The organism is Dyadobacter beijingensis DSM 21582 (assembly GCF_000382205.1).
GTDB classification, from domain to species: Bacteria; Bacteroidota; Bacteroidia; order Cytophagales; family Spirosomataceae; genus Dyadobacter; species Dyadobacter beijingensis.
The window spans coordinates 230687-287075 of sequence record NZ_KB907787.1 but is presented as its reverse complement, the minus strand read 5'-3'; the positions used below and the strand labels follow the sequence as shown (position 1 = coordinate 287075).

General features: G+C 51.8%; 40 protein-coding genes and 2 tRNA genes (1 of these 42 only partly in view). 27 read left to right on the top strand and 15 right to left on the bottom strand.

What is annotated here, in order from left to right; genetic code table 11:
* Positions 1-36 precede the first annotated feature (36 nt).
* The 3 genes from H144_RS0108410 to H144_RS0108400 form a co-directional block, all read right to left on the bottom strand.
* Positions 37-110 (bottom strand) — tRNA-Arg (locus tag H144_RS0108410).
* Positions 111-198: 88 nt separating this feature from the next.
* Positions 199-978 carry an enoyl-CoA hydratase/isomerase family protein gene (locus H144_RS0108405; RefSeq protein ID WP_019941615.1) on the bottom strand — a complete coding sequence of 260 codons (780 nt, stop codon included), beginning with the start codon at positions 976-978 and terminating at the stop codon, positions 199-201.
* Between the two features lie 18 nt (positions 979-996).
* On the bottom strand, positions 997-1635 hold the full coding sequence (locus H144_RS0108400; RefSeq protein WP_019941614.1) for a hypothetical protein: 639 nt from the start codon (positions 1633-1635) through the stop codon (positions 997-999).
* Between the two features lie 191 nt (positions 1636-1826).
* Here H144_RS0108400 and asnS point away from each other — a divergent pair, with 191 nt between their 5' ends.
* The 5 genes from asnS (at position 1827) to H144_RS0108375 (ending at position 9509) form a co-directional block, all read left to right on the top strand.
* The gene (gene asnS, locus H144_RS0108395; protein ID WP_019941613.1) at positions 1827-3266 is read left to right on the top strand and encodes an asparagine--tRNA ligase; all 1440 of its coding nucleotides are present in this window, start codon (positions 1827-1829) and stop codon (positions 3264-3266) included.
* A gap of 80 nt (positions 3267-3346) precedes the next feature.
* The gene (locus H144_RS0108390; protein WP_019941612.1) at positions 3347-4483 is read left to right on the top strand and encodes a hypothetical protein; all 1137 of its coding nucleotides are present in this window, start codon (positions 3347-3349) and stop codon (positions 4481-4483) included.
* A 98-nt stretch (positions 4484-4581) separates the two neighbouring features.
* Positions 4582-5793: a serine hydrolase domain-containing protein gene (locus tag H144_RS0108385; RefSeq protein WP_019941611.1), complete on the top strand. Its 1212-nt coding sequence runs from the start codon at positions 4582-4584 to the stop codon at positions 5791-5793.
* A 65-nt stretch (positions 5794-5858) separates the two neighbouring features.
* Positions 5859-7811, top strand: coding sequence for an NADH-quinone oxidoreductase subunit L (gene nuoL / locus H144_RS0108380; protein WP_026350513.1), 1953 nt, complete (start codon positions 5859-5861; stop codon positions 7809-7811).
* 30 nt (positions 7812-7841) lie between these two features.
* Positions 7842-9509 (top strand): complex I subunit 4 family protein, encoded by a 1668-nt coding sequence (locus H144_RS0108375; RefSeq protein ID WP_019941609.1) that lies wholly within the window; start codon positions 7842-7844, stop codon positions 9507-9509.
* A gap of 96 nt (positions 9510-9605) precedes the next feature.
* Here the strand turns inward: H144_RS0108375 and H144_RS0108370 are convergent, their stop codons facing one another.
* Together H144_RS0108370 and H144_RS0108365 are read right to left on the bottom strand one after the other, a co-directional pair.
* Positions 9606-10733, bottom strand: coding sequence for an ATP-binding protein (locus H144_RS0108370; protein WP_026350512.1), 1128 nt, complete (start codon positions 10731-10733; stop codon positions 9606-9608).
* Positions 10734-10846: 113 nt separating this feature from the next.
* Positions 10847-11326 carry a hypothetical protein gene (locus tag H144_RS0108365; RefSeq protein WP_019941607.1) on the bottom strand — a complete coding sequence of 160 codons (480 nt, stop codon included), beginning with the start codon at positions 11324-11326 and terminating at the stop codon, positions 10847-10849.
* A gap of 232 nt (positions 11327-11558) precedes the next feature.
* Between H144_RS0108365 and H144_RS0108360 the strand changes: the two genes are divergently transcribed.
* The 17 genes from H144_RS0108360 to H144_RS0108275 all read left to right on the top strand — a co-directional run bounded on the left by H144_RS0108360 (position 11559) and on the right by H144_RS0108275 (position 31284).
* Entirely contained in the window at positions 11559-12674 is a 1116-nt protein-coding gene (locus H144_RS0108360; RefSeq protein WP_026350511.1) for an acyltransferase family protein, read from the top strand.
* Between the two features lie 2 nt (positions 12675-12676).
* Positions 12677-13390, top strand: coding sequence for an ATP-binding cassette domain-containing protein (locus tag H144_RS0108355; RefSeq protein ID WP_019941605.1), 714 nt, complete (start codon positions 12677-12679; stop codon positions 13388-13390).
* Between the two features lie 183 nt (positions 13391-13573).
* Entirely contained in the window at positions 13574-16633 is a 3060-nt protein-coding gene (locus H144_RS0108350) for a serine hydrolase domain-containing protein (RefSeq protein WP_019941604.1), read from the top strand.
* 77 nt (positions 16634-16710) lie between these two features.
* Entirely contained in the window at positions 16711-21105 is a 4395-nt protein-coding gene (locus H144_RS33830) for an Ig-like domain-containing protein (RefSeq protein ID WP_084599934.1), read from the top strand.
* A 47-nt stretch (positions 21106-21152) separates the two neighbouring features.
* A complete protein-coding gene (locus H144_RS0108340; RefSeq protein WP_019941601.1) occupies positions 21153-21629 on the top strand; it encodes a nucleoside deaminase in 477 nt (158 codons plus the stop codon).
* A 64-nt stretch (positions 21630-21693) separates the two neighbouring features.
* Complete coding sequence (locus tag H144_RS0108335) at positions 21694-22302, top strand: superoxide dismutase (RefSeq protein WP_019941600.1); 609 nt, start codon at positions 21694-21696, stop codon at positions 22300-22302.
* A gap of 125 nt (positions 22303-22427) precedes the next feature.
* A tRNA-His gene (locus H144_RS0108330) sits at positions 22428-22503 on the top strand.
* A 251-nt stretch (positions 22504-22754) separates the two neighbouring features.
* On the top strand, positions 22755-23882 hold the full coding sequence (locus H144_RS0108325; protein WP_019941599.1) for a site-specific integrase: 1128 nt from the start codon (positions 22755-22757) through the stop codon (positions 23880-23882).
* Positions 23883-23982: 100 nt separating this feature from the next.
* Entirely contained in the window at positions 23983-24372 is a 390-nt protein-coding gene (locus tag H144_RS0108320) for a plasmid mobilization protein (RefSeq protein WP_019941598.1), read from the top strand.
* Positions 24360-25631, top strand: coding sequence for a relaxase/mobilization nuclease domain-containing protein (locus H144_RS0108315; RefSeq protein ID WP_019941597.1), 1272 nt, complete (start codon positions 24360-24362; stop codon positions 25629-25631). The genes H144_RS0108320 and H144_RS0108315 overlap by 13 nt, the downstream gene beginning before the upstream one ends.
* 85 nt (positions 25632-25716) lie before the next feature.
* Positions 25717-26253, top strand: coding sequence for a putative antibiotic biosynthesis monooxygenase (locus H144_RS0108310; protein WP_019941596.1), 537 nt, complete (start codon positions 25717-25719; stop codon positions 26251-26253).
* Positions 26254-26731: 478 nt separating this feature from the next.
* Positions 26732-27376 carry an SLATT domain-containing protein gene (locus tag H144_RS0108300; protein ID WP_019941594.1) on the top strand — a complete coding sequence of 215 codons (645 nt, stop codon included), beginning with the start codon at positions 26732-26734 and terminating at the stop codon, positions 27374-27376.
* 87 nt (positions 27377-27463) lie between these two features.
* Complete coding sequence (locus H144_RS0108295) at positions 27464-28102, top strand: type IV toxin-antitoxin system AbiEi family antitoxin domain-containing protein (protein WP_019941593.1); 639 nt, start codon at positions 27464-27466, stop codon at positions 28100-28102.
* Positions 28099-28953 (top strand): nucleotidyl transferase AbiEii/AbiGii toxin family protein, encoded by an 855-nt coding sequence (locus H144_RS0108290; RefSeq protein WP_019941592.1) that lies wholly within the window; start codon positions 28099-28101, stop codon positions 28951-28953. Before H144_RS0108295 ends, H144_RS0108290 begins: the two co-directional genes overlap by 4 nt.
* A gap of 67 nt (positions 28954-29020) precedes the next feature.
* Positions 29021-29863, top strand: coding sequence for a toxin-antitoxin system YwqK family antitoxin (locus tag H144_RS0108285; protein ID WP_019941591.1), 843 nt, complete (start codon positions 29021-29023; stop codon positions 29861-29863).
* A 133-nt stretch (positions 29864-29996) separates the two neighbouring features.
* On the top strand, positions 29997-30683 hold the full coding sequence (locus H144_RS0108280; RefSeq protein ID WP_019941590.1) for a porin family protein: 687 nt from the start codon (positions 29997-29999) through the stop codon (positions 30681-30683).
* Between the two features lie 19 nt (positions 30684-30702).
* Positions 30703-31284 carry a class I SAM-dependent methyltransferase gene (locus H144_RS0108275; RefSeq protein WP_019941589.1) on the top strand — a complete coding sequence of 194 codons (582 nt, stop codon included), beginning with the start codon at positions 30703-30705 and terminating at the stop codon, positions 31282-31284.
* A gap of 17 nt (positions 31285-31301) precedes the next feature.
* On the opposite strand, the gene H144_RS0108270 is transcribed toward H144_RS0108275, so the two are convergent.
* Entirely contained in the window at positions 31302-32942 is a 1641-nt protein-coding gene (locus tag H144_RS0108270; protein ID WP_019941588.1) for a hypothetical protein, read from the bottom strand.
* Positions 32943-33154: 212 nt separating this feature from the next.
* Here H144_RS0108270 and H144_RS0108260 point away from each other — a divergent pair, with 212 nt between their 5' ends.
* Together H144_RS0108260 and H144_RS0108255 are read left to right on the top strand one after the other, a co-directional pair.
* Positions 33155-33493: a PadR family transcriptional regulator gene (locus H144_RS0108260; RefSeq protein ID WP_019941586.1), complete on the top strand. Its 339-nt coding sequence runs from the start codon at positions 33155-33157 to the stop codon at positions 33491-33493.
* Positions 33490-36138, top strand: coding sequence for an ABC transporter permease (locus H144_RS0108255; RefSeq protein ID WP_019941585.1), 2649 nt, complete (start codon positions 33490-33492; stop codon positions 36136-36138). The genes H144_RS0108260 and H144_RS0108255 overlap by 4 nt, the downstream gene beginning before the upstream one ends.
* A gap of 12 nt (positions 36139-36150) precedes the next feature.
* On the opposite strand, the gene H144_RS0108250 is transcribed toward H144_RS0108255, so the two are convergent.
* From H144_RS0108250 to H144_RS0108230, 5 genes are all read right to left on the bottom strand, one after another.
* A complete protein-coding gene (locus H144_RS0108250) occupies positions 36151-37293 on the bottom strand; it encodes a glycosyltransferase family 4 protein (RefSeq protein ID WP_019941584.1) in 1143 nt (380 codons plus the stop codon).
* Positions 37294-37530: 237 nt separating this feature from the next.
* Positions 37531-38562: an SGNH/GDSL hydrolase family protein gene (locus tag H144_RS0108245; RefSeq protein ID WP_229207866.1), complete on the bottom strand. Its 1032-nt coding sequence runs from the start codon at positions 38560-38562 to the stop codon at positions 37531-37533.
* Between the two features lie 390 nt (positions 38563-38952).
* Positions 38953-41289 carry an ABC transporter permease gene (locus tag H144_RS0108240; RefSeq protein ID WP_229207865.1) on the bottom strand — a complete coding sequence of 779 codons (2337 nt, stop codon included), beginning with the start codon at positions 41287-41289 and terminating at the stop codon, positions 38953-38955.
* Between the two features lie 217 nt (positions 41290-41506).
* Entirely contained in the window at positions 41507-43222 is a 1716-nt protein-coding gene (locus H144_RS0108235) for a PQQ-dependent sugar dehydrogenase (protein ID WP_019941581.1), read from the bottom strand.
* Positions 43223-43382: 160 nt separating this feature from the next.
* Entirely contained in the window at positions 43383-44549 is a 1167-nt protein-coding gene (locus tag H144_RS0108230; RefSeq protein ID WP_019941580.1) for an AIR synthase-related protein, read from the bottom strand.
* 257 nt (positions 44550-44806) lie between these two features.
* On the opposite strand from H144_RS0108230, the gene H144_RS0108225 reads away from it, so the two are divergent.
* From H144_RS0108225 to H144_RS33230, 3 genes are all read left to right on the top strand, one after another.
* A complete protein-coding gene (locus H144_RS0108225; RefSeq protein ID WP_019941579.1) occupies positions 44807-45310 on the top strand; it encodes a C40 family peptidase in 504 nt (167 codons plus the stop codon).
* A gap of 220 nt (positions 45311-45530) precedes the next feature.
* On the top strand, positions 45531-46865 hold the full coding sequence (gene argH, locus H144_RS0108215; RefSeq protein ID WP_019941577.1) for an argininosuccinate lyase: 1335 nt from the start codon (positions 45531-45533) through the stop codon (positions 46863-46865).
* Between the two features lie 4 nt (positions 46866-46869).
* On the top strand, positions 46870-47403 hold the full coding sequence (locus H144_RS33230) for a thioredoxin domain-containing protein (protein WP_019941576.1): 534 nt from the start codon (positions 46870-46872) through the stop codon (positions 47401-47403).
* A gap of 90 nt (positions 47404-47493) precedes the next feature.
* Here the strand turns inward: H144_RS33230 and H144_RS0108205 are convergent, their stop codons facing one another.
* From H144_RS0108205 to H144_RS0108190, 4 genes are all read right to left on the bottom strand, one after another.
* On the bottom strand, positions 47494-49173 hold the full coding sequence (locus H144_RS0108205; RefSeq protein ID WP_019941575.1) for a SusD/RagB family nutrient-binding outer membrane lipoprotein: 1680 nt from the start codon (positions 49171-49173) through the stop codon (positions 47494-47496).
* Between the two features lie 28 nt (positions 49174-49201).
* Positions 49202-52534 carry a SusC/RagA family TonB-linked outer membrane protein gene (locus tag H144_RS0108200; RefSeq protein ID WP_063826385.1) on the bottom strand — a complete coding sequence of 1111 codons (3333 nt, stop codon included), beginning with the start codon at positions 52532-52534 and terminating at the stop codon, positions 49202-49204.
* A 198-nt stretch (positions 52535-52732) separates the two neighbouring features.
* On the bottom strand, positions 52733-54061 hold the full coding sequence (locus H144_RS0108195) for a vanadium-dependent haloperoxidase (RefSeq protein WP_019941573.1): 1329 nt from the start codon (positions 54059-54061) through the stop codon (positions 52733-52735).
* Positions 54049-56389: the 3' portion of a VCBS repeat-containing protein gene (locus tag H144_RS0108190; RefSeq protein WP_019941572.1), read on the bottom strand. Its footprint extends 992 nt past the window's final position; the window shows 2341 of its 3333 coding nt (coding positions 993-3333); its start codon lies beyond the right edge, outside the window — the gene reads right to left on this strand; the stop codon is at positions 54049-54051. The genes H144_RS0108195 and H144_RS0108190 overlap by 13 nt, the downstream gene beginning before the upstream one ends.

The following is a 56389-nucleotide window of genomic DNA, read 5'->3' as shown; positions in this document are numbered from 1 at the left end:
AAAAAAGCGCCAATCTTGCGAAAGGCGCCTTAGTAGTGGTCACGTAGGGATTCGAACCCCAAACCTCCTGATCCGTAGTCAGGTGCTCTATCCAATTGAGCTACGCAACCATTTCCGAATTGGACTGCAAAGATAGGAAGGGATTTTCCAATACCAAATTCCGCGAATGAAAAATCTTCAAAAAATTTGCCTGAATCGCTAATTACCCTGAAAATCAGGCTTCCTTTTTTCTAAAAATGCTGCGATCCCTTCGCGCACATCCTGTGTGCCAAACAGCATTCCCTGACTCTCCCGCTCCGTTTCAAGCATTTGCGGCAGGTTCGAATGCATTGATTGGTTGAATGCATGCTTCATCGCGCCGATCGCCTGCGTCGGGGCGTGGCGGTAGTGGGCGAGCTGTTTTTCAACCAGCGCGTCGAGACCTTCACGCTCGACGACGCGGGTGATCAGCCCGATGTCGTGTGCGTGGCTGGCGTAAATGCGCTGGGCGTTGGTGGCTAGATCGAAGCTGCGGGCCAGGCCGATCAGTCTTGGCAAAAAGAACGTCGCGCCGGCATCGGGCATCAGGCCGATCTGGATAAATGCAAGGCTTAGATATGTGTCTTCGGCGGCGATCACCATGTCACAGGCCAACGCCAATGAGCATCCGGCACCCACCGCCAGGCCATTCATGCGACAGATCACCGGTTTGGGAATGTCGCGAATGGCGTTGATCATCGGCTCGTAGTAGTCGCGCAGGATTTCACCGGCACTTTTGCCGGAGGCAGAGGCTTCTTTCAGGTCGGCGCCGGAGCAGAAGGCTTTTTCACCTGTGGCAGTCAGAAGGACAACGCGCACGGAATCGTCGTCGGCCGCGGTTTGGACCGCCCTGGTGATTTCGGCGATGAGCGCCGGACTTAATGCGTGGAATACGTCCGGCCGGTTGAGCGTGATGCGGACAATGCCGTCGGTGTTGTCGAAAATGAGGTTTTGATACATGCCGTGAAGTGGTTTGTATCAAAAGAAGAAATAAACCGTGCCGCTACTGACCAGCAGGCCACAAAAAATGCCGGCGAGGATTTGTGCGGGCGTGTGGGCGTTCAGTTGCAGCCGCGCACTCATGAGCCAGCCGCCGATCAGGATGGTCAGCAGCAGCGGCGTCAGCAATGCGAGCTCGTCGAAGCGGACCATGAGTCCCGACAGCAGGCCGATGGCCCCGCCGATGCCGGTGGCGTGGGCGCTGATCTTCCAGAAATTGCTGATCATCGCCACTACTATCAGCGAGAGCGTTACATTGGCCAGGATCACGGAGATTTGCGGGGCGAGCTCGCTGATCGGCTGCAATTTCCAGCCAAACACGTACGTAGCCACCGCGTAGATCACAATGCAGGAAAAGTACGGCAGACGTCGCTCTGCGGCATCTTCTACATAAAACGATGAAATCACGCCCGTTTTTTTGAAATAAAACATCATAATCGCCGGCGCGATAAACGTATTCAGCCAAAGCAGCAGCAGCAGGCTTCCCAGCGCGGGCAATTCCAGTGCGCTGACGCCCACAATGTCGGGCGCGAGCAAAAAGAGCAATGCAAACAGGTATGTCGTGAGTATCAGCGGGTGAAAAACCACCGATAAAATGATAGCAAGTCGGTTATTCAAAACAACAGGTCTTTAATCAGGATGATGAAAGCAAAATTAAACTGAAAACCAGACTGTACAATCATCGCGCCGCACAGAAAAGTAAGTTGCCCGCCTACAATAGGTTTTCGTGCCCGAATTTGTAATTTTGCGCCTCATTCGTAAAAAAACCGGGCTTTAACCGGCTGACATTTAAAGTTTGAATTGAAAAAATGGGACCGTTGCAAATCAAAGACATTTTACAGACTGCGCCTGAAAACCAATCGGTTGTCGTAAAGGGCTGGGTAAGAACAAAAAGAGAAAGCAAAAACGCGATCTTCATCGCGTTGAATGACGGGTCGACCATACATAATATCCAGGCAGTGGCTGAACCCGGTCAGTTTTCTGCCGAGCTGCTGTTGACAGTAACCACCGGGTCGTGTTTGAAAGTAACCGGCCAGCTGGTCGAGTCGCAGGGCTCGGGGCAGACGGTGGAGGTGAAAATTACCGATATCGAGGTGTATGGCACCGCCGATCCCGAGCAGTATCCGTTGCAGCCTAAGAAGCATTCACTGGAATTCCTGCGCGAGATCGCCCACCTGCGCCCACGCACGAATACATTCAGCGCGATCCTGCGCATCCGCCACGCATTGGCGTTTGCGGTGCACCAGTATTTCAATGAAAAAGGCTTTTTCTACCTGCATACGCCGGTGATTACGGCTTCCGATGCGGAAGGTGCTGGCGAAATGTTCCGTGTGACGACGCTCGATTTGAACAATCTGCCGCGTACCGAGGAAGGCGCTATCAACTTTAAAGAAGACTTTTTCGGTCGCGAGGCCAACCTCACCGTTTCGGGCCAGCTGGAAGGCGAGCTCGGCGCGATGGCCCTTTCGAAGATCTATACATTCGGGCCGACATTCCGGGCAGAAAACTCCAATACGACGCGCCACCTCGCCGAGTTCTGGATGATCGAGCCGGAAATGGCGTTCTTCGAGCTGGAAGACAATATGGACCTGGCAGAGGACTTTGTCAAAAAAGTGATCACCTATGCATTGACCAACTGCAAAGACGACCTGAATTTCCTCCAGAACCGCCTCGCGGAAGAAGATAAAAACAAGCCGCAAAACGAGCGCTCACTGCCATTGCTGGAAAAACTGGCATTTGTGGTCGATAATCCTTTCGAACGCATCACATACACCCAGGCGATCGAGATTTTGCTAAAATCGAAGCCGCAAAAAGAAGGCAAATTCCAGTTCCCGGTGACCGGTTGGGGCATCGATTTGTCGAGCGAGCACGAGCGTTACCTGGTAGAGAAGCATTTCAAAAAACCGGTGATCCTGACCAACTATCCCCGTGAGATCAAGTCGTTTTATATGAAACTCGACGAGGATGGCAAAACGGTGCGCGCGATGGACGTGCTCTTCCCCGGCATCGGCGAGATCATCGGCGGCAGCCAGCGTGAGGAAGATTACGAAAAACTGCTCGGCCGCGTGCATGAAGTGGGTATCGACCCGGAAAACGTTTGGTGGTACCTCGAAACACGGAAATTCGGGACAGCGCCGCATTCGGGCTTCGGGCTGGGCTTCGAACGCCTCGTGCAGTTCGTAACCGGCATGGGCAACATCCGCGACGTGATCCCATTCCCGCGTTACCCGAAAAGCGCCGAATTCTGATATTACAAGTTGTTACCTTTTTCATGGCTTTACGTATCAAGTAAAGCAGTTAGTGTAAGTTTCATTTAAACCACACGCACATGAAAAGGGACAATCCAATCCTGACAGGCAGTACTGCGACCATCGTTGCGGTACTGCTTTTTGTTTTCAATGCCCATGCCAATGACCCGTTCCACGTCAAATGGACGATGGATTACACCCAGGCCGGCATTTCCGACCATGCCAACTTTGCGCCTGCGGGCGCGCAGCTCGCAGGTGGGCCCAACACATTTACCCTGCCGACGGTGTACAGCTCCGGCGGCGGCGCCATCGGCACGGGCTACATTGTAAGGCCGTGGCCGACGACATTTTCGTCGGGCCGCTACATGGAGTTCTCTTTCAGCGCCGGCGCATTGAAATACAACATTACCTCCATTTCCTTCCGCCTCCGCCGCTCGCCCAACGGGCCGAACGGCATTAAAATCCGCACCGGCATGGACGGTTTCGCGGCCGACCTGAATGCATTCACGATCAGCAACAACGGCGTTTTCAACAGCTATTCGATCCCCGTCAGCTACGGGAACCTTTCCGGTAACACTTTCACATTACGCATTTACGCCTATAACCCGGTGGATATTTACGGCACATTGTGGTTCGATGAAATTTCCATCAACGGCGATGTGCAGGCCATTATACTGCCGGTAGACCTGATTTATTTTAAGGGAGAATTTGAAAGCGGACGAGTGGCGCTTAACTGGGAAACGGCTTGGGAAAAATCCAGTAAGGAATTCGTGATCGAACGCAGCGCCGATATGCGGAACTTCGGACCTGTCGGGGCGGTGGCTGCTTCCGGGGAAACGGCCGGGCGAACTTCCTATGCATTCACCGACAATGATCCTGCGGCAGGCAACAATTATTACAGGTTAAGGCTCGTCGATCGTGACGGAAGCTTTACCACCTGCAAACCGGTCGCCGTTTTCGCTCCGGAACCGATAAGCCGTATTTACGTTGCGCCTAACCCTGCTTCGCCGCACACCGTTACCCTGCACGCGCCCGATGGCCACAATGCGTTTCTTGCGTTACACAGCGAATCGGGAATATCGGTACCATTTCGTCGTGAGAATGGCCCGGACGGACGTATATTCCTCAAACCTTACCGGCCACTCCCTTCTGGCATCTATTTTGTAGTATACGTTAACAATACCGTAAAAGAAGAACTGAAAGTGTTGGTTCCGTAAAGCATTCTGCGCTTAATTTGTAATGATAAAGTGTAAAAAATGCTAAGACTGCGTCGTTAGCAAAGCAACGTTCTGAATTATTTAAAGGCCAAAAGCCTATGTTGAAAAAAGTGCAGCCGAAAGTGTGGTGGATGGCGGTTGCCGTCCTGGTTATTTTGTTGATTTCGTGGGGATTAGTCAGAAAAAACAAAAGCGACTCCCCGGACCTGGCCGTAACCGGCAAATCGAACACGAACCTCGATCCGGTGCCGGTGACGAATCCTGATGCCGAAATGGCCGCCAAAATCGCGAAGATCGAAGACATTTTCCGGCGCAAGCGCAAAGCCGGTTTCAATGGCAACGTGCTCGTCGTCCAAAAAGGCAACATACTTTACCAAAACTCGTTCGGCTTTGCGCATATGCGGGCAAAGGACACGCTCACGGCCGACTCCCGGTTCCAGCTCGCGTCGCTTTCCAAGCCATTCACGGCCGTGGCCATTCTGAAACTCGTGCAGGAAGGCCTCGTGGCGCTCGACGATTCGGTGCAGCGTTTTTTTCCGGATTTTCCCTACCACGGCGTGAAAGTGGATATGCTGCTCAGCCACCGCAGCGGCTTGCCGAATTACATTTATTCGTTCAACGACAGCGTCCGGCACGGCAGAAAATACCCGGATAACCTCGATATTCTGGATTGGTATGCCAAAGTGGTCCCGACCCCACAGCCTTACAACCGGCCTGGGAGGTCGTTCAACTACTGCAATACCAACTACTGCGTCCTGGCCGCGATCGTGGAAAAAGTAACGGGTGATTCGTTCGGCAAGTACCTGAACAGCCAGATTTTCACGCCGCTGGGCATGCAAAACACCTACCTCGTGACCGACACCACCATTGCCGCCACGAAAAACCGCACCGACGGCCATCAGTACGGCCGCAGGCTCGAAAAAGATTATTACGACGACGTCGTCGGCGATAAGGGCCTCTACTCGACCACGGCCGACATTTACCGGTTTTACAATGGGCTGACCAAGGGCCTGATCCTCGAAAAGAAAATGCTGAACGAAGCATTTACGCCCCGCAGCTTCGAGCGCGACGGCATCCGCAACTACGGCTACGGCTTCCGGATGCACATCAAGGAGGACCATACGCCCCGGTTTATCTACCACGGCGGCTGGTGGAAAGGCTACAACACGATGCTGTGGGTATGCCCCGAAGACGACGCGGTGATCATCGTACTTGGCAATACGTATAACCGCTCCACGTACGATCTGCGGGAACTGCTGGAGGTCGTTCACGGTTCGGGGAAGATCGACGACATCGAGAAAGACATCTAGTATTGTTTGAATTCGGCCGCGAATTCAGGATATTTGCCGAAATTTAAACGAATTTTCCGCGCCTTATGCCCGATTCTGCATTCCTATTACCTGCTTATCTGCTACTAGGCTTGCCGTTTTCGTGCTTTTTATTGCTATGGCTGGGTGGAACGAGTCTAAATAAATTTGCAGGCTGGATAGGCGCATTGATTACCCTCGCCGGTCTGGCCATCAGCCTCACTTCCGCGGATCCCGGTGCTGAGCATATCCTTCGTTTTCAATGGCTTACCATCGGCAGCCATTCCATCGAACTCGCCTTCCGTTTCGATACGCTCTCGACCATGATGCTCGTCATCGTGCATTCCGTAGCATTGCTCGTGCAGTTTTTCTCGACGGCCTATATGCACGACGACCGCAATGTGAACCGGTATTTTGCATTCATTCAGCTGTTCCTTTTCTCGATGCTGGGCATTGTGCTGGCGGACAGCCTCATTGTGATGTACATTTTCTGGGAGCTTGTCGGACTATCTTCTTATCTGCTGATTGGATTTTGGTATGCTAAAAAACGCCCCGTTTGGGCTGCACAGAAGGCATTTGTGCTAAACCGCATCGGTGATGCCGCCTTTCTGACGGGTATTTTAATGCTCTTCTACTATATAGGTACTACCGACTTTGAAGTGCTTTCCCTCGAAATCGGGACCATTCCGCCAGGCATGCTCACGGCCATCGGCATTTGTCTGTTTGGTGGTTGTGTAGGTAAATCGGCGCAATTCCCGCTCTCGGGCTGGCTTCCCGATGCGATGGAAGGCCCAACGCCCGTTTCCGCATTGATCCATGCGGCGACCATGGTGGCGGCAGGTATTTTTTTGTTAGCCAGAATATCCTTTTTGCTCACTGTTGACGCCCGTTTGGTAGTACTCGCAATCGGAGCGATCACAATGGTAACCGGAGCTATAAAGGCATTGAAGGGCTGGGATATTAAAAAAGTCCTGGCCTATTCGACGATGTCCCAGCTTGGCTTGATGGTCATGGCGGTAGGTTTCGGGAGCTGGCAAACGGCATTGTTCCACCTCGCGACGCACGCATTCTTCAAGGCGGGATTGTTCCTTTCGGCCGGCTCGGTGATACACGCGGTAACCCCAGGCCATGAGTTGCCCGGCTACGACCCGCAGGATATGCGCACCATGGGCGGATTGCGCAAGGCATTGCCCATTACATTCGTATGTTTTTCTATCTGTGCGGCGGCGCTGGCAGGGTTGCCGTTTTTTTCGGGATTTCTTTCCAAAGACGCCATCATCACCGAAGGTTTCCTATGGGCTTCGGAATTTGGCGCGCCGGGCTACTTGTTCCCGGTGCTGGTGATCGCATCGGCCGGATTAACAGCCTTTTACATGACGCGACAAATGTGGCTCGTGTTTTTTGGAACAAACCGCTCTCCCGCTGCCGTGCATCCGCATGAGTCGCCGGTAGCGATGTGGCTGCCTATGGCGCTGCTTTCCGCACTATCGTTGTTTTTCTGGTTTTCCGTCAACCCGTTCGATGCCGGGGGCTGGTTCCTGCATTGGATCGGTCGGGAGGATGGGGAGCACTTGGTATGGGTGCCATTTGTAGCGAGCGCGGTCACATTCATCTCGATTTTCCTTGCCTACCGGCAAACCAGCGCCGAAAACCCTTTCCAGGTCAACGACCCGATCCCCGCGGGCGAACCGGCCCAGAGCCCCTGGAACTGGCTACGCGGCTATTCGACCGAGCATTACTTCATCATTCCTTTCGACGTCATCGCGAGGTACCTGAAAGCCATTGAAAAAAATATTGTCGACGCATTCGTCGACCTGGTTGCGAAAGGCAGCCTCGTGTTCGGACATTTCATTGCCTGGGTCGACCGGTTCTTCGTCGACGGCGCGGTACACTTCACCGTTTTCTCGATCCGTTCGGCCGGAAAGGCGGCGCGGAACATGCAGAGCGGCCGGATACAGTCGTACTACATCGTGACGGTAATGGGCGTCTTTTTACTGATATTGTGGCTGGTTGCGCTTTAATGCACTCCGGCCGGTTTAATTTATTGATTAATGATTGATCATATACTCACCTTCTTAATTGCCATACCACTGCTGGGTGCCGCGGCCGTCGCCTTCTGGCCGGTCGACAGCCAGCATAATTTTCGCCTCATCGCCCTGGTGGCGTTGCTGCTCGAAGTGGTTGTTACGGCAGGCTCCTACCTGTCGTTCAATATCACCGATGCCGGCCTGCAACTGTCCGAAGTAAGGGATTGGATTACGCTGCCCATCGGTTCGCTGGGCGTCGTCTCCATTGATTATGCATTGGCAGTAGACGGTATCAGCTTTCCGCTCGTACTGCTGGCGGTAGTCGTCATGCTGGTGGGCGTAGTGAGTTCGTGGAATATCAATCACAAATCCCGGGCCTATTTTGCATTGTACCTCTTGCTGACGGGCAGTATTATGGGTTGCTTCCTCGCGCAGGACTTCTTCCTGTTTTACCTGTTTTTCGAATTTATGCTCCTGCCGATGTACTTCCTCATCGGCCTGTGGGGCGGTCCGCGGCGGGAATATGCGGCATTGAAATTCTTCATATACACATTCCTGGGCTCGCTGCTGATCCTGATCGTTATGATCGGCCTCTACCTATCCGTGATCGACCCGGTGGAAACGGCGCGTGCCGTCGGCCTGATCGGCCCCGAAGATGCCATTCACCCCGACATGATCCCGCAGATCCAGCAATGGCTTTTCGACGGTAAAATCGCTCCTGAGCAGCTTATTCACACATTCCGGTTCTCGTACCTGGCCGATCCGGGCAACTACATTCCCGGCTCCATCCTGAGCGCTACCTCCGAATTTTTCATCGCCGATATTCCCGTGCGCCTGCTCGCATTCTGGTTCCTGTTCGTCGGGTTCGCCGTAAAACTGCCCGTCGTGCCCGTACATACATGGCTGCCCGACGCGCACGTGGAAGCGCCGACGCCCATTTCCGTGGTACTCGCAGGTATTTTGCTTAAAATCGGTGGTTACGGTTTTATCCGCATCGTCGACGGTTTCTTCCCGGCCGAAGCATTGTACAGCGCCATTCCGCTGGCTATCCTGGGTATGATCTCGATCGTTTACGGCGGTTTCAATGCATTAGGCCAAAGCGATCTGAAGAAAATGATCGCTTACTCGTCGGTATCGCACATGGGTTTCGTGCTGCTCGGTATCGCCGCTTTCACGCCCGAAGGTTTCAACGGCGCCATTTATCAGATGGTTAGCCACGGAATTTTATCGGCAATGCTATTCTTGCTCACGGGCGTCATTTACGATCGTACCCACGACCGCCGGATCGACCATTACCGCGGCCTGATCAGCGTAATGCCGCAATACACGGTCATCACCGGAATCGCATATTTCGCATCGCTGGGTCTCCCCGGCTTCTCGGGCTTCGTCGGCGAGCTGTTCACGCTGATGGGCGCATTCCAGTCGGAAGCATTACCGGTATGGATCCCCGCATTGTCCACGCTGGGCATCGTGCTCGCCGCCGGCTATTTCCTATGGACCTACCAGCGCATGTTTTTCAGTACTTTCTGGTACAAAAACGCTACTACTCAGGTCCTCACCGACCTTACACGCCGCGAAAAATTCATGCTCGTGCCGCTGGTCATACTCACGATCCTCGTCGGCATTCTGCCAGGGCTGCTGTTTGATTTGTCGGGGGCTACGATCGAGGTTTGGCTGGAAGGGTTGAAATAATTTTGATCAGGTGTGCTCAGGGTATTGTCAAGTATGGTCAGAGGTTGTCAAGGGTAGCCAGGTATGATCAGGACTTGTTAGGAATGGGTAGGCGTGTCAGGAGGTCAGGAATTGATCCCTGGTAGCCGGAGTAACGAGCCCGGTTTTTACATCGGGATAGTTCGTAAGGAAAGTTGACGGAAATCTTGCTGACGCTTCGGAGTTCCATTTGAATTCAAATGCCCGAAGCTCGCCTCTTGCTTCCTCTAAATAATCGACTTTTTGTTGCAGCGTAGTTCGCCAGAAGTACATTTTTGCATCCAGCTCTTTCGAATTAAGATGCTTCTTGCGCTCGCTGATGATGTAATTCTCCCACAATGCACCTACGTCCTTCCGGTTTTGCAACGGATTGAAATTGTTTGTTACCGCATTGATAATCCCGTTATCATAAAAATAAATCTTCCTTCCCTTTTTGATTTCGGTACGGACATTTCTTGAAAACGCCGGCACGGTAAAAAGCACGAATGCCTTTTCCAGGAGATCGATATATTTCTCCACAGTCTTGTTATCCGCCTGAACCAGCCTGCCGATTTCCGTAACACTCACCTCGCTTCCTACCTGCAATGCAATCGCCTTTACAATCTTTTCGAGTAAAACAGGTTTCTTGACCTGTTCCAGTAAGAGCAAATCCTTGTATAGATAGCTGTTCGCAATGAGTTTGAGATGTTTTTCAGCATTTACGGGGTCTGTGACGATTTCTGGATACGAACCATAGATCAGCCGTTGTTCCAGAAGTCGTTGCTCAGTAAGGTAATCGGTATAATTGACCAACTCTTCGTAGGAAATTGGCAATAGTTGCATTTCATACCGCCGACCGGTAAGTGGTTCGTTGATATTTCCTGCCAATTCAAAGGAAGATGAACCCGTCGCGATCACCTGTACATGCTTCAACCGATCGACTATGATCTTAATCACCATGCCAATGTCCTGAATGCGTTGCGCTTCGTCGATGAAGATGATTTCGTTATCCCCAATAATCCTTTCCAGTAACGTCACATTCGGCCGTAGGAAAGCTTCGCGGGTATCGGCATCGTCGCCATTGAGCCTTAGTGTTTTTCTGCCGACAATTTGAAGCAGTTGTTCCGAAAAAGTAGTCTTGCCGGCCTGTCTTGGGCCATATATGATAAATGCTTTTCCTTTAAACAAGGAATCTAATGCAGCTTGTTGCTGAGCTCGAATAATCATAATTCCGGATTCAATTCCAATAAAATTATGATATTTAAGGATTCAAATCCAAAATAATCATAATATTTTTGGATTCAAATCCCAAATTATAAGATTTGGCCGATTTCCAGGCTCTACCTCCCAAACAACTGATCCAAACTAAACCGACCCTTTTTCGACAATGCTTGGAGCGTCTGCTGTTGGTCTGGGGTTAGTATTTCGATAATTTCAACACGTTTTTCCTCTGCCAGACGCTTGCGGTCGCTTCTTCTATTATCGCCCCGGCGCTTCATTTTCCTTTCCATTCTCGCGTAACGGCGGTCGATCTTTTTGAGCTGTTTCTGCTGCCGCTTCGTCAATTGAAGCTGGTCAGCGTACTTGTCCATGTTCTTTTCCAGCCGCCGGTTATTGAGCTTGCTGTTGGCCGGATCGTCACTCTGGAAACTGTCATCGTCGCGGCGGTCGTTACCGCGACGGTCGTCGTTGCGACGCATTTCGTTACGGCGGTCGTCACCGCGGCGGTCACCACCGCGGCGCTGGGCGAATAAGTCAGAAGGGGTGAATGCGATGAATAGCAGGCCGAGGGCGAAGATCAGCGTCAGGATTCTTTTCATGGGGTGAACATGGGTTAAAAATTCGATGCTTATAACGGCATTTGGGACCGGTAGTATATAATGTTATTCTTTTTTCACTATCTCACAGAGTTTTAGGGTTATTCAAATAAATGTAGTTTTGCACGAATGCGCAGATAGTATTTTTTGCAATCTTTACAGTAGTTGCTATTGGTTTTATTTCAAACTGCATTCTATTTCCCAAATTTTATTTCCCTACACCCTGTTTTATCAGATGAAAGATAGTGCTCCTTCCCAAAGGTTGTTGTCCCTCGATACGCTACGTGGTTTTGATATGTTCTGGATTTCAGGTGGCGAAGAAATTTTCCACGTGCTCGCCAAAGTGACCGGCTGGTCGTGGGCGATTGTGCTGGCCCACCAGTTTACCCACCCCGATTGGAACGGTTTCCGCGCCTACGACCTCATTTTCCCCACATTCCTTTTCATGGCTGGCGTCTCCACGCCATTCTCCCTCGGCAGCCGCCTCGAAAAAGGCGTCCCGGCGTCGCAGCTGGCCCGGAAAGCCATTCAAAGGGGCATTATCCTTGTCATTCTCGGCATTATTTATAACAACGGACTGTTCGAAACCGAATGGTCGCAGATGCGCTACCCGAGTGTACTCGCGCGGATCGGTCTCGCGGGCATGTTCGCGCAGATCATTTACCTCTACTTCGGCTACCGGGCACGGTGGATCTGGTTCGGCGGCCTGCTCGTTGGCTACTACCTGTTCATGATGTTCTACCCCGTGCCGGGCTGTGGCGCAGGGCTGCTCACGATCGACTGCAACCCCGCCAGCTATATCGACAAGATGATCATCCCCGGCCGTCTTCACCTCACCATTCACGACCCGGAAGGCCTCGTGTCCACTATTCCGGCCATCGCTACCGGCCTCATGGGCATTTTCGCGGGCGAGCTGCTGCGGACGAGCCACGAAGTCATTTCCCAGAAAAACAAAGTCGCGTACCTGGCCTTCGCAGGCGTCGTGAGTTTGCTGGTATGCCTCGTCTGGGACTATTTTTTCCCCATCAACAAGAACCTCTGGACCAGCTCGTTCGTACTCTGCGCGGGCGGTTTCAGCACGTTGCTGCTTGCCTTGTTCTACTGGATCGTGGACGTACTGCAATACCGCAAATGGACGCTGTTCTTCGTCGTAATCGGCATGAATTCGATCGTCATTTATATGGTAGGCCGCTTCATCGACTTCGGTTACACGGCCCGCGCATTGTTTGGCGGCATACTGAGCTATTTCCCGCACGGCTTCGAAGCGGTGGGTGAAGTAATTGCATTTATCGCCGTACAATGGGCATTTATGTATTTACTTTACAGGAATAAACTGTTTTTAAAAGTATAAGAATGTCCATCGAAGTCACCAATCTGACGAAGGTTTACGGAACGCAGCGCGCGGTCGACGGGATTTCATTTACCCTCAAAAAAGGGGAAATAGTAGGCTTCCTCGGCCCGAACGGCGCGGGGAAATCCACGACGATGAAGATCCTCACAGGCTATCTCAAACCCACCGAAGGATTGGCGAAAGTATCGGATTTCGATGTGCTTACGCAGCCGATGCCTGCGCGCAGGGCGATTGGCTACCTGCCGGAGCACAACCCGCTGTACCTGGATATGTACGTGGCGGAATTCCTGCTTTTTTCCGGCAAGCTGTACGGTATGGGCGGGGCCGCATTGCAGGCGCGCGTGGACGAGGTGATCGCGATGTGCGGACTGGAGCCGGAGCGCCGCAAGAAAATAGGGCAGCTTTCAAAAGGTTACCGGCAGCGCGTGGGACTGGCGCAGTCGTTTTTGCACAATCCCGACGTACTGATCCTCGACGAACCCACTACCGGCCTCGATCCGAACCAGCTCCAGGAGATCCGTGAGGTGATCCGCACGGCCGGAAAAGACAAAACCGTGCTATTTTCCACGCACATTATGCAGGAAGTAGAAGCATTATGCGACCGCGTGATCATTATCAATAGAGGCAAAGTGGTGAGCGACAGCTCATTGCAAGAATTGAGAGATACCGGTGATTCATTGGAAGAGATTTTCAAGAAGCTCACGCAGCAGGCTTGATGTACCGACAGTAACTACCAAGGCGATATTCGGCAGGGCAAATATTAGAATTGCATTAAAACCATATTTTGCAGGATTTAAAGCGCGCGGAAATTGTTATTATTGTAACTTTTGATAAATGCCCATGTCAGTTGTTGAAATAGAAAACCTAACATTCCCTCGTTAAGATCAGTGGTTCCAGGTATGAAAAATTGGTGGTTCGGCCGGTTTCGTGTTGTTGTAATTGTTGTGGCGCTGGTGGTGCTTACCTCCGTGGCATCCGTCGCGTGGAAAATGATGGCCGTCAAGTCGGTGGCCGTTAAAACGACGCCTGCCAGGGCTGCCGAACCGAAACATAAAGCCCCTAAAAAAAGACCTGATCCCGTGATTGTTCTCCCGGAAAATGCCTGGGTGGACAGCACGCTGAAAGCTATGACGATCGAGCGGAAGATCGGGCAGCTTTTCATGGTCGCGACGTTCTCCAACCGCGACGAATCGCATTATAAATACATCGACAAGCTGATCAACGACTACCAGATCGGCGGACTGATATTCTTCCAGGGCGGCCCGGTAGGCCAGGCACAGCTTACGAACCGCTACCAGTCGCATTCCAACATCCCGCTTTTCATTGGCATCGACGGCGAATGGGGCCTCGGCATGCGCCTCGACAGCACGATTTCCTTCCCGAAACAAATGGTACTAGGCGCCATCCAGGACGACCGCCTCATTTACCGCATGGGCGACGACATTGCCCGCCAATGCAAGCGCCTCGGTATTCAGATCAACTTCGCGCCGGTGTCGGATGTGAACAGCAACCCGGCTAATCCGGTGATCGGTATACGTTCTTTCGGAGAGGATAAAGAGAATGTGGCGCGGAAGTCCATCGCCTATATGAAAGGTTTACAGCATAACCGCATTATCGCTACCGCCAAGCATTTCCCCGGCCACGGCGACACGGATGCGGATTCGCATTTTACATTGCCTGTGCTCACGCATTCGTTGGAACAGCTCAACAACACCGACCTGTACCCCTATCGCGAAATGATCGCAGACAGCCTCATGGGCGTCCTGAATGCCCATTTGTACATTCCTGCATTGGACAACACGCCGAACCAGGCCAGCTCGCTGTCGGACAAAGTGGTGAATGGATTACTGCGCAAGGACCTTGGTTTCCGTGGGCTCGTGTTCACCGATGCCATGAACATGCGCGGCGTGCTCAAAAACGGCAAAGCGGCCGATGTGAACCTGAAAGCATTGATAGCAGGCAACGACGTGCTGCTTTACCCCGAAAGCATTGCCGAAACGGTAACCCGCATTAAAGACGCCATCAACTCGCGGCTGATCAGCGACAAGATCATCGACGACAAGGTGAAACGCATTTTGCAGGCCAAATACTGGGCCGGACTGAGCCAGTACAAGCCTATCGATACTAACAACCTGTACGCCGACCTGAACAGCGAAAAAAGCAAGGAACTGTACCGCGAGCTTTCGGAAGCATCTGTGACGGTGGTTAAAAACGACAATAACCTGATCCCTGTCGGCTCGGTGCTCGACAATAACATGGCTTCGGTGAGCATTGGCGAGGGCAGCAGCACGACATTCCAGAAAATGCTTTCGACGTACAAACCAATGCGCAGCTATTCGTTTTACGATGGCCCGACCTCGCAGGAGCAGATTACTGAAATGCTGGGTTACCTGGAACCTTACAACACGGTGGTCGTCGACATTCACGGTATCAGTTCCAAGCCCGGCCGCAACTACGGCATTACCACGGGTATGGTGGATTTTGTGAAGCAGCTCAAACAGCAGAACAAAAAAGTGATCCTCTGCCTGTTCGGCTCACCGTACAGCATTCAGTTTTTCCCCGATACCGATGTCGTAATCTGCGCGAATCAGGACGGGAAGGACCAGCAGGAAATCGTGCCGCAGATCATATTCGGTGCGCTGCCCTCGAAGGGGCGGCTGCCGGTGTCGGTGCTCGCATTTAAATCGGGCAGCGGCGTGACCACCACTTCCATTAACCGCATTGCATTCGGTACGCCGGAGAGTGTCGGCATGGATGGGATTTCGTTGAAAAAAATTGATGAAATCGCCACAGCGGCGGTGAATGACCATGTTTTCCCCGGCTGCGAAGTGCTCGTGGCACGGCAGGGAAAGATTATTTATGAAAAGCAGTTCGGCGGGCTGAGCTACCGGACCAACGACCGCGTAACGCCGGAAACGATCTACGACCTGGCATCGCTCACCAAAGTGTCGGCCACGTTGCAGGCGGTCATGCTGCTGTACGACCGGAAGCAAATCAATCTGGACGAAAAGGCCGCCAAATACCTGCCCGAACTGACCGGCACCAACAAGCAAAACTTCACGATCCGCGACCTGCTGCTCCACCGTTCCGGACTCATTTCGTTTTATCCGTCGCTCTGGGACCGTACGAAAACCAGCGCGGGCGGCCTGTTGCCGGAATATTACAGTTCGAAACAGGACACAGCCTACTATTTGCAGGTAGCACCCAAGCTTTTTGCCAAAGGTGCATTGCGCGATTCGGTGTGGAAGTGGGTCGTGGAATCACCGATGAATAACCGCCGCGACCGTGCCGGTAATTACGGCTACCTGTACAGCGACCTTGGATTTCTGACATTACAAAAAGTAGTGGAACGCGTCACTGGCCAGTCGCTGGATATTTTCGTGGCTGCCAACATTTACGAACCGCTGGGCCTGCCTTACCTGGGCTTCAATCCGCTGCGCCGTTTCCCGGAAAAGCAGATCGCCCCTACCGAGCAGGATTACCGTTTCCGCGGGCAGCTTTTGCAAGGTACGGTACATGACCAGATGGCCGCCATTGTGGGGGGCGTTTCGGGGCATGCGGGGTTGTTCGGTACCGCCCGCGACCTGGCTGTATTGCTTCAAATGAACTTGTGGAAAGGCTCCTATGCCGGTCGCCGTTACTACGAGCAAGCGACCGTGCCATTCTTCTCGCGCATCTACGACGAGGGCCACCACCGCGGGCTGGGCTGGGACAAGGCGCCGGCCGACGGCAACAGTTCCTACGTATCACCGCAGGCATCGGTAAACTCGTTCGGTCACACGGGCTTTACGGGCACGATGGTATGGGTGGACCCGGAGGAAGATCTGGTGTTCGTATTTCTTTCGAACCGGGTGAATCCCGACCCGGAAAACACGGCGATTACGACCCAACGTACACGGCGGAAAATCCAGGATGTTGTGTACAGTTCACTGATCCAACGGAAAAGCCAGCTTCCTTAAATCACCTTCAGCGTATTTGAAAAATATCTCTAACTTTACCAGACAAAAGGTTAGCGGAAAGATATTAAGACAGATACATGAAAAAAACATTTATTAAAGAGAGTTTACTTACCATTTTCGCCACGGTATTCTGCCTGGCATTTTCCTTCGGACAAACCAGTATCACCACAGGAGCGGTAACGCCCTCATCCGTTTGCGCAGGCAGCGATGTTTCGGTTGCATTTACCTTCGCAGGGACTCCCGCTGCCAACACCGACTTCATCGCACAGTTATCGGATGCGACCGGCGCCTTCGGACTGACCCCTACGGAAATCGGTTCGGCTAAAACCTCACCCATAACCGCCAATATCCCTGCCGGAACGACCGCCGGAGCTGCCTACAAAGTCAGGGTTATTTCAAGAATTTTATTGGTAGTACAAATCACGGGATCGGAAACCGCATTGACCGTCAATGCCGTCCCAGCCGCCCCAACAGTGACTACCCCTGTAAATTATGCAAAAGGTGCCTCCGCTGTTGCATTGACAGCGACCCCGACAACCGGTTTGCTATGGTATACGGATGCTACAACCGGTACCGGCTCCGCAACGGCACCCGTGCCTGTAACGACGGCCGAGGGAACCACCAGCTATTGGGTATCCCAAAAACCAGCTGCCTGCGAAAGCCCGCGTGCAAAAATTGACGTGGTAGTAACTTGTACGGCACCTGCGAAGCCCGCTGTGACGACGCCTGTGACCTACACTGTTGGCGACGCCGCTGCGCCGTTGGCTGCTACCGCAACCACCGGTGGCACACTCAATTGGTACGGAACCAATTCAACAGGCGGGACGGGATCTGCAACAGCTCCCACACCAGCTACCACATCGGCCGGAAGTACAAGCTACTATGTATCCCAAACGGTGGCAGGATGTGAAAGCGCCAGATCGGAAATTGTAGTTACAGTCAGTGCATGTACGCCACCTGCCGCACCAACCGTTGCCAATAAATCTTACACAGTTGGCGATGCCGCTACACCATTGACAGCAACTGGCAGCAATTTGAAATGGTATGGGACCGACGCAACCGGCGGAACCGGTTCGGCTACGGCGCCTACCCCTTCAACCACCTCCGCCGGAACAACATCTTATTATGTTTCTCAGACCGTGGGCGGGTGCGAAAGTGCGAGAGCACAAATTGTCGTGACCGTTAATGCATGTACACCTCCTGCGGCACCTACCGTTGCCAACAAGTCGTACACCGTAGGCGATGCAGCGACGCCATTAACTGCCACTGGGACTGGTTTAAAATGGTATGGAACGGATGCAACCGGCGGAACATCCTCTGCAACGGCTCCCACCCCTTCGACTTCATCCGTTGGAACAACATCCTATTACGTATCTCAAACTGTGGGTGGTTGCGAAAGTGCGAGAGCGCAGATCGTCGTTACGGTGAACGCCTGTACACCACCAGCGGCACCTGCTGTATCTAACAAATCTTATACCATCGGCGATGCCGCAGCCCCATTGACAGCAACAGGCAGCAACCTGAAATGGTACGGAACGAACGCAACCGGAGGAACACCTTCCGCGACTGCACCAACACCTTCAACTGCTTCTGTTGGAACTACCTCCTATTATGTATCTCAAACAGTGGGCGGATGCGAAAGCGCAAGGGCGCAAATCGTAGTCACTGTTACCGCATGTATCCCCCCGGCAGCGCCAGGCGTAAGCAATGTTTCCTATTGCATCGGTTCACCAACCGCTAATCTCACCGCAACCGGCTCGAACCTGAAATGGTATTCCGATGCCACAGGCGGCGTCGGTTCGGCAACAGCGCCAAAGCCTTCCAGCGCATCGGCAGGCGTTACCAGCTACTACGTTTCCCAAACAGTAGGTGCTTGCGAAAGCCCGAGAGCTGAAATTAAAGTAACCATCAACGAAACACCGGCGCCTTCTGCCACATCACTCGTTGAATACTGTATCGGCGAAACAGCCACCCCGCTTACCGCCTCCGGCAGCGGCCTGAAATGGTATACTGCTTCGAGCGGCGGCACGGCATTGGCCAGCGCGCCGACGCCAGCTACCAATGTAGCCGGAACCACCCGTTACTACGTTTCGCAGACAGTAAATGGGTGCGAAAGCCAGTCGAGAAAGGAAGTGGCAGTGGTTGTTAAAAATCCATCGACCGCACCAACTGTAACGGCTAGCATCAACCTTTGCCAAAATTCCTCGGCTACGCCGTTGAGCGCCAACGGAACAGGCCTTAAGTGGTATACAGCTGCCAGCGGAGGCACCGCATTGGATGGCGCGCCGGTTCCCTCTACCGCAACAGTTGGCACAACCAACTATTATGTAAGCCAGACGGCTGCCGGACTATGCGAAGGCCCACGTGCAAAAATTGAAGTAATTATTAAAGATACGCCTGCGGCTCCTGCTGTGACACCGCTCGACTACTGCGTGGGTGCAAAACCAGTTGCATTGACTCCTTCCGGCGCAGTTTACAAATGGTACAGCGCCCCAACCGGCGGCACCGGATCAACCACCGCTCCGACACCAACCGCGACGACAGTGGGCGTTCAATCTTACTATGTGACGCAATCCAACACCTACGGAACGCTCACTTGCGAGGGCCCGCGTGCGAAGCTGGACGTAACGATAAACGGAACCCCGGGCAACGTAGCGCCCCTTGCAACCGAATTCTGCCAGGAGCGTGCGGATAAAAACTACACATTCCCGACCCAGGCATCGGCTGGCAATACGCTGAACTGGTATACCGCTGCCACCGGCGGATCGCCGAGCGGTGCAACGCCTTCCATTAACCTGAAAGAACCAAAGGAAACGACTTTCTTCGTAACACAGGTGACGAGCAAGGGCTGCGAAAGCACGACCCGCGTATCGCAAAAAGTACTCGTGAAGCCGCTTCCGGCTATCCCGGGCATTTCACAGGCATTGATCGAATACTGCCAGTTTGTTGCCGCCAAACCATTGGAAGCGACGCCTGTCAGCGGCGCTGCACTGGATTGGTATGGAACGAATGCATCGGGCGGTACTTCCAGCCCGGCCGCACCGACACCTTCCACTGCGGAAGGCGGGACTACCTCTTATTATGTAGCACAAACACTGGCGGGATGTACGGGCGACCGCGCGAAAATCGATGTGAAAGTGAACACCACGCCGAAGCCAACTACCAAAACTTACCTCGAATACTGCCAGAATGCGACGGCTCCGGCCCTCGACGCGACGGGAACGGTATTGAAATGGTACCGCGAGGCAAACGGCACCGAATGGCAGGGCGTTCCGTTCATTCCATTTACCGAGAAGGTCCAGGATTATTCGTTCTATGTGACGCAAACCGGCACCAATGGCTGCGAAAGCCCGAAAGAGGAGATCAAAATCCATATCAAATCATTGCCTACTGCGACGATCTCGGGTAACACCACCATCGACCTCGGCCAGTCGGCTACGCTGAATATCAGGTTTACCGGCGATTCTCCGTGGAAATACATTTTGTCCAACGGAATCAAAGGTGATACCACCACCACCGACCAGGCCAACACGCAGGTGACCGTGAAACCGGGCACCACCACCACATATCTGTTGACGGAGGTTTCGAATGCATGCGGTAAAGGTATTTCGTTCGGTACCGCGCTAGTGACCGTGAAAGTGCCGACCATCAACTCGGGTAATGCTTCTGTTTCGGAAATTTGCGCAGGAAAGCCGTTCACGGTGCCATTCCAGCAATCGGGCGATTTCCCGACGGGTAATACGTTCAAATTGCAGGTGTCGAAAGAGAATACGGATGCCAAGTTTTACACAATCGCATCCACAGCCACCTCGAACGTGGTGACAGCCACTTTCCCGGACACCACCAAAGGCGGCACCTACTTCCTGCGCGTGATCAGCTCCGGCACGAACCCCGATTTCACCGTCAAAGGCAGCGTTAGCTCGATCACCATCAATGCAACCCCGCTGCCGGTGGCCACATTGACCGGCACGCAGACCATCGTCGTGGGTGAAAGCGCAGAACTCAAAGCGGAGATCACCGGTAAATCGCCGTGGACTTTCAGCCTGAACAACGGCACCAAGGACACGCTGATCACCGCCAATGCTACGCCTTACATATTTAAATTAGCCCCCAAAACCACCACCACCTACGCCATCACGAAAGTGACCAACGGCTGTGGAACGGGTACCGGAGTAGGCACAGCAAGGGTACAGGTAGACCCGATTCTCGGCGTAGAACCACCAGCCCCTGCCAACTGGGCCAAAGTGTACCCGACTGTGATCAATGGCAAAACGACCGTGGAGGTAACCGGCACGATTTCACCGAAACAGGCCTCTATCGAAGTGGTGGACCTCAACGGCAGGCCACGTACCACGCAGCCTATCAGACAAAAAATAACCGAGGTCGATTTCGCCAATTATCCGTCGGGCTTGTACCTGATCAGGATACAGAATGGTAACCTGAGTACCGTTCAGCGCGTAATGAAGCCCTGATTTTTGAATTAAAAACAATACACGGGACATTTGTTGCAATGCAATGGATGTCCCGTTTTCATGACCAGCCGATGGACATACAAGCCGATATCATGGACCATTACTTTATGGAAGAGGCCCTCGGCCTGGCCCATAAGGCATACGAAGAAGGGGAAATTCCCGTGGGCGCGCTCGTGGTGGCAAAAGACCGGATCATCGGTCGCGGCTACAACCAGACCGAGCGCCTCAACGACGTCACAGCCCACGCCGAAATGATCGCGATCACCGCCGCCGCCGACCACCTCGGCTCGAAGTACCTTACCGACTGCACGCTGTACGTTTCCCTCGAACCGTGCGTGATGTGCGCCGGCGCGTTGTACTGGACGCAGATCAAACGGGTGGTAGTAGGTGCGACGGACGAAAAACGCGGATTTTCGAGGATTGGGCAGCCGCTGCTGCATCCCAAAACGAAGCTGGTAACGGGCATAATGGCACAGGAATCCCAGGAGTTACTACTCAAATTTTTCAGGGGATTAAGAACATAAAGCGGCCTTCTGCTGTTACCTTATCTGGTAAAACAAATTTATTAATCATTAAACTACACTGAAAATGGCATTTACACTGGATCCCTTACCTTACGCAAACAATGCATTGGAACCGCACTTCGACGCATTGACCATGGAGATACATCACGACCGTCACCACCAGGCTTATGTTACCAACCTGAATGCCGCGGTAGCAGGCACTGAGCTGGAAGGCAAAACCATAGAACAATTACTCGCTGGCATCAGCAAAGCTCCGGCGCCCGTACGCAACAATGGCGGCGGTCACTGGAACCACACATTCTTCTGGAAATCGCTTTCGGCAAGCGGCGGCGGCGAGCCAACCGGCAAGCTGGGCGAAGCGATCACGGCGAAATTCGGCTCGTTCGCGGCATTCAAAGACGAGTTCAAAAAAGCAGCTATCGGCCGTTTCGGATCGGGCTGGGCATGGCTGATCGTGAAAGAAGGCGGTGAAATCGCCATCACTTCGACCCCTAACCAGGACAACCCATTGATGGACATCGCCGAAGCGAAAGGCACGCCACTGATCGGCCTCGACGTATGGGAGCACGCATACTACCTGAAATATCAAAACAAACGCCCCGACTACATCGACGCGTACTGGAACGTTGTAGATTGGAAAGCGGCTGACGCACTGTACACTGCGGCTAAATAATCAAGCTTCGGCTTGGGAAAAGGTTTACAGCTTGTAAAAAATTTATAAAATCTCTTGCAAGCTGTAAACCTTTTTCTAATTTTGTGTCCTCGAAAGGGGCTTAGCCCATTCGATACAGCTTAAACGGAGGTTGTAGCTCAGTTGGTTAGAGCGCTAGATTGTGGTTCTAGAGGTCGCGGGTTCGAGACCCGTCTCCCTCCCTTGAAATAAGTTCAAAGTCAAACAAAATGCCTGTAAATCAATGATTTGCGGGCATTTTTGTTTTTCAGACTATGTCAAAAAATGCAAAAATTCCCATGTTTTCAGTGAGTCTTTCGTGTAGTTCACTCACTTTGAGAAAAAGACTCACTGGAAACGGCATAACAAATTGATAGACAACATGTTCACCGCATGGACATCTTGACTGGCAAGCGTGGTAACTCGATATTTAACCACTTTTAAACGCTTGTGTTATGTTGGAAAAAACATTTGGTCTGCTTTTCTATTTAAAGCCTGCCAGAAATCAAAAAGGAACAGTTCGCTATGTTTACCTGAGAATCACCGTTGACGGCAAGGTCGCCGAGCTATCCACCAAGAAGTTATGGAACACCGAAAGGTGGAATTCATCAGTCGGACGACCAGCCGGAAACAAGGAAGATGCCAAAACGCTTAATGCGTATTTGGACATGCTCACCGCCAAAGTTTACCAGGCCAAGAAGATTCTCACCGAGGACGACAAAGAAATCTCCGCCGAAGGGTTGAAAAACATTCTGCTCGGTAAGAGCAATGAAACCCGCACAATCCTAGAAGTCTTCGAGCGCCATAACGAACAAATGGAAGCGCTGGTCGGTCAGGAGTTCGCGCCGCTCACTTTGAAGCGGTACAAGACCGCTAAGGAACATACCGCCTCCTTTATCAAGTGGAAGTATAAGAAGGATGATATGGAGATCAAAGACCTAAATTTTGAATTTATTACTGAATTCAATTTCTGGCTCCGTAGTGCGCGAGGTTGCAACCACAACAACTCGGCGATCAAGTATATGAGCAACTTGAAGAAGGTTGTGCTGATCTGTATCAATAACAAGTGGTTGAAGAAGGATCCGTTCCAGGGCTTCAAGCTGACTAAGAAGGAGGTTGTTAAAAATCCGCTATCCAGAGACGAACTTAAACGGCTTACCGAGCAGGTTTTTGAAGTCGAAAGGATCAGCCAGGTGCGGGACATCTTTCTATTCTGCTGCTACACCGGACTGGCCTATGTCGATGTGAAGCAATTGAAGACAACGGATATTGTTGTCGGGATGGACGGGGAGCTTTGGATCGACACCACCCGCCAGAAAACGGACGCGCCTACACGTATTCCGTTGTTGCCTACTGCGCTTGACATTATTGAGAAGTACAAGGAGCATCCGCAATGCTGCAATAAGGGCGTTGTGCTGCCGGTGCTGAGTAATCAGAAGATGAATGCTTATTTGAAGGAGATTGCTAACCTTTGCGGGATTTCAAAGACGCTGACTTTTCACATTGCCCGGCATACGTTTGCTACGACTGTGACGCTGAGTAACAAAGTGCCGATTGAGACGGTTTCCAAGTACGATTGTTAAACAATCGTCGGTCGCTCTGCGCCCTATCTGGCCTTCCCCTCCAAAGTCGGTCCAGGTTTGTGAAGGAGTTTTAATGTTTGAAAGTGTAGATAGGATCGTGATGAAAGAAGAAAAATCGAACAAGACAAAGCTTGTAATCTTCCGGCTGACGCCCAAAGAATATGCTAACCTGGAAGCCAAACGCGGCCGGACCACGTGCCGGAAATTAAGTGAATTTTTGCGGCTTTTGATCTTCAATAGGCCAGTTACCGTGGTCGAAAGAAACGCCTCGCAAGACCAAATGATTTCCGAGCTCTCCGAATTACGCGAAGAGCTCAACCGGCTTGGCAACAACTTTAACCAGGCGACCAAGCGCTTGCATAGCATCAACCAGATTGCCGAGTTCAGAAACTGGATCGCCAGTTATGAAGTCGAAAAGACATTCTTGTTTTCAATGCTGGATCAGATCAAAGCGCAAACCGATAAACTGGCGGATCGATGGTTGCAGTGATTCACACCAGCAGTCGGCTTCGGGCGGTACTGCATTACAACGAGAACAAGCTGGAACAGGGACAAGCCGAATGCATCAGTGCATTTCACTATCCAAAAGACGCCGACGCGCTCACCTTCGAGCAGAAACTGAACCGCATTCAACGGCAGCTCGCATTGAACAAACGGACAAAGGTCAACACGGTTCACGTTTCCTTAAACTTTGATCCTTCGGAAAAGCTGAGCAAAGAACAGCTCGCGGAGATTTCAAAAGCCTACCTGAAAGGCATCGGATTTGAAAAGCAACCGGCACTTGTTTATGAGCATCGGGATGCCGGTCACCCGCATGTGCACATTGTAACGACCAACATTAAAGCAGACGGCAGCCGGATTTCACTTCATAACTTGGGCAGGAATGAATCGGAGAAGACGAGGAAGGAAATTGAGATAGAATTTGGATTGGTGAAAGCACAGGAAAGAAATGCACAAGAATTTCGTATACAGCCGGCCAGCATCAAAGTTGAATATGGAAAGACGGAAACAAAAAAGGCTATCTCAAATGTGCTAAGCAGGGTTCTTAAAGACTATAAGTTCACCACGATTGGAGAACTGAATGCTGTGCTCAACCTATACAATGTGGCCGCTGATATCGGATCCCCTGATTCGAAGATCAGGAAAAACAAAGGAATTCTCTACCGGGTACTCGATAAGCACGGGAACAAAGTGGGCGTCCCGATCAAAGCCAGTGACTTTCATTTTAAACCGACACAGCAAAATCTTCAAAAGATATTTCCCGAAAATGAGGTTGCTCGCCAAATCGGCTATCAAAATATCAAGAATAGCATCAACATGGTTAGATATGGCCAGAAAAACCCGACAGTGTCCGGTCTGGGCAAAAATCTACGCCGGGATGGTATTGATATGGTGCTCCGCAGAAATGAGCAGGGAGCTCTCTACGGCATTACTTTCATAGACCATCGCAGCAAAGCCGTTTTCAATGGCAGTGCTTTGGGAAAGGAATTCGGCGCGAAAGGTATTACAGAATGGTGCAGGGATACTGATCTTTCTCTTCACCAGCAGAGATCTCAAATGATCGGTAAAAATGCGGAGCAGGCCGAAAATCAGCAAAATACTCAACAAGCAAGTTCAGTAGGTCAATTCAAAAACAGCAGGACGGTAGTAGATGCGCTGTTTTCGCCTCTACAGGATAATGGCTATACTCCTCAGGAACTCAGAAAACCGAGGAAGAAAAAGCAGAGAGGGTTTTCGATGGGGTTTTGACGTGAAGCGATTTACGGAGTGTAATGCGAGAACCCTCATTGATTATATTTATGCTTACTCGAATTCAAAACTCAACAATACCCCCATGCCCATTCACGTCGCTATTACCCGCAAAGTCCTTCCCGGAAAAGAAGAAGAATTCAAAGATGCGCTTCGGCGCTTTCTTGGTGATTCATTTTTGCATGGCGGTGTGCACGGAGCGGCAATGATGACCGCATTGCCAGGCAACGAAAGCCGGGAAATTGGCATATTAAGGACTTTCGCCGATCAGGCTGAGCGGGATGCTTTTTACAATTCAAAGCTCTTTAAGGATTGGGAGGCCTATGCATCGACGTTGACGGAAGAACCGGTCTACCGGGAGCTCACCGGTCTGGAAGCCTGGTTCCGCTCTCCCGTTCCTCCGCCGAGGTGGAAAATGGCGGTGGCTACGCTTTGCGGTGTGTATCCTACCAGTTTGTTTTTGACCTATGTAATTGGTCCATACATTCAGGGATTGCATCCTGCATTCAGGACTTTGATTGTGACGGGATGTATGGTTGGGCTGCTTACCTGGGTTGTGATGCCGCAGGTTACGAAGGTGCTAAAACCTTGGCTCTCTGGGCGGTTGAAAAATAGTAAGTAAGACTAATGGTAACACGCTTGTGCACCTCAGCGCAACGAAAGGTACAGAGCAAAAAGTGACGACTTCAAATCCATTGGCTATTTACCGCTTACGTCGCTCCTTAAACCGCCAATGGCTTTGCAGCCAAGGGGTGAACCCCGTCAATTTTTACTTTGAGTGAGAATAGCGGCTGCGCTGAGTTGAAAATAAGTAAAAAACGATATGTACATACCGCTAAATAAGATTCCTAAGTAAGACCAATGGACGAAAAACTTCTGGTTGTATTTCACAACTACTTCCTCCATCCAACATGAAAAAAGTTCTTTACAGTCTCCTCCTTATCTTTACTTTCAGTGCCTTTGCCTCTTGTGGTGAGGTTGTTCCGTGTGGCACACACAATGGTCAACAGTTAAACAAGGGACCACGGGGCGGGTGCTATTACATCAACTCCAACGGAAATAAAACCTATGTCGATCGAAGTGAATGTCAATGCTAACTAATGGAAAAGAAATTCCCTTCGCATAAAGACCACCTGAATAAAACATTCCTTGAAGAAATGGGCTACAAACTCTGGTCCACAAAGGGTGCTCGCTTCCAGGCTGCACACAGGTTGGCCAGAATTGACAAGTTATCCAATTTATCGTTAGGACTCCTAAACGCCTATCTAATTATAATAGGCCTCTTGTCAGTCTATCAAATCTCTAATGAGGCTGCGATAAACGAAAACGTTATTGCTTTCGGCTCAACATCGATCTCGATCCTATTGCTGTTGTTCGGGCAAATTGAAACAAGTCGAGAATACAAACGTCAATCTCAATTATATCATGAATGTGCATTGAAATTAGCCAAATTGTACAACGAGCATAGGACATTCAAAACTTTGACTGAGCGTTCTCAACAAGAAAAAGCTGAATTCTCCAATAGCATCGCAGATAGATACCAAGAGGTGTTGGCCAATTACGCGAACCACGAAGACATCGACTACAAAAAATTTTTGCTGCTAAACCATGAGTATTTCGAACTAAAATTTCGACAGGTCATTCAGTATCACGTTCAGTACTATTTTAAAGTACTTTTTGTGTACCATGCTATCATTATAAGTCCGATCGGCGTTTTTGCCTTATTCCTGGCACAGAAGGGATAAGAGATTAACACTTATAAGAGCTCAGACATATTGTACTTTTATAGTAAGATAATCGGATAAATTCCGATTATCTTACTATATTTACACATGGATCTACCCCAGAGCATAAGAAACCTTTCCAGCCAGCCATTAACACATCAACTGCTCACCTCGCTGTTGAAAGACTACAAACGCCCCAACGATAAAATCCATGAACTCATCTCCGCAGGCATTATCGAACCAGTCAAGAAAGGCCTGTACTTACCATCCATAAGACTTTCAGAAACACGCACAGAGCCATTTCTCCTCGCAAACCATATGCTTGGCCCAAGCTATGTGTCTTTTGATAGTGCGCTGTCATACTACGGATTGATCCCCGAACGAGTGTTCGAAGTTTCCTCCGCAACAACAAAGGCCTCACGCCGCTTTGACACGCCGACTGGTGCATTCAGTTTTACACGAATGCCGCTCCCCTATTACAGCTTCGGGATACGGCAAGTCGCGGTCGGAAAAGATCAGAATGCACTGATCGCGTCCCCGGAGAAAGCTTTATTCGACAAAATAATCAATACAGCGGGCTTAAACCTCCGAAGTAAAATCGCAGCCAGTGAATACCTGATAGAAAACCTGAGAATGGACGAAGATCAGTTAAAACAGCTGGATGTACAAGCAATGGAGACCTGGCTAAGCGATTCGCCAAAACGCGAGAGCTTGGCGCAGGTGATTAAACTCATCAAAGAATTATGATCAAGGAATGGCTGGCAAGTTACAATCCTGTCAATAAGGACGATGCAACTCAGGCGCTGCGCGAAATCATGCAGGAAGTCGCGCTGGCTGGGCTCTATCGCAAGGGCTTCTTCGAAAAGGCTGCGTTATATGGCGGCACCGCGCTCCGTATCTTTTATGGGCTCGACCGCTTTTCAGAGGATCTCGACTTCTCGTTGCTCGAAATGAACCCCGATTTTTCGATCAATACCTATATACCCGGCATCATCGATGAATTCGAAGCGCTGGGAATGCATGTATCGGTCAAGGAAAAACAGAAGGCAGTAAAGACCAGCATTGATTCCGCATTTCTGAAATCCGAAACGATCTGGCGGGAGCTGGTTCTGGAAGGTGTTGTGCGTCAGCAAGGGCTTGAACAAATAGCTAGCATCAAAATCAAACTGGAAGTCGATACCATGCCGCCTCCGGGATTTGATACCGAAGAAAAGCTTTTGCTCCAACCATTTTCATTTTACGTGAAGTGTTTCGCCATCTCCGACCTGTTCGCCGGAAAAATGTATGCGTTGCTTTTCAGGAAATGGAAAGACAATGTCAAGGGCCGCGACTGGTATGACATGGAATGGTATATCCGAAAAGGCGTTCCGTTGAATCTCAAACACTTCGCGCTACGTGCGAAAGATAGCGGAGATTGGAGTCGGGACGACATCAATGAAGTCGAGTTTCGGGAGTTGCTGAATGCAAAAATAAATTCGGTTAACTTCCAACGAATCAAGGATGATATTCGGAGATTTATACCAAATGCAAGTGTTTTGGACATTTGGAGTCCGCAGTATTTTCATGATTTGGTTTCCAAGCTGAAATTGGGCGTATAATTGTCTAGCTATATAGCTAAAAATCTACGGTCATTGTTGAATCAAGGAATCGATTAAGGAATATTCAATGAAACTAAGCAAAATAGGAACTTCTATTTTTATCCTCAGCGTGCTTATATACGTGATATTTTCTTATTTCAAAAACAAGCAATTGGAGCCGACATATACTTACTACTCTAACGGAGTTATGAAAGGGATGACTAAACCGTTAAACGATTCCGTTGAGTTATTCTATGGATACGATACAGCCGGAAACATGATATACTCCTCGCGAGCTGTAAATGAATATGTAGACGGTCTCGCAAAAGTTTACTTTTCGGAAGGCGGATTACTTAGAACCGAAACATGGCTCTATGGGGAGTTAACTGGACCTTGGAACGAGTATTATAAAAGTGGTAACCTCAAGAGTTCGGTAATGCTGCAGGACAGTATGCCAGTCGGAGACAGATATGAATACTTCGACCTGCCTGGTAAGAAAGTAAAGTATCTGGGCAGTAATATTAACGTCAGAGGCAAGAAGTGGACAAACTCGCAAACCTGGTATGACTCACTTGGCAACGTTGTTAAAAGCACAGTTCGTTTAGATCGTATATCCGGCGCAAAAAATGTTTTATTGAACGATTCACTAAGATTAGTATTTCGGCTGAAACACCTAGAATTCCCATTGATTGAGAACTTTGTGTATGATTTTGATAGTCTTTTTTATGTCAGGGATTCTTCACTCACCTATTCGTCGAAAAGTACCAGTGACTCAGTGGTCACCTATATAAAAGCGACCAGACCGGGTGAGCAAGTGGCAAGAGGGTTAATTCAGAATTACAAAGTGCTTTACCGACGAAAAAATGGCGCTTATGCTACTCAGAGTAAGGACATTTACTGGACTTACAAGTATTTGGTCAAAGAACGTTAAAACAGATGTTTTGTCAGTATTGGCACAAGGTCTGGTCCTGATTTTCAGGACCTTTTTTTGTTGCTCCCAAAAAAATACCGCCACCATGTAACCGTACGTTATATAACAGTCAATAGTTACATAACGTATATCCATGAAAAACGCTATCCTCTCCTTTTGGCTGATTGCCGTGCTTGTCCTTTTTTCAAATGCCAGGTCCCTTGCCCAGTACCATCTGGGCGTTCGCGCGGGTGTCAATTTCAGCAATTTCAAGCCCGGGGCTTTTTTTGATTATGATACCAGGGTGGGCGCAAACGTCGCGTTGCTCATCAATAGGCCGCTGAACAAGGTCCTCAGCATTCAATTGGAACCTGGCTTCTCACAGCGTGGGGCCAGGTACGAAACTTTGGGGGAAGGCCCTTTGAATGGCGCTATCCTGAAAAGCGAGGAAAGGGGAAAATTCCGGTTTAATTTCATCGAACTGCCGGTTTTGCTGCAATGGAGGCCACAGATCGGAAAGTTTACGGGGATTGTTTCTCTCGGGCCTGAACTTCGTTATCTTGCTGGACATGTGAAGTTGAAGTACTCTTCCAAAATCACATACGATGGCGTTGTCACCAAGGACGAGTCCGGCGTCGTCAATCTGGAAAGCGGCTATGGGAAAAATACATTCGATTATGGCGCTGTCGGCGGCTTGGGCATGGGTTATCCCGTCAAATCTGTAACGATATTTGGTGAAGCGCGTTATCACCTCGGGCTCCGGCGGTTAGCCGAGGGAGTGAAAACTTACCACCGCGGTCCATCCGTACACATCGGCGTGCTGGTTCCGATGGGGAAATAAGCATTTTATAATCATATCAATGGACAAATCAAACGGATATGAAGCACACGCCGCCACGTTCATTCGCTGCCGTTCCAAGGGCATCGACGGGGTCGGGGCAACGTCGGTGCGGCAATGGGCAACGGCGCTGCCTCCCAATGCGGTAGTGCTCGATGCGGGCTGTGGCATGGGGTTGCCTGTCACCAGGGCCCTGCTGGATGCAGGCGCGACCGTCTACGGTGTCGATGCCTCGCCTTCCATGGTCCGGGCATTCAGGCAAAACTTCCCCGATATTCCGGTTGCCTGCGAACCCGCCGAAGATTCTTCGTTTTTCAACCGGCAGTTCGACGCCATCATTGCCTGGGGACTGCTATTCCTTTTACCGGAAAAAAAGCAGGATGTGCTGATCCGAAAAATGGCCGATGCACTCGTCACAGGCGGAAAGCTGCTGTTCACAGCCCCGTCCCGGGAGATGAAATGGGAAGATGCCATCACAGAGATCGAATCGGTATCGCTCGGCGCGGAGAAGTATAAACAGTTGCTAACCGAATCAGGCCTTTCGCTCGTCGAGGAGTTTGAAGACGAGGGGGAGAATCATTATTATCATGCGGTCAGGCTTTGAGGTGACGGCCCTCCGGTCTACTCCCTCACCTTCACCCCCCGAAACATCACCGCGTTATCGCTCACCCGCACCGCCTTCCCGCTCGCCGTCGTCACCTTTTTCAGCACCACTTCTTTCGTCTTCACATAAGGATATTTCTCCTGATACGACTCGTCTTTCATCTCAGGATTGAAATTGGCGAAGATGGCAGGGCCCTCGTAGTTTTCGGGGTGGGCCGTGTCCTCGATGCGGAGGTTCTCGATCGTAATGCGCTCGGGCATGTAGCACGTATACCCGAAATCGTGCTGGCCCGAGTAGGAGCCGCTGATGATGCTTGCGCTGACGGGCTTGCCGCCCGACGGGACGAACACGCAGTTGCGGATAATGAGCTCGCCCTGCCAGGTGCTGCCGTAATCCGGGCGGAGGTTCACGACGCTCCTGCCCCGGATCGTCGAGTTTTCGACGAGCAGCAGGCCGCTGCCGATCGCGTTGATGCCCATGTGCCCCAGCGTGGAGTTGCGGATGGTGGCGTTCGCGACGCCCTGGTGGGCGTCGAAGCGCGAGAGAACGCAACGGTCGTAGAGCAGGTTTTTGCAAAAGTTGGAGCCCAGGATACCCCAGTAGGTGTTGTCGTTGATATCGTTGGTTTGGGTGCAGTTAACGAACGAGACATGAAGGGCTCGGTTCACGGAAAGGTCGTAGGTGCCCATCGTGACGGGCTTTCCGGCCGCGCCGATGGTACTATATGTTTTGTGACCGGTAAAAATGGAATTTTTAACGGCCACATAAGCGCAGTCGCCGATATTGATAAAACCGCCGTATGGCGCCCCGTGATCGCCCTCGCCGGTAATGCGGTGTTCCAGGCCGTCGACGACGACATTTGACCGTCTGATGGCGATGTTCCGGTTGTAATACGTGTATTTGGATTCCGCCTGATTGGCAATGGTCGTGAATCGGCCGCCGGTGATTTTCAGCGGCTTCTCGTCGATCGGCAGCGCGGTCATGTCGGTAATCTGGTCAAAATCCCAGATGATCGGTGCATGCATATCCACCTTTCCATTTTTATCCACAACAAAAATATCGGTTTGGGGAGAGCCGCTATTCTGGTTCAGCCCAAAGCGGATGTATTGCTTCACATTCGTATTCACAACGGTAATCAGGCATGGCCCGGGCAGCGACGCATCTATTTTCGGCTGGTTGCGTTTCAATGAAGCTACTTGTTCCAGCTTAAAAGGTTTCAGGCCCGAACCGACGGTAAAAACTGCCGCATTGCGGTTTTGCACATCTTTATCATCAATGATGAAGGCCGCCTTTCCAAAATCGGTATCCGTGCTGATCAGCACCGTGCGCTCTTTTCCACTGATATAGTAGGTTGCCCCATCCTCCGCTTTCACCCGTAACCCGTGCCGGTTGGCGAACGCGTGCGTGGCGGCGATGGCGTCGATATCGTCGGATTTCCCGTCGCCTTGCGCCCCGAAATCCCGGTAGCCGACCTGGCCCGCGGCTTTAAATTTAGCAGCATCTTTCGGCGATACATTCAAAACCAGCTCGCCCTTTTCATTGGCATACCCCCTCGTTTCCCCGTTTTCGGATGTAATCGTCACCTGGCCGAGCGGGCCTTTGTCTTGTGCATGGGCCACGAAAGCGCAGGAAATCAGGATCAGAAGCAAGTATTTCATTGTAAGCGGCTGGTTGGTTGCTTTTTATCTTAAAAGCGCGAAATGGCCCGGCGGTTACTCTGAAACATTCAAAAGCCGGACACCGCTGTTCGCAAATGAACAGCTGATCCGACTCACCAAATACTTTTATTGATTGACTTTCAATTATTTAAATACATAAAAATAATCTGGCAAGCTATTTTATCAGCAAATATGAAACTAATGGTCCGGTCATGAACAGGTCATACCTCGGAGAATTCGAAGAAATAGTACTGCTCACGGTGGCAGTCATGGAGGGGCACGCATACGGCGTCGGCCTTGCCCATGAAATCACAGAACAAACCGGCCGGCCGGTGCAGCTCAACCAGGTGCATTCCGCCTTGCAGCGGCTGGAAGAAAAAGGCATGGTGAAATCCGAAATGGGCGAGCCCACGGCCGAGCGCGGCGGGCGGCGGAAACGGCTGTACACCGTCACTGCCTATGGGCAAAATACTTTGAAACAGGTACGCGACGTCAGGGACGGCCTTTGGTCGCGGCTTGTGAAACCTTTTACTCCCGCATTGGACGTATGAAAGCAAACCCTCAACCCACGCCGCCCACCTGGGCCGACAAACTTCTCACCTGGGCCTGCGCGTCCCACCTGCATGAAAGCATCCTGGGCGACCTCCATGAAGAGTTTTATTTCCAGGCCGAACGGATCGGCGAGCGCCGGGCGCGGCTGCGGTACTGGCGCGAAGCATTGGGATTTATCAAACCCCGCTATATCCGGCGGCAAAAATCCCCCTACCCTGCTACCTTTCTATTCAGCCACGATATGATCCGCAATTACTTCACCATTGCCTGGCGGACGCTGGCGCATAACAAAACGTATTCGTTTATCAATATCGTCGGGCTCAGCATCGGATTGGCCGCGGCCATGCTGATCGTGCTCTATTCCAAAGATGACGTGAGTTTCGACCGTTTCCATACCAATAATCCCCGCATTTACCGCGTCGCCAACCGCTACATGGCGCCCAATGGCCAGCAAACCGGCGTGACGGGCATTTCGGGCTACCTGCCCGGACCGAAATTTGCCGCCGGTGTGCCCGAAATCCAGGCATATGTTCGTTTGATGCAGGAGCAGCACGACATTAAAACCGGCGCCGGAATCCGTAGCGAAATCGTGTTCCACACGGATTCCGCATTCTTTTCGATATTCTCATTCCCCTTGCTGAGCGGCAACCCGGCAACGGCCCTGAACAACCCGCGATCGGTAGTTATCTCCGAAGAAATGGCCCAAAAGCAATTCGGCACGTCGGATGCACTCGGGAAGACGCTCACCGTCCGCACGGGCGAAAAAAATACAGGTTTTGAACCTTACACCGTGACAGGCATTGCCAAAACATGCCCGCAGAACTCGTCGATCCGGTTTGATATCCTGATGCCGCTTGTCGTGAAACCCGCCGACATGGAACGCAGCATGAACTGGTTCAATACCTTCCTGAACACGTTCGTACTGCTCGCGCCGGGCTCGAACCTGACGCAGGTGGAGCGGAAAATAAATGCCGTGTACAATGCCGACGCGAAGGAGGCGATCCGGGAAGTGGCCCGCAAATACGACATGCGCGACAAGAAGGAGTACCTGTTGCAGCCTTTCACCAACATTCACCTCAATGCCGGGTTACCGCCCGATAATGGCCTCGAGGGCCGCACCAATCCGCAGCTGGCGTACATTCTGTCGGGCATCGCGGTCTTCATTTTGCTTATTGCCTGCATCAATTTTATCAACCTCACCGTGGCCCGCTCGCTGAAAAGGGCGAAGGAAATCGGCGTGCGCAAGGTGGTGGGCAGCGGGCGTATGCAGCTCATGGCCCAGTTCCTGGGCGAGTCGTTCCTGCTTTGCTCGGCTGCGTTTGCATTGGGACTGGTGCTGGTGCAGGCAGCATTGCCCACATTCAATCACTTGGCGAACAAGGCATTGGCCATTTCTTATTTATTTGATATAAAGCTCATGATGGGCTACCTCGTGCTATTCCTGGCCACGGGCTTACTGGCCGGGTTCTATCCGGCGCTCGTGCTGTCGGGGTATAGCCCGGTGAAAACGCTGTACAACAGGCTGCAACTTTCAGGCAAAAATTACCTGCAAACCTCGCTGGTCGTCCTGCAATTCGCCATAGCCTCGTTCCTGATCGTCGGCACGCTTACGATTTACGCGCAATTCGATTACCTGACGAGCAAAGACCTGGGCTACAACGATAAACACCTCGTCAGCGTCGACAAGCAGAACCTGACGCGGGAAGAAGCCTTTCGTCTGCGGCAGGAACTCGGAAAAGACCCGAACATTATCGCCGTGGCACCCAAGAATGCAGGCAGATGGAATACTTCCGCGAAGGTGAACGGCAATACCGAAATCGCCTTCACGATCGAGGCCGTCGACCCGGAATTCCTGCCGGCGATAGAGGTGCCTGTACGCATGGGCCGCAACTTTTCGCACGCATTCCCGGCCGACTCCACGCATTCGGTGCTTGTGAACGAGGCGTTTGTAAAGCAGGCGGGCTGGAAAAACCCGATCGGGCAGATCGTGGATTTTTGGTATGACAATGCCCGGTATACCGTCGTAGGCGTCACGCGCGACTACCATTATACGGATCTGAACGAGAAAATCGGCCCGCAGGTGTTCACCATGAAGCACGACATTCCTTACGGACGGTTTTTAGTCAAAATTAAACCCGGCACCGAAACGGGCAGCCTCCGGCACATCGCGGCTACGTACGCGCGTCTGTTTCCGCTCAATGCGTACACGTACAAGTTCATGGACGACGAAAATCTGAAAAAATACGAGTCGGAAGCCAAATGGAAGCAGATTATGCTCTTCAGCACCATGCTCACGATCTTTATTTCATGCATTGGCCTCTTCGGGCTGGCCACACTTTCGGCTGAGCGGCGGACCAAGGAAATAGGTATCCGAAAAGTACTCGGCGCATCGGTGAACAGCATCGTGCACCTGCTCACCTCCGATTTCCTGAAACTGGTCTGCATTTCATTCATTTTCGCCTTTCCAATGGCCTGGTATGCCATCGACAAATGGCTCCAAAACTACCCGTACCGCATCGACATCAGCGCATTGACGTTCATCCAAGCGGGTCTGCTGGCCGTCTCGGTGGCCGTCGTGACCGTGAGCTTCCAGTCCATCAGGGCAGCGCTGATGAACCCGGTTGAGAGTTTGGGAAATGAATAATGCAATGAGGGGTTAGCCCGTCACTTTTACCCGTTTTTGTGGCTGGAAGTCGTCTTGTTCTTTTACAAATACATAATCGATCGTTTTGCAAAGCGATTCGGAATAGAGCTCCACGCGCTGAAAATGCCGGAAACTGTTGGCAGATATTTGCTGGTAAATATCAGGGTTTCGGATGCAGTTTTCGAGCTTTTCCAGGGATTGGCGCCATTTTTCAGGGTCCCATATATCGGCAAAAAGCGCGGTATCCATATCACCTGCATAATGCCGTATTTCTCCCACCGGCGTTACAAAACACACCAGCCCGTTTTGCATGGCCTCGGCCACGCTCATGGCCATTCCTTCGTTCGAACTGAGCTGAATAAGGAAGTGATATTGCTGAAATGCCTTTTGCTTTTGGGCGATGTTCAGCCCGCCCTCGTATTTGATTACATTTTCGAGTTGATGGGCCTTTATCTGCTCATTCAGCGATTGCAATGCACCGTCTTCCCTGCCATATAAATCCAGCTTCGCGTCGATTCCCCGATCCCGCAGGTATTTGATGGTATCCGCTGCCAGGTTCAGGTTTTTCACCTGGCTCAGCCGCCCCAGGAACATAAACCGTGCTTCCAGTTTTGTCAGCGGCGGATTGGATTTGTGGTCCGGGGATTTTTGGGTAAAAAAAGAAATCACTGCAATGTTCCGGTCGGGCGCATATTCTTTCTCAACAAACTCGGACGTGGCGGAGCAATCTGTAAATATGTAGTCAGAATGCTTTAATGCGCTTACCGTGAACATTTTATCCAGCTTATGGAAAAATGTGCTGCTATGCACAAAAGAAATAAACCGGATGTTCGGCCAACGCCTTTTCGCCAATGTACCCACCATCGACGCCCGCCATAATGACGAAATCATAACATCGGGGCGGATACGGCCAATGAAACGCAAAACTTTAAATAAGGTTACCGGATAACTCCAAAGCGGATAGTCGAATGCATGAATGCAAGCCTTTTGCGGTTCCGTCAAATGGGATACCATTTTCTGGTCCACCGTCCCGAGTACCAGCACCGTCAGATCGTACTTCTCAAAAAGGGCCGGGATCCCGGAAATCAGTGCCACTTCTACGCCTCCAATCTGAATGGAATGCGTGATGTAAAGCAGTTTCGTTTTGTTAAGCATTTTCGGAAAAGGTTGAGGAATGATGAGTATGAAGTATCCGAAGGAATACTTGGTAAAACTAAACAGTTCATGCCTAATTCAATTAATTAATTCAATTTTTTATTGAATTAATACCTTAATGTTATGCAAGGGCCCTTTTTCCCTTCTCAATTATCCAATAAAAAAGGCCAGCCCGGATAAATGGCTGACCTTGAAATGCACGGCTAATGCCGCATTATTTTGTATGGAAAGTCAAAATCAATATTTCAAATCCTTGATCTTTTGTGCAACCCTATTCGCAATAATCTGATAACCCTGGTTATTTAGGTGGATCTCGTCTGTCCGGTTTGCCGGGCGCATTCCTACGGGAAAATTGCCCTGGTCGATGCGATTTTGGTCCTGCGTAGTAGGCGTGTAGCCGATCGCTTCCATTTCGGACGCCGTCGGCGGGGTCATGGCTACGTAGGAGTCGCGGTAGGTCAGTGCGAGGTCGTCGTTGAATGCCGTGATCCGGGCGTAGCGGCTCGTTCCCTTCACCTCCGAGATGGCCGGCAATATGCCCAGGACGAGAAACCGGCGGGGTTCTGTAATGTAATCGATGGAGCTCTGGATCGCCGCCAGGATCTCGCGGCTCGGCTTTCCCTCCGTCATATCGTTGCGGCCGTACCAGAGGATCTGCGTCGCAGTTTTAAGCCTTACCGCATCTTCCAGTTCGAATACCGAATCATCCGGTATTGCAATATCTACGGGCGGTTCGGCACCTTCCGCCACGATCGGTTCAATGGTGTACCGGTCGCCCGAATTGGGTATGATCGTGCGCGTAATCGAGCATTTGACACCCGCGAGGGTTCCCGTGCGCGTGTAAACGTTGCCATTCAGCGGTGTGGAGAGAAATTCGTTATTGATCTTCGATACCGCTACCGGCTCGCCGCCGTTGAATTTGCCGCCCGTTACGGAAACCGTCAGCGGCACACCGCCCTGCCGGATCGCGATCGATAATGCAACCTGGCCGTTGATACCGTCATTTTGTACAGGTCGTCCCAGCGTTTCGCCCACCCATTCACCGAACGGACGGCTGCCGCCGGTACCGATCGTGAGGCTGTCGCCGAAGAATGCCAGCGTTTTGTCGCGGTTGTCTTTTCGGGAAGGAATGATCTTATCGAGCAGGTTATCGCACGAACTGAGCAGCACTGTGGAAAGCACGGCCGCCCCAGAATGGCGAAAAAAGCGTCTGCGACTGACGAACAGGCCCCGATCGTCGTCAGGGCCATGGTGTTGGAATGGTTTCATTTTGAGCGTTGGAACGTAGCTAGTAGGGTGCTTTCGGGCGCACAACAGCGCGCTTGGTAACGTATTCGCAATAATCATTCCACGTCAGAAAAATCAACCCGCCCGGCATTGCCCGCGCTACTAAACAGGTTGGCTTGCTGCCGGCTAACCGAAGCATAGCTCATATTTACAAATTTTGTGCACGCATCGTTATGGTCATGTAATTTCTACAAAAACGACAAAATATATTTGGACATATTCCATTAAAATGGATTTATTCCATTATATTTGTGCTATCCAATATCTGACTTTTATAAATTGGGTTTTAGGGTTGTATAATGATCACATTCCGGAGGTGATGCTTCCGGAGTGTTTGCTTTAGAGGAGTCCGGGCAAAAGGTTCTTTCGGGTTCACTCCGACCGCAGGCTCTTCACGGGGTTCATCAGCGCGGCTTTAATGCTCTGAAAGCTGATCGTCACCAGCGCTACGCCCACCGAAGCCACACCCGCCAGCACGAATACCCATACACTGATGTCGGTTTTGTAGGTATATTTTTCCAAAAAGCGCTGCATGGCGTACCAGGCTACCGGTACGGCGATCGCGAATGCGATAACCATCAGTTTCAGGAAATCGCGGGAGATCAGTTCTACAATGCTGAGGACCGTCGCGCCCAGGACTTTGCGTACGCCTATTTCTTTGGTACGCTGCGTCACGACGAAAGAAACCAGCCCGAACAGTCCCAGCGAACCGATGAGGATACCGAGTACGGCGAAGATTTGCAAGAAATTGGACAGCTTCCTTTCGCCGTCGTAAAAACTGCGGATATCGTCTTCCAGGAATTTGGGCTCATAATAATAGTTGGGGAACATGGCCTTCCAATGCTGCCCGATGTGCGCCAGCGCTTGTGCTTTTTTTGAATTGTCGATACGGATGCTCGCCAGCTGGAAGTTCCACGTTGCGTACACATACACGTGCCCGACGAGTTTTTGGGTCAGGTCCTCGGAATGGTAATCCTTCACGACGCCGATAATATTCGTTTCCATTCCCCAGAATTTTAAATGCTGCCCCAAGGCCTTTTCGGGGCGGTCGTAGCCCATATCGCGGGTCGCTTTTTCGTTTACCACAATATCCACCACATGCCCCTGCCCCAGGTCCCGCGCGGTATCCACAGCTGCAAAACTGCGCCCGGCGGTCATCGGAATGTGGAAAAAGCGGAAATAATTGGTATCTACATGCTGGATACGGAAGGTTTCTTCACCATTCGGCAGGCCGGGATGCTCCATGGTGCCCCACCAGTGGTTTCGGCGGCTGGCCGGCGTGGTCAGCCCGAATGCTACCTCGCGGATCTCGGGGTACTGTTTGAGCTGGTTGCGAAAGCGTTCCCGGTACACGGCGCTCCGGTCGGGCATATGGACCGTCACGATGCCGCTTTTTTCGAAGCCCAGGTCTTTTTCATAAAAATAACGGATCTGCTTCATGGCCAGCAAAGTGCAGATGACCAGCACCTGCGCGATCACAAACTGCATCACCACCAGCGACGATCGCCGCGAAATGCCGCCGTACGGCAGCGTTACACGGTTTTGCAATGCTGTCACAGGCTGAAAGCCCGACAGTACGAGCGCCGGATACAGCCCGGCCAGCAATGTCACCGTTACGGCGAGCACGCCCAGAAACACGAATGTTTCGCCGGTCCACACCGCGGAGCCGTCCACGTGCGTGTTTAACAGCTCCGACGAATACGTTACCAGCTGGCCAGCCAGCGCCGCACCAAGAACAATCGCGACCCATACCAGCAATGCCGTTTCCCCGAAAAACTGGAATATCAGCTGTTTCCGGCCGCTGCCCAGGACTTTCCGCACGGCTACCTCGCGTCCCCGCTGGATAGCCTGGACCGTCGCAAGGTTAATGAAATTGATACAGGCGATAAATATGAGGAATGCCGCTATGCTTGTGAGCGTGTACAGCATCCATTCGGGCATGGAATAGTTGAACGGGTCCTTGCCGACGTCGAAATACATTTCGGACAGCGGCTGCAATTCGTAGGAAGTAACGGTGGTCTCGGATTGGCGGCTTTTGGTAAAGCGGGTGAGTCCGGCATTGATGGGCGCCGTCGAAGCGCCGGGTTTCAGGAGCACGTAACCCTGGTGCATGGAATCGCCGCCGCCGAGGTTGTCCTCTTTGGCAAGGTCGGCCTGCATTTGCTTCATGGTTTCCCACGAAATGATCATCTGCATCGGGAATTCGGTGTTGGCGGGCAGGTCGGCGATGATACCGGATACAGTGAGGTCGCGCTGGTTGTCGTAGCGCAGCTTTTTACCCATTGCATTACCTTTGAAGAGCTTCGCGGCGGTTTGCTCGTCGAGCACCACCTGGCCTGGCGCACCGAGCGATTGCTTCGCATTTCCGGCGATCCAGCGGATGTCCAGCATGCCGAGCATTTCGGGCTGGGTAAAAAAGATATTGTTCTGGCTGAAAATCTCCTGCCCGATCTTCACCGTGGCCGGGTTCATACCGTAAAAATTCGCAGCCGCTTCCACACCGGGAAACTGCGTTTTCAGCATGCGGATGATCGTCTGGTGCACGTGCGATTGTTCCTCGCCAAACTTGTCGGTGGACTTGACCCGGTAAATGCGGTCGGCCTTGGCATGGTACCGATCGAAACTGTATTCGAACCGGACGATCCAGAAGAGCGTGATGGCGACGCCCAGGCCGAGGGTGAGGCCTGTCAGATTGATAAATGTATACAATCTGTTTTTTTGTAGGCTGCGAGAAGCTGTTTTGAAGTAATTACCGATCATAATCCCGACAGGTTGAATTTGAAACAAACCATTCGGTTGTGTTTGCATAAATAACCTGCCAACGAAAAGAGACCGTCAGAAACGGCCTCCTTTCACTCTAACCCCACATTTCAAAATTGGCGGTGTCCGCTTATGAACGAATCCGTTCAGCTTTGGACGACCATTTTTACCTTAGTACCAACACCCGCTGCTGCACCACCCGATCGTGGCCCGCCATGCGCACAATGTAAATGCCCGAGGCGGTGTCGCCGAGCGGAATGCTGAGTGGGCCGCTCCTGCCCCCGATTTTTTCCATTAATATTACCTGCCCGCCCGTATTCACGATCTCGACCGTCTGAAACGGCTCTTCCACGAGCAGGTTCATCTCATTGGTACTGATGAGCGACGGCCGCACAAAGAGATCCGTCAGGTTCCCGGCACCGAGATCGACCGTAATCATTTTGGAATACCTGAAACTTTCGTCGGTATCGACCATTTTCAGGCGGTAATACAGGTTGCCGCGTTCTATCGTCGTGTGGGTAAATGAATAGGTATTGCCGGCAGTCGCATTGGCGCCGGTAACCGTTCCGATCGTTTCAAACTGGCGCGCGTCGAGGCTGTATTGCACATCGAATGCCTTAAAATCCTTCTCCATCGAAGTCTGCCACGACAGTTTCACGCCTTCCACACCCGGCGCACCGGAGAAATTCACCAGCGTAACGGGCAGCGGGTCTTCGGCCTCGATGCGGTAAACAGCCGACGCGGTGACGGCGAAGATCTCGCCGGATTCGTCCTCGCCTATGTCCCTTACCCCCGTGAATGTTGAAGTTTCGTATTCTTTCACCGAGCCGTCGGAGTTGATCTTGTGAATGTCGCCCGACGAGTAATCCATTCCGATATAATAGCCCTTCATCACCGGCCAGTCGGAGCCGCGGTAAACGACGCCGCCGATCACGGAACTGCCCCGCGCGCTTCGGGTGGCATACACATAAATCGGTTTCACAAAACTGGCCGAATCGGGACATTCACCTATCGCAATGCCGGGCGTATAGCCGTTGCCCTCGAAACACCGCCAGCCGAAGTTTGCGCCCGAAGCATTACCCGGCGTACGAAAATTGATTTCTTCCCAACGGTCCTGGCCTACGTCGCCGATCCACATATCATATGTTTCGCGGTCGAAGCTCCACCGGAACGGGTTCCGCAAGCCGCGCGCATAGATCGCATTGCCGAACGGGTTGCTCGGCGGGATCACATAGTTCAGGCCGGAGCCAGCCGGCGGGTTGACGTCGATGCGCAGTATTTTTCCCAACAGGCTGGCGGTACTCTGGCCATTCATATTCGGGTCGTAGCCCGCGCCGCCGTCGCCGGTGGAAATGTAGAGGTAGCCGTCTTCATACCCAAAATGCATTTCACCGCCATTGTGGTTGGTATTGACCGGGTGCGGAATTTTGAGCACTTCCACGCGCGTGCTGGCGAGGACCGTGTTGCCGGCCGGGTTGGCCGAGGTGTATCGGGCGATTACCAGGTCGCCATTGGTGTCGGTATAATAGGTGTACAAAAAGCCGTTGGTTGAAAAATTGGGATGGAATGCGACGCTCAGCAAACCTCCCTCGCCGCTCGTGGAAACGACCTGCCCGCCGCTGTTCATATTCAAAAATTCGACGGACGTGCCCAATGCGCCCGGATTGTAGGCCCGGATACTGCCCGCCCGCTCTACCACGAACAGGCGATTGGAACCGTCGCCGGCGTGCACGAGCTGCATGGCCGAGGTAAGGCCGCTGATCACGGGCGTCGGGTTGATTTCGACGTCAGGGATTTGCGCGGCAACGCGGCAGAAGATCAGAACGAAACAAAATACCGGCAAAGCGCGCCGAGGTATTTTATAGTGGTTGATATGTTTCATATTTCACGGTTTTTAATAGTCAATATTATTTCTACCAATCAATACGAAATGCTACTACAATTGTCATGCCCGTTTACTTTCTGAAACTTTGCCTACAAAAAAAGCCTCCGGAAGCATAACTCCCGGAGGCTCAATATATTTGTGCCAGCCTGGCGGCGTATCAATAATAGAATGTGCCGTATTCGCTGGTAATGGTCAGTTTCTTTTCGTCAGAAGCCTCCACGCGCCCGATCACCTGCGCATCGATCCCGAAAGATTTCGAAATTTCGACCACGCGGGCGGCATTTTCCTCGGAAAGGTAAATTTCCAGCCTGTGCCCCATATTGAACACCTTGTACATCTCCTGCCAGCTCGTGCCGCTTTCGGCCTGGATCAGCCTGAACAATGGCGGTACGGGGAGCAGGTTGTCTTTGATAATGTGAAGGTTATCAACAAAATGTAGAATTTTTGTCTGAGCCCCGCCGCTGCAATGTACCATGCCATGAATTTGCGGCCGCAGTTCGTCGAGCAGCGCCTTCGCAACGGGTGCGTATGTACGTGTGGGTGAGAGGATTAATTTACCCACATTCAATGGAGCGCCTTCCACTTCGTCGGTCAGTTTTTTGCTGCCGCTGTAAACGAGGTCGTCGCTAACCTCCGGGTCGTAGCTTTCGGTGTATTTCGAAAGGTATTTACCCAAAATATCGTGACGGGCGGAAGTGAGGCCGTTGCTGCCCATACCGCCGTTGTATTCGCTTTCGTACGTAGCTTGCCCGTAAGATGCCAACCCCACGATCACGTCGCCGGCCTGAATATTGGCATTGTCGACCACCTCGGAACGCTTCATCCGGGCGATTACCGTGCTGTTCACGGTTACCGTGCGGACGAGGTCGCCGACGTCGGCCGTTTCGCCGCCTGTGCTGTAAATCTCGACGCCGTAGCTTCGGAGCATATCCAGCACTTCTTCCGCGCCGTTGATCACCTCGGCGATCACTTCGCCGGGGATCCGGTTCTTGTTACGGTCGATGGTGGACGAATAGAGCATCGGGCCCGTGGCCCCTACACAAAGGAGGTCGTCGGTGTTCATGACGATGGCGTCCTGGGCGATGCCTTTCCAGACGGAAATATCGCCCGTTTCTTTCCAATAGAGATACGCGAGGGAGGTTTTCGTACCGGCGCCGTCGGCGTGCATGATCGTGCAATACCCGGGATCGCCGGCGAGCGTGTCGGGGACTATTTTGCAAAAAGCCTTGGGATAAAGTCCTTTGTCGATCTTTTCGATGGCCTTATGCACATCTTCCTTTGAAGCCGATACACCGCGCTGGAGATAACGGTCGGTAGTTTTCATCTGAGCGTATTGATTAGTAAGCTATCCTGATTTCCGCCACAAAAGTAGTCAAAATGGGGGCTTAAACCTTTACTTTAACGAAAGTAGTCCTAAAACTGGCAAATCAGTGATTTACAAAATATTGCAAAAATTAACGATTTCTTAAAATAAGACAAATGCAAAAAAGTCGTTAGCTTTACGATTGTGCGGTATGCAACAGTGAAAACCGTAGAATCTCTTGTCTGACCATTTGAAGTCCCGAATCCACTTTTGATTTCATGCATTTTTCGATTCGCTTTGCAGTTGTAATAATCCTATTTTTTGCAGCCACCACATACAGTACCCCGTCTTACGCGAAAGCACCCGGCACGCCGGAAACCGCTGCCGACAGCCTTAACCCAATCCAATCGCTGGTCACCTTCGCGACCCGGCATTTGAATATCCCCTACCGTTCCGGCGGCTCGTCCAAAAGAGGCTTCGATTGCTCCGGCTTCGTCCGATACTGCTTCAACCAGTGGAATATCACTCTGCCGCATTCGAGCGCCGCGCAGGCCCAGCACGGCGAAAACGTCGAACTCGATGACGCCAAACCCGGCGACCTCATCTTTTTCAAAGGCAACAGCACGAAGAGCAAGCACATCGGCCACGTAGGCATCATCACGGAAGTCGCGCCGGGCTATGTCAAATTCATCCATTCGGCCTGGAAAGGTGGCATCCGGTACGATCTGCTGAACGCTGCTTATTACAGCAAGCGGTTTGTGGCCGTCAAAAGAGTCTTATGATCTTGATCACGTCCGCAGCGTCTGCCCGCGGTCGAGGCATATGAAACCAGCGGCGGCGCCATTGATACGATAAACGCCTAATTGGGTAACAAAAAAATCCTCCAACAGCAAAAATCCCCAGGCCGCAGACTTCAGTCGGCGGAAAAAGGGGAAGGAATAGGTTAATGATGTTAAATTTGTAGTGAAATTATAAATCATCAATTTTTATAATCCCTGCATTTTGAAACTCTGGCAAAAGGAAAATACTGTTACTTCTGAAAAAATAGAGCGTTTCACGGTTGGCCGCGACCGCGAGATGGATTTACATCTGGCTGAATTCGACGTGCTGGGCAACATCGCCCACGCAACAATGCTCGAAACGATCGGGTTGCTGACTGCCGGCGATCTGGCCGCATTGAAAACCGAGCTCAAAGCCATTTACCAGCAGGTCCAAAACGGTGAATTTGTGATCGAAGAGGGTATCGAAGATGTGCATTCGCAAGTGGAATTGCTCCTGACCCGCAAGCTGGGAGATACCGGCAAAAAAATCCATAGCGGCCGCTCGCGGAACGACCAGGTGCTCGTGGACATGAAGCTCTACACCCGCGCCCGGCTGTTCGAAGTGGTGCAGGCAACGGAAAAGCTTTTCGATGTTTTGACACGCAAATCGGAAGAACACAAGCATGACCTTCTGCCCGGCTACACGCATTTGCAGATCGCCATGCCGTCGTCGTTCGGGCTCTGGTTTGGTGCCTATGCAGAAGGCTTGATCGACGATATTATCCAGCTCAATGCCGCGTACCGCCTCGCCAACCGCAACCCGCTGGGGTCCGGCGCGGGCTATGGCTCGTCATTCCCGCTGAACCGCCGGATGACGACCGACCTGCTCGGCTTCGAAGGCATGCACCACAACGTCGTGTACGCGCAAATGAGCCGCGGTCGCACGGAGCAAGCCGCATTGAGCGCCATCGCGTCGCTCGCCGCCACCGTTTCGAGGCTTGCCATGGACGTTTGCCTTTACAACAGCCAGAATTTCGGCTTTATCGTGCTCCCGGACGACCTTACGACCGGCAGCAGCATTATGCCGCACAAAAAGAACCCGGATGTGGCCGAACTCCTCCGCGCCAAAACCAACCGCATGAAGGCATTGCCGATGGAGGTAACGATGGTGCTAAGCAACCTGCCCTCGGGCTACCACCGCGACATGCAGCTGCTGAAAGAGATCCTGATGCCTGCATTCGACGAGATCCTCGACTGCCTCGACATTGCCGCATTCATGCTCGAACACGTGAAAGTGAAGCAAAACCTGCTCGATGACCCGAAATACGACCTGCTGTTCAGCGTGGAGCGTGTGAACGAGCTTGTGATCGCGGGCGTACCCTTCCGCGACGCGTACAAGCAGGTGGGCGCGGAGATTGGCGACGGCAGCTACCAGGCACCGCGCGAATTGAAACATAGCCACGAGGGAAGTATCGGTAATTTGCAAACGGAGCAGATCAGAGCGCGAATGGCAAACGAAATAGCGGCTTTCGGCTACGACAAGATAACCACCGCTCTGGAAGCATTATTGAAATAACCGCATGAAAACCCGGTCCGTCATCGTCTGGATGTTTTGCTGGATTAGTCTCGGCCTGATGGCAGTTACTAACGCAAAGCGCCTCGTTCATGCCGGACCGGGTAACCTCAAAGTCATCCTCTTCCTTGATCCCGAATGCCCCGTTTCCAATGCTTATATGCGCGAAATCAAAAGCATTTATGCGGATTATGTAAAAAGGGGCATAGCATTTGAAGCCGTTTTCCCCGTCCCGGCGGTCAAGCGGAACGATATCAGGGCTTTTTTAACCAAATACCAGACAAACATACCAGGCTACCAGGACCCCGGTCTGCAAAAGGTGAAACGCTATCAGGCTACGACAATGCCGGAGGCCGTGCTCACCAATGCAAACGGCGAAATCCTCTACCGCGGCGCGATCGATAACTGGTATTATGCATTGGGAAAAAACCGGGCGAAAGCGACGGAACTCTACCTGCGAAATGCCATTGAAGCTGCATTGAACGGAGAAATGATCATCAGGAGCCGGACGGAGGCGATCGGGTGTCTGATCAATCAATAATGGTAATACGGCATTCTTGACGGATATACATACAAAAAGGCAAGCCAACCGGCTTGCCTTTTGTGTTCTTTAACTAAATCTATTAATAAATCAAGGCTTGTCCCACCATACGCGGCCGGCTGCGTCTTGAGGGCTGTTTCCGAAGCCTGGCAGGGCAGCCATGGCAGCGTAAGCAGCTTGCTTGTTCGCCACGTTAGGGTCGGTTTCGTTGATCAGCGCCAATGGGGCACGACGTGGTATTACCAATGTGGCACCCAGGTTTTTCACGGTCGGCAAAGGAACTACCGAAGTCGCGTTAGGATAGCCTGTGCGTTTCCACAATGCCCAACCTTCCTGCGGCTGCTTGAAGAAGTTCAGGTAGCTTTGGCTGGCGATTTGCTCCAATGCTTTCGCGTTGTCGAATGCGATACCAGGCATGGCCAGGTAAGCAGTGATTTCAGCGTCGGTTACCGCGGTGTAGTCAGGAGCTTGTGCGCCTTTTGCGATTTCGTCATACCAGAGGATCGAGCTTTTCACACCTTCTTCGTACCAGGCTTTCGCTGTTCCGGTTCCGAGCGACTTCGTAGCCAGTTCCGCACGCATGAAGCAGAATTCAGCATAAGTAATCACAGGCAGGTAAGAGAAACCTGTTTTCGAGTTTATACCCGCGCTCCAAAGGTTCGGCTGCAGGTAAGAAAGCGTATCGATCGTAACACCGTCCACCACGTCGGCAGTGTAGTACTGCTGCTGGATAGCCGCCTGGCGGGATACGTCAGGATCGGTGAAGCTGCCTACGTAACGGCGTGCAGGAACTGGAGTTCCGGCAGGCAGTTTACCGGCTTTCACGAGCAATGCGATGTTGGTCGCGTTGAATCCGTTTGGCGCGAAGAATGCGTCGATACGGGGATCTTTTTTGTCCCACATGAAATCCACGATCGGCTTCGGTGCGCGAAGGGTTGTCGGGTTCCAGTTGGAGTTAGCGTCTGTTCCGGTGAAAGAATAGATCGCCTTGAAGATCCAGCCATCGGCATTAGAGCTCATCAGTTCGGCAGCAGGCGAAGCCAGCACCTCGTTGATGATCGGCGTTGCAGCTGCGGCATCCGCTTTCAATACACGCATGGCAATGCGAAGACGGAGCGCGTTAGCCGCTTTGATCCATTTTGTCGCATCGTTTTTGTAGTACTGATCGTAGTTGCCCAGGCTGATCTGCGGCGTAGTCGGTGTTTGCTTCAACGTAGCGATCGCTGTTTTCAACTCTGCATCGAGCGCAGCGAAAACCTGCTGCTGCGTATCGTATTTAGGCTGCAAAGTACCGCCGTAACGGCCCTGGAACGCTTCCGAGTAAGGGATAGCACCGTAAATATCCGACACGTAGAAAGTGTAATACGCTTTCAGGATGTGCGCGATCTGAACCATGTTGGTGTAGCGGGGCTGCGTGGCAGCGTCCATTTTCAACACCAGCTGTTCCAGGTCGTACAGCCTGTCGCCTACGCCGTTGTACTGGCGTCCGTAGCGCTGCGAGAAGTTGTCGACGTTCTGGGTAAATGCACCCTGGTTTCCATTGACGTCAGTAGTGTACTGCATCCATGGCATAATGCGACGGTAGACATCGTAATAGTATTCGAAATCCTGGCCGTGGATACCGGTAGTGGCATTCAGGAACTGGTTTTCGGGCGGAATCGAGTTAAGCGCGTCCGGGTTGTTGTTGATATCTACAAAATCTTGCTTGTCGCAGGCGAAGAGCAGACCTGCGGCAGCCATTGCTAAGATTTTACCTTTTATGAATTTCATTTCAATATTTTTTAACAATTCTGACTGATTAGAGACCAATACTTACTGACACACCCAGGTTGCGTGAGAATGGCAGACCTCCGTACTCCATGAACTCACCAGCTTTGTTGCTATACAAACCTTCCGGGTTGATGCCGTCTTTGGCAGTTTTGTACAGGTAACCCAGGTTACGTCCTACGAGGCTTACACGCAGCGACTGGATTTTCGCTTTGCTCAGCAATGAAGCAGGTACGTTATAACCGATCGATACTTCACGCAATGCAATCCATGAGTTTTCGAAAGTGGAGTACTCGCGGATACCTGAGCCCCATTGGGTCAAGTTCAGGTAATATTGGTATGCAGGGATTGGCTTCACGTATCCGGCTGTAACAGCATCGGCATAACTCATACCGCCCAGGTCCTTCGGCGCGCCGTCAACGAGAACGGTGAATCCGTTGGCCAACACACCTTCCGGAATGATACCGTCGTTACGAACGTTTCCGCTCGCGTCGGTGAAGGTTACACCACCCAGTTCGGTGTTACGTCCTGGAAGTGTGAATGCGAATGCGCCGTAAGAAGAACCGTACTGGTGTGTAGCAGAAGCCATCATACCACCGATTTTGGCATCAGCCTGAACAGTAGCAGTGAAGTTTCCGTAGCGGAACGAGTTCACATTGCTCGCCAGGAAGTTCTCCATAACTGAACCCAGTTCTTTGGAACCTTGTCCGTAAGCACCGCTTCTCAGGTATGCGATACCGCCCTCAGCAGAGCTGTTGGCACCGATTACTTTCTGTCCGTTCAGTGCAGGATTGTCGCTCACGTAACGTGCGAATGCATACGAAGTGAGGATTGTACCGTAGTCTTTGCCCACACGTGCTACCGATGACATATCAGCTCCGAAACCGAGTGACAATGTGTAGGTATCAGTTCCTTCTACCAATTCAAGGACCTTGTTGCGGTTACGCGAGAAGTTGACGCTGGTATTCCACTCGAATTTACTGCGTTTGATCGGAGTCGCTGTGAGCAAGATCTCCACCCCTTTGTTCTGGATACGGCCGGCGTTTACAATTTTGCTGCCTACACCCGACTCAGGCGTTGTGTTAAGGCTAAGGATCTCGTTTTTAGTGATCTTGTTGTAGACGGTCGCGTCGATGCCCAAACGGTTGTTGAAGAAACGAACGTCAGCACCGAATTCCACCTCACGGGCCAGACGGTTTTTCAAGCCGTAGTTAGGCAATGTGTTGTCTTTGAAAGCAGAAAGGTTAACCAGTGAGCCGTCAGCCTGGGTAAATGTTCCGTTGGGACCATATTTACCGGTATTGTTGGTAGACCATGCGTCTGTATCACCACCTGTGTAACCCAAGCTTGCACGTACTTTACCAAATGACAACCATGAAGGCAGGTTTTTCAAAGATTCGGTCGCGATCCATGAAATACCTACCGATGGGTATGAGTAAGTATAGTCACCGCCGCCGTCTGCGTAAGTCAGGGTAGAAGACCAGTCATTACGGAAGCTTGCGCTCAATGTTAACGCGTCTTTCCAGGTCAGATCACCGTAAGCGTACAACGCGTCGATTCTTTTCGAAGGCGTGAGCGTGTTGGTGTAATTCAATGTATTCAGGGTGTTACCCAGTGTGTACACGTCGGGAACGCGGAGACCGCCGTTGGTAGCTGCGCGGAAATAACGGCCGCCGTTCAGGCGGTTGGTTTCACCACCGATGTTGAACGACAGGTTGAAATCGTCATTCAGCTGCTTGTTGGCCATCAACAAACCCTGGAAACGGGTCTGGCTCTTGTTTTCGGTATATTCACCGTATTCACCACCGCTGAAACCTGTACCTGCACCTCTGTTTTTGTTGCTGCCTGCATACAGTTCGGTCTGAACGTTACCGCGAAGGAGGAAGCTCAGCCAGTCGGTGATCTGTCCGTTCAGGTCGATGTTACCACGGAATACTTTCTCGTTACGGATCTGCTTGTATTCGAATGTCTCGAACATGAACTGGCTGATGCCGTAAGGGTCAGTAACGCTACCGGTTTTACGTCCGCCGGCAGTGAGGTCGATGTAGTTTTTAGACCAGTAATCGATGTCCATGTTACGTGGACGGCCATATACGAAACGGAACACAGGGTTGTAGTTACCACCCTGGCGGATCGGGTTCACCATGTCGTTGTCGGTATAGTCAGCGCTTACGTCGAGGCTGAACAGCTTACCGATTTTCTGGGTACCGCGGATGTTGAAGTTATTTCTTTTCAGCTCTGTACCAGCCACCATGATAGAGGTGTTTTTCAGAGAAGAGAATGACGCACGGAACGAGCTGCGATCGTTACCACCTTCGATAGCTACGTTGTGGTTGATGTACTTTCCAGTCTGGAAGAAGCTCAAAGGATCGTTCGCTTTCCATGGCACCATGCGGCCGTCGAGGTCACGTACGGTTTGTCCTTTGAATTCAGGACCGAAAGAGAATGGATAGTTGGCACGGTCCACTTCGTCCACGCCGTCAGCACCTTTGGCAAATGTGGGGCTGATACCCGCACCGAACTGATTTTGCAGGTCGAGGAATTTGTAGGCGGTTTCGAAGGTAGACGTATGGTTGTAAGTCACACCAAGGCCTTTGTCGGTACGGCCTTTTTTAGTCTGGATTACCACCACACCGTTCAAAGCCTCAGAACCATACAGCGAGCTCGCTGCCGAACCTTTCAGTACGGTCATCGATTCCACGTTGTCCGGGTTGAGGTTTTTCATGATGTTACCAAAGTCCTGCGCGGCACCCCACGAGTCGGCACCGGTTGTTCCCGGGCGGATCAGCACACCGTCCACCACGAAAAGCGGCTGGGTGTTAGGGCTCAAAGACGCATTACCACGGATACGGATACGGGAAGAAGACATAGGGCCACCTGTTCCCTGGTTGATCATCACACCCGCTACCTTACCCTGCAATGCATTCACCATGTTGGCGTTTGCAGTACGGGTAATATCCTGGCCCTGAACAGATTGAACAGAATAGGCAAGCTTTCTGGCTTCGGTTGACATACCGAAACCGGTGATAACTACTTCATTAAGCGTTTTGTTGTCCTCGTCGAGGTTGACGGTCAATTGGGTGGCATTACCCACCGGTACTTCTTTTGTTACAAATCCAATCGATGAAAAAACGAGCACAGCTGATCCGGAAGGCACAGCAACGCTGAACTTTCCATTGGCGTCTGTCGCGCCACCTGTGTTACTTCCTTTAATAAGATAGGAAACGCCGGGCAAAGGATTCTGATCCTTGTCGAGCACCGTCCCGCTGACGGTCTGTCTGTCTTGGGCAAAACTCCAGGTACTTCCTGTGAGGAGGAGGAGCAATGTTACCAGACGTGATAAAGCAGTACACTTTTGTCTCATGGTAAACTTGGTAAATTGAAATTTTAGGTGGTTTAAGTAAACTGGACTTACATACTCTGATCCGAAGACCGGCAATCAGCCTGCGCTAACTGCCACTTTGCACATCAAAAGCATTGAATGTCAAAAATAAATATTTTTATTAACAAAAATATAACATTTATTAAAAAATATTAATAATTAACATACAATTGTGATAGACTATTTGCCGATACCGGCATTTAGCCTTATTTTCTGAATGACCTGATTCCCAATACCTCTTCCCTGTTTTTGCCCGTTCACAATGGCCGACCGGTAGTGGATTCCGCCATATAACCGGCTGATCGCCGCCTCTTCCGCCGCCGCCGTGAACGACGCAAAACGCCTCATCGGCAACCCATACGGCATTTCCGTCCGGTCGTCGAAGACAAATCCTTCACCCAGCTCCCGTTCCAGCACCAGCGCCGCCGCCGTGGAAATGACGCTGTGCCCACTGGTGTATTCCGGGAACGGCGGTGTTTGCAGCAGCGGCCGCCATTTTTCGTCCATATAAGCGTTGATCACCGTCTCGGGACGGATCATCTGGCTGCGGTATTTCTCGTCCCAGCAGCTGATAAAGCCGTCGAACAATGCGATGGACGTCAGCAAATACACTTTCGACGTTTCGATCCAGCTCTTGCCGGCACGCTGCGTGGCCTGGCCGGCGATCGACATCCAATGCCCGCCCGGCGAGAGCTTTTTCGTCGCGAAATTCAAATGCCCCTGTGTATTGAGGTAAAACGGGTTGCAGTCCCAGAAACTGGCAATCAGGATTTCTTCCTTGCTCAGTTTCCGGGTGACGTCGTACACCTCCTTCACCTCCTTCATAAAATCGCTCGCGGCATCGGTATTGAATGCAGGCGGCGGCACCGGCTTGAACTGCGCCGCCGAATCCAGCGCTACCGGCCTGATCTGGCTCCAATAGGGCTCCACGGCATCGATATAGCCTGGCGGCGTGGGCGTCCATTTGCCTTTCTCTTTACTGTATGCGTAGCGGCGTTTCTTACGCGTAGCGGCATAGTTGTCACGCGATGACCACGCCAGTATACTGTCGCTCACCATTTCGCCTAACCGCAGGGAATTCTGGTAAATCACCTCGTCCACTTCTCCTACTCCCGCTAAAATATGCTCGCTGCTATCCTTCAACATGGGTTCCGAAAAAACCAGCTTTCCACCCGTTCTCAGGAATGCGTACAACGCTGCAAGTTCGTAGTTTATATGGCTGGCCGCGGCAGGTTGATCGATTTTGGGAAACATATTAGCCTGATTGTGCAAGCTCACGTACCGGCTGTCGCCCAGCACCAGCGTTTCGTAAGCTGCGGCATTGGCATACAGGTATATACGGCTGGCGACCGGCGGCGAAAAAATATCATGTACGATCACGCGCGTCAGGTTTTCCTGCGCGCGGTGCAGCAGCTCCGTACGCGCCTGCGCACACGCCATGTGCCCCGCAAGCATGCACCATACGCCCACGAGCCATTGCCATCCCCTATGCCGCACTACTTTTTCCATTCCAGTAACAAAGGCTGATCGTTATTAACGGTAAATAATATACGCGAACCATTCAGTATTACTGCCTGACGAACGTCACCCCCCGCCCACAGGCCGGTTTCCGATGGCTTAACCGTTTCAAACCGGAATGGGGCTACTTGCTTCAACACCACGCCTACCGATGCGTCCGACGGCCCCAGCTGTACGCGGTAAGCCGAAAAGTTACCGGCCAGCAGCAAATCCGGCATTTTGTCGCCGTTCAGATCCTGCACTACGATGCCGCTTGTTCTGGAAAACTGGGCGGTTTCGGGAAGGAAATGCTTTTTGAAGGAAAAATTCCCCTCGTTTTCCAGGACCATACTTCGCAATTCTTTACAATATACCTTATTACTTTTGCTAACTGCCTCTTTTCCAAACACGTCTTCCATTGTCGCGTCGGCATAGGAGGTGTAGCTGGTGTATTTTCGTTTGAGTGCGGTCATCTGATCGAGCATCTCGTCGCGCGAAAACATCGGGTAGCTTTTGTCGCCGATATAATAAGTGCAAATCGGGTCGATGGCTCCGTTTTTGTCGAAATCGTCGTAATAGATCGCCAGCGGGCGTTCCGGACTGGTTTGGTACTGATTGTTCAGGCCCGCATTACCCAGCACGAAATCCAGGTCGCCGTCGCCGTCGAGGTCGACGGCCTCCAATGCGGCCCACATGCCGTCCGAATCGGTGAGCGCATCTGTTTTTTGTATTTCAAACGTACTGCCCGTGTTTTTGAACGCCATTACGGGCATCCAGTCGCCCGCAAGCAGCAAATCGGGCCTTTTGTCTGCATTCAGATCGGTCAATACCGCGGCGGTAACCATTCCGGGGTTCAGCAGCGCGGGCACGCCGGACGTAATGTCGGTGAATTTGACATTGGCCCCTTGCGAATCATTCCTCAGCAGATAACTTCTGGCCGGCATCGGGAAAGAGCCCGGCACGGCGCGGCCGCCTATGAAAAGGTCCAGGTCGCCATCGCCATCCACATCGGCCGCGGTAATGCATTGTTTCGGATTGCGCATAGAAGGCAATGCGAGCACTTCTTCGCGGAATACGCCCTTGCCGTCATTGAGATACAAATGATCACGGTATTCGGGGGCATTCTCTTCGAACTCATTGCCTCCGCTCACGATATACAAATCCAGGTCGCCATCACGGTCGGCATCGAAAAAAAGCGCATTCACTTCCTCACAAACCACATTTTGCCGCCACGGCTGCGCGGCTGCGCCTTCGAAAGTGCCGTCCGCCTTTTGCAGATACAGCACGCCAAACTGGTGCGATGCGCCGCCGAAAAAGACATCATCCAGCCCGTCGCCATTCACATCGCCTTTTGCTAATGCGGGTCCCAGCCGCGAGAGCTGGTAAGGCAGCAGCACCTCGACTTTAAAATCCACAAAATCATTCTCCTGATGCACAAAATCGATTCCGGCAGCCGCTGGCGGCACTTTACCGAACCAGGGCCGGCTAGCAAGCGCCTTACCTGCCTTGCCATCCGCAGCTTCGGATTCTTTCAAAATCACCAGCCCGGCAGGCTGCGCATTCAAAATCGTAACCTTGCCCGAAGGCCATTCCACACGCACCGAATCGGCCTTTGCCGCATTGCCGAGGCCAAAATGCAGGTCGGTAGTTACGGTGGACTGATAGCCGCGCACCGGATACAGCTCCGCGAATTGCCGGTTGCCGCCGACATACACCCACGCCTTGGCGCCGAATGCCTGCGTATTGGCATTCTGGCCCGTTAGCCGCAATGCAATCCCCTTCCGTTCCGACAGGTTCTGATAAATGGAAACCGGCTCGTTAATGTGCGAAATCACCATATCCAGATCGCCGTCACCGTCGAAATCCGCATAGGCAGCGGCATTGGAAACGGCGAGCTCATTCATACCCCATTGCTCGGAAACATCCTCGAAGCCGTAGCTATCCGGCAAGCCTTTGTTCCGGAATATATAGTTCCGCAGCTTATTGGAAGGCATTTTCTGGACCAAATCATAAGTTTTGAAATCCAGCTTGCCCTTCGCGGCTTCCTTCATCTGCTCGTCGGCGACGGTGTATTTGAGGAAATCCATATTGGTAAAATCGCGCAGGTAGCCATTTGTAATGAGCAGGTCCTTCCAGCCGTCGTTATCGAGGTCGGCCATGAGTCCGGCCCAGCTCCAATCGGTATTGCTAACACCCGCGAGCTGCCCTATCTCACTGAAACGCACATTGCCATCCGCATCCACGCCCCGGTTCAAATGCAGCATATTGCGCATATTCTGATGGTAATAGCCGCTGTCGAGGAGCAAATGGTACTGGTCGTACACGTCCGCGCCTTTCAGC

Bases quoted from the DNA above. Each gene is read 5' to 3' on its own strand.
- H144_RS0108245 (WP_229207866.1), bottom strand. From the start codon at position 38,562: ATGAAACCATTCCAACACCATGGCCCTGACGACGATCGGGGCCTGTTC.
- H144_RS0108315 (WP_019941597.1), top strand. From the start codon at position 24,360: ATGGTTGCAGTGATTCACACCAGCAGTCGGCTTCGGGCGGTACTGCAT.
- H144_RS0108335 (WP_019941600.1), top strand. From the start codon at position 21,694: ATGGCATTTACACTGGATCCCTTACCTTACGCAAACAATGCATTGGAA.
- H144_RS0108225 (WP_019941579.1), top strand. From the start codon at position 44,807: ATGCATTTTTCGATTCGCTTTGCAGTTGTAATAATCCTATTTTTTGCA.
- H144_RS0108355 (WP_019941605.1), top strand. From the start codon at position 12,677: ATGTCCATCGAAGTCACCAATCTGACGAAGGTTTACGGAACGCAGCGC.
- H144_RS0108405 (WP_019941615.1), bottom strand. From the start codon at position 978: ATGTATCAAAACCTCATTTTCGACAACACCGACGGCATTGTCCGCATC.
- H144_RS0108325 (WP_019941599.1), top strand. From the start codon at position 22,755: ATGTTGGAAAAAACATTTGGTCTGCTTTTCTATTTAAAGCCTGCCAGA.
- H144_RS0108340 (WP_019941601.1), top strand. From the start codon at position 21,153: ATGTCCCGTTTTCATGACCAGCCGATGGACATACAAGCCGATATCATG.
- H144_RS0108260 (WP_019941586.1), top strand. From the start codon at position 33,155: ATGAACAGGTCATACCTCGGAGAATTCGAAGAAATAGTACTGCTCACG.
- H144_RS0108285 (WP_019941591.1), top strand. From the start codon at position 29,021: ATGAAACTAAGCAAAATAGGAACTTCTATTTTTATCCTCAGCGTGCTT.
- H144_RS0108350 (WP_019941604.1), top strand. From the start codon at position 13,574: ATGAAAAATTGGTGGTTCGGCCGGTTTCGTGTTGTTGTAATTGTTGTG.
- H144_RS33830 (WP_084599934.1), top strand. From the start codon at position 16,711: ATGAAAAAAACATTTATTAAAGAGAGTTTACTTACCATTTTCGCCACG.
- H144_RS0108205 (WP_019941575.1), bottom strand. From the start codon at position 49,173: ATGAAATTCATAAAAGGTAAAATCTTAGCAATGGCTGCCGCAGGTCTG.
- H144_RS0108270 (WP_019941588.1), bottom strand. From the start codon at position 32,942: ATGAAATACTTGCTTCTGATCCTGATTTCCTGCGCTTTCGTGGCCCAT.
- H144_RS0108375 (WP_019941609.1), top strand. From the start codon at position 7,842: ATGATTGATCATATACTCACCTTCTTAATTGCCATACCACTGCTGGGT.
- H144_RS0108370 (WP_026350512.1), bottom strand. From the start codon at position 10,733: ATGATTATTCGAGCTCAGCAACAAGCTGCATTAGATTCCTTGTTTAAA.
- H144_RS0108300 (WP_019941594.1), top strand. From the start codon at position 26,732: ATGGAAAAGAAATTCCCTTCGCATAAAGACCACCTGAATAAAACATTC.
- H144_RS0108295 (WP_019941593.1), top strand. From the start codon at position 27,464: ATGGATCTACCCCAGAGCATAAGAAACCTTTCCAGCCAGCCATTAACA.
- H144_RS0108280 (WP_019941590.1), top strand. From the start codon at position 29,997: ATGAAAAACGCTATCCTCTCCTTTTGGCTGATTGCCGTGCTTGTCCTT.
- H144_RS0108360 (WP_026350511.1), top strand. From the start codon at position 11,559: ATGAAAGATAGTGCTCCTTCCCAAAGGTTGTTGTCCCTCGATACGCTA.
- H144_RS0108195 (WP_019941573.1), bottom strand. From the start codon at position 54,061: ATGGAAAAAGTAGTGCGGCATAGGGGATGGCAATGGCTCGTGGGCGTA.
- H144_RS0108200 (WP_063826385.1), bottom strand. From the start codon at position 52,534: ATGAGACAAAAGTGTACTGCTTTATCACGTCTGGTAACATTGCTCCTC.
- H144_RS0108310 (WP_019941596.1), top strand. From the start codon at position 25,717: ATGCCCATTCACGTCGCTATTACCCGCAAAGTCCTTCCCGGAAAAGAA.
- H144_RS0108250 (WP_019941584.1), bottom strand. From the start codon at position 37,293: ATGCTTAACAAAACGAAACTGCTTTACATCACGCATTCCATTCAGATT.
- H144_RS0108235 (WP_019941581.1), bottom strand. From the start codon at position 43,222: ATGAAACATATCAACCACTATAAAATACCTCGGCGCGCTTTGCCGGTA.
- H144_RS0108385 (WP_019941611.1), top strand. From the start codon at position 4,582: ATGTTGAAAAAAGTGCAGCCGAAAGTGTGGTGGATGGCGGTTGCCGTC.
- asnS (WP_019941613.1), top strand. From the start codon at position 1,827: ATGGGACCGTTGCAAATCAAAGACATTTTACAGACTGCGCCTGAAAAC.
- H144_RS0108365 (WP_019941607.1), bottom strand. From the start codon at position 11,326: ATGAAAAGAATCCTGACGCTGATCTTCGCCCTCGGCCTGCTATTCATC.
- H144_RS0108390 (WP_019941612.1), top strand. From the start codon at position 3,347: ATGAAAAGGGACAATCCAATCCTGACAGGCAGTACTGCGACCATCGTT.
- H144_RS0108255 (WP_019941585.1), top strand. From the start codon at position 33,490: ATGAAAGCAAACCCTCAACCCACGCCGCCCACCTGGGCCGACAAACTT.
- H144_RS0108290 (WP_019941592.1), top strand. From the start codon at position 28,099: ATGATCAAGGAATGGCTGGCAAGTTACAATCCTGTCAATAAGGACGAT.
- H144_RS0108275 (WP_019941589.1), top strand. From the start codon at position 30,703: ATGGACAAATCAAACGGATATGAAGCACACGCCGCCACGTTCATTCGC.
- H144_RS33230 (WP_019941576.1), top strand. From the start codon at position 46,870: ATGAAAACCCGGTCCGTCATCGTCTGGATGTTTTGCTGGATTAGTCTC.
- H144_RS0108320 (WP_019941598.1), top strand. From the start codon at position 23,983: ATGAAAGAAGAAAAATCGAACAAGACAAAGCTTGTAATCTTCCGGCTG.
- nuoL (WP_026350513.1), top strand. From the start codon at position 5,859: ATGCCCGATTCTGCATTCCTATTACCTGCTTATCTGCTACTAGGCTTG.
- H144_RS0108230 (WP_019941580.1), bottom strand. From the start codon at position 44,549: ATGAAAACTACCGACCGTTATCTCCAGCGCGGTGTATCGGCTTCAAAG.